This window comes from Paenibacillus sp. FSL W7-1279 (assembly GCF_037969845.1).
GTDB lineage: Bacteria > Bacillota > Bacilli > Paenibacillales > Paenibacillaceae > Paenibacillus_AQ.
Genome location: NZ_CP150215.1, coordinates 3,632,645 through 3,690,315 on the forward strand (window position 1 = coordinate 3,632,645; position 57,671 = coordinate 3,690,315).

The following is a 57,671-nucleotide window of genomic DNA, read 5'->3' on the forward strand; positions in this document are numbered from 1 at the left end:
TTGCCAGCATAATGATCGCCGCGGCGATATAGAGAACGCCATCCACGATTTTGTCGCCGGCCGATTTTTTTACTTGAATGATGTCAAACACCCCCTGCGCGTCTTGCCGCTACCATAACGCATGATCCCGTCCCCCCACCAGCTTTACGATCCGGTTGACACTGATAATCAGAATGAGGGCTACAAGCGACTTGAACAACCCCACCGCTGTCGCATAGCTGTAGTTCATCTCAACCAACCCTTTGCGGTACACATACGTGTCGATAATGTCCGAAACTTCCATTACTCTCGGATTATACATGTTGAATATCTGATCGAAGCCCGCATCCAAAATACCAGACATCGACAAAATGAGCATAATCGCAATAACCGGCGCCAGCATCGGGATTGAGATGTAGAACATTCGTTTGAACCGTCCCGCACCGTCGATGACGGCAGCTTCGTACATTTGCGGGTCGATGCCGGAAATGGCCGCAAAATAAATGATGGAGCCCCAGCCGAACCCTTGAAAAATGCTCGTCACGACCAAAATCGTTCGAAAATATCGGTCATCTGCCAGATACAATATCGGTTCCATGCCGAACCATTGCATCACCGTATTAATTGGTCCTTCCAGAGAGAACATCGTGAAAAAAATGCCCGCCAAAACAACCCAGGATATAAAATGCGGCAAATACGAAACCGTTTGCACGACTTTTTTGAATCGCATGCTGGAAATCTCGCTTAGCAGCAGGGCGAAAAAGATCGGTACGGGAAACCCGAAAACTAGTTTGTATACGCTAATAACCAGCGTATTTTGCAGAACGGTATAAAAATAGCCGTCCGCAAACACTTTTTCGAAAACCTCAAATCCCACCCAAGGACTGTCTATAATACCTCGCGTAATTTTAAAATCTTTAAACGCCAAGATGACGCCGTACATCGGCAAATAATGAAAAACAAGATAGTAAAGCATACCCGGTACTAGCATAAGCAGCAGGACACGGTATTGTTTCACTTTGCGCCATGTGCCCTTCTTGCTCTTTTGTTCATAGCCGCTCCGCGCCGGCGGAGCCGTCTCCTCCATCGCTGTTCCCTCCTATTTTGTATGCGCATACATTGGATTGATAACAGGATAGCATGGCCGCTACGAAAAAGAATTATTAAATATTTTCGAAATACTTCACTTTTTTATGGCATTGTTATAAGGTGGGATCGTCACGCTCATCGCCGTTCCTCTGCCGGGATTGCTTTCAATCCCGATCCCGCTGTCCGCGCCGAAAAACAGCTTCAGCCGTTCATTGACATTTTTTAATCCGTAGCCGGAAGATTGCTGAAGCAGCAGTCGCCTTATCGTTTCCTCATCCATACCCGGACCGTTGTCCTCGACGGTGAACACGATTACCTGGGACATTCGCTTCGCGCTGATTTTAAGCCATCCCCGTCCGCCTTTCTTCTGGTTGATGCCATGCTTCACCGCGTTCTCTGCAATCGGCTGCAAAATAAGATTCAGCATCCGGTAGCCGTACACCTCTTCATCGATGTCATAGTAAACGTCGAATTCGTAATCGCTCATCATCAGCATAATATCGAGATACGATTTAATGTTGTCCAATTCGTCCCGCACCGGAATAATGTTATCCCCCTTGTTCAGCGACGTGCGGTAAAACCGCGATAAGGCTGTCACGACATGGCTGATTTTATGCTGTTCGCTTTTGACCGCTTCCCAATTGATGAAAGAGAGCGTATTATACAAAAAATGCGGATTGATTTGCGATTGAAGCGCCTTCAGCTCCGCCTCCTTCTGCACAATTTTGTTCGTATAGGCTTCTTTCACCAGCGCATTGAGCCGTACAATCATATTGCCGAACCGGTTCGTCAGTTCGCCGATTTCGTCGCGCGACGCGCTTTGAACTTGGAGCGACAACTCCCCGTTCTCCACGCGCCGCATCAGCGCGTTCAACTTGTATATCCGTCTGATCATCGTGCGGGAAAAGATCGAGATGATGATGAGCAAGAAGGCAATGCAGGAACCGATGACGATAAGCGTCGCGTTCAAGATCGAGTCCGCATTGAGGGACATCTGCTTCGCCGGAACGAAACAGCGGATCGTCCATCCCGTCTGCGCAATCGTCTTCGCCACCGTGTATAGCCGTTCACCGCTGGCGTCGATCACCGAATCCGGCCGATCCTTAACTTTCGTAAACTCTGCAGCTCGGCTCGCCGCCGCATCGGAATTTGCGTAGAGCAGTGTACCGTTTCGATCCGCGATGACGACGTCATACCCTTTTGCTAAACTGGTGATATTTTTAAACAGGCCGTCGCTATTGATTTCCATGAAGAGCACATTGGTGTCGCTATCCGAGAAAAATCGCGGGAACGGTCCTGCCACGAACAAATCACCGCTCTCATTCATCGACCACTGATTACCGCTGCCCACAATCGTCTTGTGGTACCAACTCTTGTCCTTCACACGCTCATGCGACTGCACGGACAAGCCGTATTCGGGAACATCGCTCTGTGTATAAAAAGTGACCTGCTTAATATCGCTGTTGAGCGTCATCATCATATTGAAATAAGGCGTCAAATACTCATTCAAATCTCGCGACAAATTGACGAGATCGATGTAGTCATTTGCGACAATCCGCTGAAACGTCTTGTTATACACAACCGAGCGAATCGTATGGTCGTACTGCTCCAGCGTGCCGTTGAGAGATTGCGAGATGGCCGTCAAATTTTTTTCAATACTCTGCGTCGCTTGAATGCGCAGCATTTCCTCCGATTGTCGGAAGGCATACAGACCCAGCATAAGGATCGGGATAATAATGACTGTTAAGTAGGAAAGAAACAGCTTTTGATTAAAACGTAACCGATTGAACAGACCGTCGACCATCCTTCTCATGTACCGGCTCCTTCTCGGTACTGCGTTGGCGTTCGGCCATAATGCGCCTTAAACAGCGAACTGAAGTACGGCACGTTGGCATAGCCGACATCGCGGCTGATTTGGACGATTTTGCGATTAGTCGTCAACAGCAATTGGCGCGCTCGCTCCATCCGGTACTGGGTCATATATTTGTTGATGCTGATGCCTTTATGCCGGCTGAACAGATGGCTTAAATAACTGGGCGACAAATAGACCCGTTCCGCCAACGAATCGAGCGACAGATCGGTGCCGTACTCGCTTTCGATCATATGGACTACGTCCTCGATCGCTTTGCGCGCGGAGTCGGAAGCGCCGGCACCTTCCTCCGGCTCGCTTCCCTCCACAACGCTGAGCATAATGGCCTTTAAATCACTCAGTTTGGCCGTCTTGTAGATGAGATCGAGATGCTGCTTGAAGCGGTTCGGCTCCTTACGGGATGAAGCGTCAAATAGCGTTTTGACGATTTCCACACAAACATATTTGATGTACATCACCGGGTAGCGGTCACTGTTCTGCATCTCGTCGATTAATCCTGCAAGTCGCGGCTTTGCCAAGTCGTACCTGCCTCGATGAATATGTTCCGACAAGACTGAAAGCGCCTTCTCGATATCATACATTTCATTGCCGTTCTCCGTCTCCGAAGCCGGTTTTACAGTCGGCAGCACGACGCCCTCATCGTAGAAAAACTTCGTTTCCAAAACCTCTTCCATTTCGCTGAACCGCTCGTCAAACGGGACCTTCCCGTCCAGCAAACCGCCGAGAACGACCGTTATCTCCCTCTCATGCGCGTCCCGAAACCAACGGACTAAAGACTCGCCAAGCCGACGCAGACCGACAGAATCGATAGCCCCTTCTCCGTCTTCGGCGGGCGTATTTTCTTCCTTGTCCGCTACCAGCAGCAAACTTTGAAACTCGTTCAGATGCACCAGTTCAAAAGGGACAGCGATCAAGTCTTTCAAGCCGCGTTCCAACTCCAGGTCGTGCAAATCGAAAAAGCGGCTGCGCGTATCCAGCATGATCATATGCACGGCCTTGTCTCCGCCGACAAAAGGAATGGCCGTTACCTGCGGTGCTGGATAACACGCTGCTGCGTCCTCGCCGATTTTACCGTGAATAAGCTCCGTAACTCTTTTCTGCTTTTCATAGCGAATATCACGGCTGTAGGCCGCTTCCAACTTATCGCGCCGATTCCTGTCTTGCCGTTCTTCCTCGCACAAAAGAATGACTTGGGAGATCACCTTTAGAAACTCGCTAACCTCCACCGGTTTTAAAATATAGCGAATCGCGTTCAAATCGATCGCCCGCTGCGCATACTCGAATTCACCATAGGCACTCATGAAAACGACTTTGATCGGCCTGCCCATCGCTCTGACCTGTTCCGCCAGTTCCAGACCGTCCATCCCATTCATCCGAATGTCGGTAAATAAAATGTCGATCTCATGCTCCTCGAGGTAAACAAGCGCTTCTTCGCCGCTGTCCGCTTCTATGAGTTCCAACTGCAGGCCGTATTTATCAACCAGGAACTTAACGCCGTCCCGCTCGAATTTATCGTCGTCCACAACTAGCATTTTCCACATATTAACCACCCTTCCTCTCCGTGCTCCGTGTTCTCCCGGGGACCTTGCCCTGCTTGGTTGTATCGTAGTCTAGCACAAATGAAAGCGGTTAAAAAGTGTAAAACTCCCCTGTTTAAAGCAAGAAGCCTCCCGCCATTTGGCAATGGTATTATCCCTTTTATGGTAGACAGTAAAAAAAAAGTTCATGATATGATGAACTTATAACTGTAGACCGGAGGGGATTTTTGATGTACCAAAGAAAGGGCAAAAGCTGACGGGTTATAGCGAAGAAGTCAATAAGGAAGCTGTATGTTTGAGATTCAAATGAAACCAGGCGCTACTCCATGATTATGGAGGAGAAGTTTGGGACTAAAAGTGAATCTCAAATTCTCACTTGGGTCTGTAAGTTTCAGAATGGAGAAACCTTTGAGGATTAGCGTGGACGCTGGAATAAAAAGCATTTTAGCAGCGTTGAAGAAGAGAACGCTTGCCTGAAAGCGCAGGTCGAACACTTAAAAAAGCCAAATCGAATTTACACGGGGAGGGAAGTTGGATACAGAAGGCCTCGACTCGGGACAAGAACTTGTACCGATAAAACAAAAAAGCCGCTAAATTAGCGACTTTCCATGGGACCATGTTCTTGTCCCCCGACAGTTGACACAAAGTTACCCTCATTATTGACACAATTTTGCCCTCTTCTACTTGTAGGCGGCTAATGAGTTTATTTCTTTTAGAGAAAAACTATTTAAAATTGATAGTCTAGGCAGATTAAAAACAGTAATGTCTGAAATACAATCTTATTAGGCCAACCAGTAGTTATAATTTAACAAGTGGGATAAAAGGATCTCCCAATTGGAGATCCTTTTGGCCTTGCGCTTTAACAACCAAGTCTCCTACTCTTTGGCCACGTTCACCTCATTTACGATACCCATGATTTCTGACACGCATTCCTGACAAATGTACTTTTGATGGAATAAAAAGGGCGCTATTCTTGCCCGTTAGCTTAATGAAATAGCCATCGAAATTTAATTAGTTATGTGTTAAATCGGTAATCGGACCAAGTTCTTGTCCATTACGGTAATAGGTACAAGTTCATAACCTCCGACATTTTTACACCAGTTTACTATAAAACTGCAACTGTTATAACCTAAATGGTGCATATTTTTACAACAGCAGCCGGTAAGTAATTGGCTGCTGTTGTTGTAAGGTGCGTTATGTTCAGGTCAATTAATTCAACTTGATGATTTTGTTAAACGTCATTTATTCTGTGGGATGGTGTTCGGTTATGTCTCCATGAGTCCTCCCTACCGCTGAAACGTTTGATCGCTTCCTCGGTCACCGGCTGGGAGTGACCGATCACGATGGCACAACGAGTTCGGCCAAGGCAGCCACGGGACGTTCCGCCGAAACACCCATGATTTTTTATAAAACTCAACAAGACGATCCACATCGTCGGTAATTGCTCTTTTGTCACCCGACACCAACATCAGGCCGCTCGCTTACTCCGGTTCTTCCTTAGCCCAATGCGTGGATACACTTTGCAAAAATCGCAGAATAACGTGTAATTCCGCTTCCTTAAACGAATCAAGCAACTGCATAAACCTCTTTTCCTCCAGCTTGTGAAGCTGTTTATGGAGCTCAAAAACTTGTTTTCCCTTCACCGTCAGACTGAAGTAGACTTCCTTCTTATTATCATTCAGTTGCCTTCGATGGATATAACCTTCCTCCAACAGCTTCCCGCTGATTTTGGTAATTCCGGCCTTGGACAAGTTCATCTTCTCTGCAAGCGTCGTATTGTTGATCGGCTCGTTGTTGCCGATACAGTCGATCACGTGCACGCTAGTCAAATGACGCGGGATCGACTCCAATTGCTGCTCCTGCGCATAACGAAAAATCTTGTCCTGCTCCGATTCGATCCTTTGCTCGCTCAGATGCACAAAATGAACAACCTGATCATGGACCAGCCATTTGATCGTCTCCAATGTATTCATCATCTCGCACCTTTCGTAACACAAAAAAATTATACTTAACCGAGAAACAATCGTATCATGTTCCAATACCGGAGAGCAACGTTCCTCTACCAAAGATACGAGATGTTTATCGTAAGGGATCGCTCAAAGCACCGTCCATTGCCCGTTCCTTCTTCCGCTTTGAGCGAATTGCAAAAACAAATGGTAGAGCCAGAACGACAATAAGCGTTGATAAAATGTTCAAATCGTTGATGCCCATCGTGGTGGACAGGTGGACCAAGTTCGGTCCGGCGTCCTCTTTCAACCTAGCGGCGTGATCTGCAGTACGTGAAGATAGCAGCGTGGTGAAAAGAGCTACACCGAACGATACGAATACATTCCGAAGCCAGTTCTGAATGGAGGAGGCATGGCCGATGTACTCGTGGGTAATCTCCTCCATCCCAGCCGTCGTCGCAGGCATCAGCACTAGAGCCAAACCTAAACTGCGGATCGTCATCCATAAGAGCGTATAAGCAGATGAGCTGTCGACTTGAAGCCACGCCAGCGGCAGATTTCCTACGATCATCAACAGTACACCAACAAATAGTAGTGGCTTGGGGCCAACCACTTTATACAGTCTACCGACAACCAAGGACATAATAGCCATGGCTAGTGTAGAAGGTAACAGAATGATCCCTGTATCAAGCGGCGAATGTCCCTGAACATTTTGCAGGTAGACGGGAACGAGGAGCATGCCCGAAAAAAAGTTGATCATTACGATACACAACAATATGACCGTCAACGTGAAGCGCCGGTTCAGAAATACTTTGAGCTGTAGTAGTGGCGACTCGATGGACATCTCACGCCAGAGAAACAGCGCAAGCGCCAACAGTCCGCCTCCCAGACAAAGCAGCGTATTGGCCGATCCCCATCCCCAAACTGAGCCTTGCGACAACGTGATTAGCAGCAGTGAGCTTGCAGCGATCACTGTCAGAAGCCCCCATACATCGAAACCCTTCGGGACTTTCAGACGATAGTAAGGAATGAAGAAAACGGCAACAACGATTGCAAGCAACCCGAGCGGTACATTGGTCCAGAAAATCCATGTCCAGGATCCGTGCTGGATAAGCCAACCTGCATAACTAGGTCCAATGGCTGGCGCCACGATCGAAGAGGCAATCCAGATACTCATGGCGACAGACTGTTGGTGTCTCGGTATGATCTGGAATATCATAGTCATCGACGCGGGCACAATAATACCGCAGAATGCACCCTGAATTATGCGAAATGTGATCAGCATCGGCGCGTTCCAAGACAAGGCACACAGAACAGAGGCAACCGTCACGCCGAATAAGGCGAAAATATACAATCGCTTGTAACTGAAGCGTTCGCCGAAATAGCCAGCTGTAGGCGCGAACGTGCCAAGCGCCAACATAAAGCCTGTCAATGTCCATTGCACGACGCTTAAGTTGGTTGCAAATTCTTTTTGCAAGACCGGCAGAGCTATATTAATCGTATTGCTATTCAACAGCGAAAGGAAGTTTCCCATGAAAATCGCTACAATTAATGGTATAAGCTTTAGGGGCTGCTGAGTTTGTTGCTCTTGCGTGTTCATTACATTCGTTTGTTTCATAGCAGGTTCCACCGCCCCTCCACTTACATTGTTTACTAGTTAACTAAAATAATAGACCCACACGCGTCAGCGACAGTTTCAATCCAATTCTTGCCCTTATTCCATAATCTTATCTGGCTCGGCAACCTGATTGATCTTACTTTTGATATGCTTCTCGCTTCCTAGATAATATCTCTGAACCGGATGTAGTCGGTCATCAAGATTATATACAAGCGGAATACCCGTTGGTACGTTCAAATCAATAATCTCTTTTGAGCTGATTTTTTCCAGAAACATGATTAATGCCCGTAGACTATTGCCATGTGCGGCGATAATGACATTTTTACCCGATTTGATCTGCGGTGCAATTTCCTTATCCCAATAATCCCTAACCCGAACAACCGTTTCCTTGAGGCTTTCCGTAATACGAACTGTTCTTCCTTAAGTAATCTGCCGGCATGTAAAGCCTCTTGAATTCCTTTATCCGACAAGTTTACATCCATCCAGCCTGTAAATAAATTCGCTTTGTTCCACAGACTTTCTCCATGTCTAATCAAAACCAATTTATGCATCTGTCTCCCATCCTTCCTGATGAACTCGGTTGGAACCCCATAATTCTGGACAGATGATAGAACTTACCCTATACTGCCTTCCATCTCCAGCTTGATGAGTCTGTTCATCTCAACCGCATATTCCATGGGCAGTTCTTTCGTGAACGGCTCGATGAAACCCATTACAATCATCTGGGTCGCTTCGTCTTCGGACAGGCCGCGGCTCATCAAGTAGAAGAGCTGGTCCTCGGATACCTTGGAGACGGTCGCTTCGTGTTCAAGCGTGACATTGTCGTTCATGATCTCGTTATAGGGGATCGTATCTGACGTGGACTCATTATCGAGAATGAGCGTGTCGCATTTGATGTTCGACTTAGCTCCGGAAGCTTTTCGTCCGAAAGAAGCCAGACCGCGGTACGTGACTTTACCACCGTGCTTGCTGATTGATTTCGATATGATAGTCGATGTTGTATCCGGAGCCAGGTGAATCATTTTAGCCCCGGCGTCTTGATGCTGTCCTTTGCCGGCGACCGCAATCGAGAGCACAGAACCTTTGGCGCCACGTCCTTTTAACAATACGGAAGGGTATTTCATCGTTAGCTTGGAGCCAATATTGCCGTCCACCCATTCCATTGTTGCGTTTTCTTCGGCTACCGCCCGCTTTGTCACCATGTTATAAATGTTGGGAGCCCAATTTTGAATGGTTGTATATCGCGCACGGGAATTTCTCTTACAGATAATTTCCACAACGGCACTATGGAGCGAGTTCGTGCTGTAAATCGGTGCCGTGCAGCCTTCTACATAATGCACAAAGCTGTCTTCTTCTGTAATAATGAGTGTCCTTTCAAATTGTCCCATGTTCTCCGAATTGATGCGGAAATAAGCTTGCAAAGGGACCTCGCATTTTATCCCTTTCGGGACATAGACAAAGCTTCCTCCTGACCATACCGCACTGTTAAGTGCAGCAAATTTATTATCGCTCGGGGGAATAATGGTGCCAAAATATTGGCGCAGCAGATCCGGGTGCTCGCGAAGAGCCGTATCCGTGTCTGTGAAGATGACCCCTTGTTCCTCCAGTTCTTTCTGGATGCTGTGATAGACGACTTCGGATTCATACTGGGCCGACACTCCGGCAAGAAACTTCTGCTCCGCTTCCGGTATACCAAGCTTGTCAAAGGTTTGCTTAATCTCAATCGGCACTTCCTCCCAGGTTTTTCCCTGCTTCTCGGAAGGCTTGACATAATATTGGATATCATTGAAATCCAGTGCTCGCAGATCGCCGCCCCATGCAGGCATCGGCATACTTTGAAACAAATCTAGCGACTTCAGTCGAAAGTCGAGCATCCAGCCGGGTTCACCCTTCATCTCCGATATGGTGGCAACAATCTCACGAGTTAGTCCCTTGCCGGATTGAAACACCGCTTGATGCGCATCTTTGAAGCCATACTGATATTCTCCCAGCTCCACCATTTCCTTGGCCATATGTTGTCATCCTCCTTATTCAGATATGCTTGCTCGATCTATTCCTTGATTTGCCCCAGCTTTTGTTCTACCAGCGCTTGCATCTGAGTGGCTACACCTTCCAGCGGTACTTCGGCCACGACGGGAGCGAGGAAACCATACACGATTAACCGCTCGGCTTCTACGCGGCTTATGCCTCTGGACATCATATAATACAGTTGTTCCGAATTGACTTGTCCGACACTGGCGGCGTGACCGGCTTTCACATCGTCTTCATCAATCAACAGGATCGGATTGGCGTCGCCGCGCGCTTCGGGATGCAGCATCAATATTTTTTCTGTCTGCTGACCGTTCGCCCCGCTTGCCCCCTTCTCAATTTTGGTGATTCCATTCAATATCGCCGTTGACTGCTCTCTCATCACCCCCCTGATTACCATATCGCTTGGAGAATTCTTACCAAAATGAACCGTCCGGGCTGTGATATTCATCGTCTGACTGCCGGATCCCACCAGGATTGACTTTATATCCGAACCAGCCCCTTCGCCTTTGAGTACCGATGCTGTATCGCTCATCGACTTGCCCCAGTTCATTTCGCCAATCAACCAGTTCACTCTTCCGTCTTGTTCAACGATTGCACGCCGATAAGTCAGGTCGATCGAGTCTCTTTCCAGTTGGTGCAATGACACCACATTGACGGTTGCACCTTCGCCTACGAATACTTCCATAATGGCTTGATTCACCGCCACACTCTTATCTAGTGAGGACATTGTATTCTCCACCAGCGTTACGGAACTGTGATCCTCGGCTATCACTAAAACATGCGGCATAAAGAGCGTATCGGATTCGTCTACATAAAATAGCGTCTGCAGCGGGGTCTCTACATGTACCCCCTCAGGAATGTAAATAAAAGCTCCGCCCCTCCAGTGCGCGGCATGCTGCGCCGTAAGAAGATTCTCTTCTGTCCGCACGGCTTGCATGAAATAAGGCTTTACAAGTTCCGGATACTGCTGTGCCGCTGTTTCCAAATCGGTCAGAATCATTCCTTGCTTCTGTAACCCTTCTGACAGGTGCTTGATTAATGGGCCTGAATTCCGCTGTACCAGCAGATTGTCCGAATACACCCATTTTTTTATGGATTTCGGCAGTTCATCTAGAGACATCGCCAGCTCTGGCATACGGCAAATACCTTGCTGCTGTAAAGGCCAACGCTGCAGATTCGTCTTTTCAAGCTTGGGCAGCTGCAAGTTGCCGGCGGCATCCAATCCTCTCTTCCTCAAGATGGTCAGCCAATCCGGTTCCGCTTCATATGGTAGTTGCCCTGAACCCTGGTTCTCTGCACTGTACATTGTCATGTTACGGCTCTCCCCTTTCAGATACGCGGTGATTTGGTTTGCATCGGAATTTGAAACGACTCTTCTTCGTCCGGCGCCGCAGCTTCCTCTGTAATACCCAGCTCTTCTTTGATCCACTCATATCCGTCGGCTTCTAACCGCTCCGCTAATTCGGGCCCCCCGGACTTTACGATGGTTCCTTGCATCATCACGTGTACGAAGTCAGGCTTGATATAATTAAGCAGGCGCTGATAGTGCGTAATAATTAAAAATCCGCGGTCTGCACTGCGTAAAGCATTGACCCCTTCAGCAACGATGCGCAATGCATCAATATCCAGACCGGAGTCGATTTCATCCAGAATGACCATAGAAGGCTCAAGCATCATCATTTGCAAAATTTCATTTCGCTTTTTCTCCCCTCCGGAAAAGCCCTCGTTCAAGTAACGATGCATAAATTCCGGATTCATCTCCAGCGTCTGCATGCTTGCTTCCATCATCCGCACAAATTTGATCAACGAGATTTCCTGGCCTTCTTCACGCTTTACATTGATCGCACTACGCATGAAATCGGAATTTGTTACCCCCGTGATCTCACTCGGATATTGCATGGCCAGAAACAATCCCGCGCGTGCCCTTTCATCCACTTCCATCTCTAACAGATCTTCTCCGTTCAGCGTAACAATCCCCTCCGTTACTTCATACTTGGGGTGCCCCATCAAAGCCGAGGCCAATGTACTCTTCCCTGTTCCATTCGGTCCCATCACGACATGAATTTCTCCGCCATTTACCGTAAGGCTCAGACCTTTCAAGATTTCTTTCCCTTCTACTGCCGCCTTCAATTGTTCAATCGCAAGTCTCACTGTCATTTCATCGCCACTCCTTTTCGTATGCATCTTTCAATCGTATTCTTACAAAAACTACCGATCAGATACTTGTCCATATCAACGTATTTTCACTTTTCTAAATCTCGGTGGTCATCTCCAATCATCTCTATTTTGTTTACTAGTAAACATAATAAGTGATAATGATTCTCATTGTCAACAATAATTTGAGAAAATACCGTGGAGATACCGGTCATGGAAAGCAAAAGTCCCGGGTTCCTTGACTAGATATCAGGTAATGCATAGGCTAAAATAGAATGAGCAACATGATGGTTTCATCAAATGAAAACTGAGTTAATTGAAGGAGTATCCATGAAAAAAGATAAGGAAATACTTCACGACCATGGACAAGATTTAAGCCATGCTTTAAAGCAAATGCCAGATGTGGAATATTTTCTGGACGGAGCCACTGTCTTTCAACAGCTATGCGATGGCTCACGTTTGCGAATCCTTTGGTTACTCTGTCATTGCGAGGAGTGTGGAAACAATATTTCGGCCGCTCTTGGCATGAGTGCCGCGTCTGTTTCTCATCACTTGAAATTGCTGAAGCTCCATGGTCTCATCAAAAGCAGACGTGCGGGGAAAGAAGTTTATTATTCTCTTGCCGACAATGAAAGGGCACGTTTGGTTCATCAAATGATCGATGATTTTTTTCAAATGACTTGTCCGAAAAAAGGACTTGCAGATCACAACCTCAATCGATAAAAAGGAGGCGTGTTACTCACGGAATTTATCCGATAACACCCCCCTCGACATTAAGCCAGCACTCTTTCATCTTGTTCTCGGACTGCTGTTTTTCGCGTATTGAGTTTTTTAACGTTGAGTGCTCGGATTGCGTTGATAATTGCAATGACGGATACTCCAACATCAGCGAATACGGCTCCCCACATGGTTGTAATGCCAAGAGCTCCCAGAACCAGTACAATGCCTTTGACACCCAGAGCAAAAATGATGTTTTGTTTGACGATACGGAGCGTCTTTTTGCTTATCTTCATCACTGTGGCGATTTTGGATGGCTCATCGGTCATGATCACAACATCCGCAGCTTCGATCGCCGCATCGGAACCCAAGCCGCCCATGGCTATGCCGATATCGGCGCGAGCAAGAACGGGTGCGTCATTGATGCCGTCACCGACAAAGGCCAGTTTTCCGTGGGTGCTCTTCTCCTTCATTAATTCTTCCATTCGTTCAACTTTATCCGCAGGCAATAGTTCAGTATATGCTTTGTCCAATTTGAGCGTAGCGGCAACCTTTTTCCCTACGGCATCGGCATCACCGGTCAGCATGACGGTCTGCTTGATTCCTGCCGATCTCAAAGCTGCGATAGCGTGCGGGGCGTCCTCCTTAATTTCATCCTCAATGAGGATATATCCCATGTACTCATTGTTTACAGCCAGATGAACTACGGTACCTACAAGTTTCTTATCTTTGTAGAATATACGTTCACGTTTCATGAGCTTGGCGTTGCCCGCCAACACGACTTTGCCATCGATCACAGATTTCACGCCATGGCCGGCGATTTCTTCGATATCTTTGATGCGGGAGGAATCAATGGTTCTGCCAAATGTCTTCTTGATGCTCTGTGCGATGGGATGGTTGGAGTAATCCTCCGCATATGCCGCCAATTCCAATAACTCCTGATCGGTCATTTTATCGGAATGCATCTCACTGACGACGAAGCTGCCTTTTGTCAGCGTACCGGTTTTATCAAATACGACCATCTCTGTTCTAGCCAAAGCCTCAAGATAGTTGCTGCCCTTCACCAAAACGCCGGATTTGGATGCCCCGCCGATTCCGCCGAAAAAGCTGAGAGGTACCGAGATAACCAAAGCACAGGGACAGGAAATGACAAGGAAGGTCAGCGCTCGTTCAACCCACATACCGAATGACTGACCCGTGATAAGCGGTGGAATGGTGGCCAAAATGACCGCCGCGAAAACAACGATCGGGGTATAATATCGAGCGAATTTTGTAATAAAGTTTTCACTTTTGCTCTTTTTGTCGGAAGAATTCTCAACCAGCTCCAGTATTTTTGCTACCGTGGACTGGCTGTATACTTTGTTCACTTGAATGGTCAGTTTACCGGTTTGGTTGATGCAGCCGCTAATCACATGTTCTCCAGCATGTACTTCCCGCGGAACTGACTCACCCGTAAGAGCTGAAGTATCGATTGCGGAAAAACCGTCTGTAACAACTCCATCCAGAGGAATTCGCTCGCCAGGCTTCACAACAACGATTTCATTAACTTGTACTTCTTCTGGGTCGACCTGTATCATTTCCCCATTTCTAAGCACATTGGCATAGTCGGGACGAATATCCATCAGTTCGGAGATGGACCTGCGGGATTTTGAAACGGCATAGGATTGGAACAGTTCGCCCACCTGATAAAACAGCATAACGGCAATACCTTCCGAATACTCACCAAGACAAAATGCTCCGATCGTGGCCACTGACATCAAGAAGTTCTCGTCGAAGACTTGTCCTCGCGAAATGTTTCTCACCGCTTTCCAAATGATGTCTCCTCCAACGATGAGATATGTGGCGAAATATAGCAGGAATTCAGCGATGCCCTCTAACTTTAGCAGTAGTGCCGCTACGAAACCAACAGATGCAATAAGGATACGTACTAACTGTTTTACTTCCTTTTTTGACATGTCTCTCTCCTCCTCCTATTTGAAAATGCAGCGGCTGTATTTATCACAACCACTGCTGTCTCAAATAGCGCAATTTCTCTACCTAAGCATCAATGGATACATCCGGTTCGAGTTTTTTTATGATCTTCTTGGATTCTTCAAGAACGGCGTTGAATTTATCCTCTGGAGCCTCCAAAATCATCCTTTGTCCCATAAAGTTAACTTTAACCTCAGTAACATCAGTCAACTTGCGAATACCATTTTCGATCTTCGCTGCACAATTCGCACAATCCAGATTTCTCAGCTTATAGGTCTTTTTCATAAAAACTACTCCCTTCAAATATCAAACTTTTTCCATTCAATCAAACGATACATCAATCAAATGATCGTTTGATTGATTAAAAGTATGATCCTCTTCATTATTTTTTTCAATAGAATTTGGAAAGTGAATCCGTTTGGACTAAAAGTTCGACGGAATGGAATAACTCTATCGATATTGGGTGTGAACGAACTCACACGAACCGGTTGATTTCTGATTGAAGCCCAGGTTTCTTGGAATTTGTCAATTTGAATTCGTGTATATTAAGATGGTGAAAATAGAAATTAAATCGGGGGAGAAACAAACCTATGGAGGAATTTGCTCTTTCACATATCAGTACAGGAACGATTGTAGCACGGAACCAAGATCATAATGTTTACCAGTTGGATCCTAAGCATGGGCAAGGTACTGCCTCCGTTCATGCTGTAATGCCTGGTGTTGAAGTGATTAGCTTAAACTTTCAGACGAGTCGGTATATACCAACCATTCACTCCAAGCGCAACATACTGGAATTAAATCACTGTAAAGAAGGACGAGCCGAGTGTAAAATGAACGACGGGTGCCTGCAATATATAGGCGAAGGTGATCTGTTCATGAACACAATGAGCAACCACAGTCAATGTATTGAACTTCCATTGGGTTACTATAAAGGGATAAACATTACGATTGATTTGGAAAAGTTTGCAGGACACTTATCGGAATATCTGCCTGATTTTCCAATTGATGTTCCAGAAATAGCTCATCGCTTTTTTTTAAACGATGCGTGCTTTTTTATTCAAGCAAAGGAAGAGATCCAGCATATCTTCTGTGGTATGTATTCGGTTCCTATAGAGGCCAGAACCACTTATTTCCGCCTTAAAGTACTCGAGATTTTAATATATCTTTATTATTTTGATGTCGTCAGCGAGAAACAAAAGACCATTTATGCCCGACAGCGAGTTGATATTATCAAACAGATTAAAAAGAAAATGATCCAAAATCTTGAACAAAGATTTACGATTGAAGAACTAGCACAGCAATACTGTATCAGTCCTACTGTACTCAAGACCACTTTCAAAGGAGTATATGGCGTCTCCATCGCGTCATATATGAAAGAGTATCGTATCAGGCAGGCAGCTTCTATGTTACATAAGACTCAAAAAAGTATCGGGGATATTGCTCTGGCGGTGGGATACAAAAGTCAGAGTAAATTCGGAGCTGCTTTTAAAGAGATTTATGAAATGAGTCCTCTCGAATACCGAAGCAAACATTAAATCAATGAATATGACGGTTGCCACAAGTTATGGGCCACATGCACCATTCAATTCTTTTTACAAATGTTACCTGCCAACGAACTGGCATGGAATTCCCATTTGAACTTCGTATGCAGTTTTTACTTTCTCCTCCTGTCATACACCTTTTGAACGATGAGCCTTACAGGACCCATGCCCAGCTATTCGTAAAAATCCAATATACAAGCAGCGCCGGGAACCCTGGGTGCTGCTTGTTGACCTAAAGTGGGAGTCAGCAAGCCAGTCGGGGCAATCGCCAGTCTCTTTACAAGATCTAATGTATATAAAAAGCCTGTTTGCCCCTACGATACAGTGGTTGCAAACAGGCTTTTTGAATCCGCTTAGATCGTGATATGTCTTCGTTCAATGCCAACCACAGCACCGCCAACCCGTACCTGGTTGATTTCACCGCTATCGCTCAGGCGCAATCCTACCTTGATTTCAGAAGGACAATCCATCGAATACCCTTGCCTGAACTTGACGTTCTCCACTTCCCGCAAAGATCGTTGGCCATGTTGGTACAAATAGCTGAGCAGGGCACCGTTGGATGTTCCTGTCGCGCTCTCCTCGGGAATATCGTACAGCGGCGCAAAATTCCGGCACTCCGCAGCAGCATCGTCTGGCGTATCCAGCGTGAAAAGATGATATCCAACCACATCATATTTTTCGCTTATGGCGGTTATAGCGTCAAAATTTGGCTTAACCTCATTCAAGAGCTTCCTGCTGCGAATCGGAATCAAAATGTCCCGCAGCCCCGTGGAAACAATCTGGATGGGCAACCCGGATTCCAGATCCTCGGCATCCATCCCCAAAGATGGGGCGATTTCCTCACAGGATATCCTTTCAAGAAAATGTGGTAAAACCTGTGACAAATAAACAAAACCCTCGGAGCTAATAGCGACATCCAAAATCCCTGCCTTGGTTTCTATCGTATAGGAGGTCCCTTCCTTTGCCAAACCTAGCGAATGCATTAGTCCAAATGCAGCAATCGTGGCGTGTCCGCACAGATCAACTTCGCTGGCGGGGGTGAAATAGCGGATTTTGTAATCCGCAAGCAAGGATTTTTCCATGAAGGCCGTCTCCGAAAAGCCCAATTCCTTCGCTATGAGTTGCATTTCGGCAGCATCCAGTGAAAGGCCATCTTCCAAGACAACGCCTGCTGGATTACCGCCACGCTCCCCTTTTGCAAACGCATTTAACGTATACACTTCCACATTCATGTTCCGCTCGTCCTCTCCTTATCAGGTCCATTACACCACGGACAGCTATGCCGACCTTCAACATTTGCACAAGCTCGCCGTTTTCCGAACAGACCGGACTCTCTTGCTCTTTGAATCGGAACCCGTCTCGATAGCATCCCGTATCCTTAACGTTCAATATGAATCGCCTTCCATTTCAAACAATTTGTAACTATCCAGCCGGAGAATCTGTAGGTACAACTAATTGGATCATTAATAAAGAAAAATAAGACGACAATATTTAGCACTACGCTGGCCGTTAGTGTAATGCTCCTTCGAAAGACTGAGATCCAGCTACTACAAATAAAGCAATCTTCTTGGCGACTTCCTCTTTATTCGTGGTGACGCTACCTTTGGCCCATTGCAAGGCACCTTCATGAATGATTTGTGCAAAAATAGGCACAAATATGTTCTTTTCGTTATCGTTATACATTTGTTTCAAACTTTTCGACAAAAAAGCCTTCAATTCATTTAGTATTTTTTCTTGCATTTGAGGTAAGACCAAGCCACCATAGCTGCTGCGACATTCAATGTTCGGTTGTTGATAGAAATCAGATACCGCTAAAATGAGTTGATATATACTGTCCTGATCGAATTTCACAACACCTGAAGTATGGTTTTTGATAGAAGCTGAGGCGAAATCCCCCATAATAAAATCGATTAAATCGTATTTATCATTAAAGTGTGCATAGAATGTAGCCCGATTAACCTGCGCTCCCCTTGTTATATCCGCTATTGTAATTTTTTCAAAATCCTTTTTAGAAGCCAAATTGAAAAAAGCATTAATCAATGATTGTTTCGTTTGAGTCATTCGTATATTCCTTGCTTTTGTCGCCATATCCTTCACCTCTAACCCAACAATTTATTATTCTTGTGGCTATAGCAACATTCGCACAGGGTTGTTGATTGTTGCATTAAACCTTTGGCTGTATAGTTTTCATTAAAGCAACATATGTTTCTTTTAATATATCATAGATAAGGAGCTAACGAATAATGAAAACTATTGTCATCGTTGGTGCAGGTCTTGGATTAGGTTTGTCTCTAGCCAAAAAATTCGGAAAGAATGGATTTAGGGTAGCAGTGATTGCACGTAACCCTGAGAAATTAGCAATTATCGAACGTGAACTAAGAGGACTAAATATTGAAACGCAATCTTTTGTAGCGGATGTTACGGACTTAGCTGCTTTAAAACAAGCCATTCAAGCAGCTAAACAAGAGTTTGGTTCGATTGATGTACTAGAATTTAGCCCTTATGCCAGGGAGGATAAGTTCACAAACGTGCTAGAAACTACGCCTCAAAGTGTATTAGATATAATGAAAAGTTATTTGCTGGCCGGCGTACTTTCCGTTAATGAGGTTCTACCGGATATGATAAATAACGGTTCTGGTGCAATTTTATTTACAACAGGCGTATCAACTATGTTCCCTTTACCTTATGCCGGGAATGCCGGAATCGTTGGGGCTGGTATTCGTAATTATGCCGCAAACCTGCACAATGAGTTGAAAGAAAAAGGTGTGTTTGTCGGACATCTTTCAATCGGAGCCATGATACAACCCGGAACAGAAGGGGACCCCGATGTTATTGCTGAAGCTTGGTATAATTTATATGAGAAAAAGGACCATTTTGAAGAAATATTCCCTCCAGGGCTTGATCTAACTAAAATTCTTGGTGAAAATTAATACGAAAGAGATAAGACAACTATTGAAATGATAGTTGTCTTATCTCTTTTAATGCCTAGAGCAATCTCAAATCGACAATCGGAACATGTTTTTGTCCCTCGACAGGACTTTCTACAACCATATCCATTGTTCCATTGGCATATTGGATCAAACAGTGAATGCATCAAGAGATGCGTTGTTTAATTATAATGTCTAATACCATATTGTTTACGCTTTGCCCGCTACCTCCTCGATTTGTTTCAGCCACGCCGTACGCGTCGCCTCGTCGGAGCTCGGTACGGACTCGAAAAATACATGGTGCAACACCTCCATACCGCAATATTCAAATATTCCTTTGTCGGATGTCAATATTAACGCTATTAACGCTTTGTCCATACCGCTAGCTGCATATTGGGCATGTGATTTCCCTAGCGTGTTGATGATTATGGCTTTTTTGCCTTTCAGCAATCCTTTCTGCGCCCCATTCACATAACGATAGGCAAATCCGTAAGTAAAAACCCGCTCAATAAAACCTTTGACGATTGCAGGCAGTCCGGTCCACCAGATCGGATAGATGAAGGTAATCACGTCAGCCCATTTCAGATACTCCTGCTCCTGCTCAATGTCTTCACCTACGCCGCCTAGTATCTCGCTACTGCTAATGACGGGCTGGAACTCCATCGCATATAAATCGCGTACGATAGTCTCATGTCCTTTTTGACGGAGGCTTCGAACGGTAGTTTCCAAAATAGCATGGTTAAAGCTTACTTTTCTCGGATGGGCATACACGATCAAATGGTTCATAGGGATATCTCCTCTCATTTAGCGCTTCAAATTGTGATAATTATTGATTGATCAATTATATTTACATAAAAACAGCACATACCTCGATCTGTACATCTGTAATACCACCTGCTCCAATACATGGTAGACAAGACTCCCCTCGCCTCCCCTAAGTCTTGTCTGATGACTTAAAGAACCCGTAAATCTAGTCAGTGAGATTAAGAGAATCTAAACGACACGCACCTCAAGATAAGTCGCTTGTCGATATTTGAATATGGATATTTAGTAATTGATCAATCACTAACATGTTGACTATTTTATGTCTTCTTTCTCTGAAATGCAACTCATATTTCGTCATTTTTACATAAAATTTCATAATTCCATAGTTTGAGGCCCTCTGTAAATGAATAAACTTGTCGTGATTTCATATTCGACGTTCAACCCATTGCCTTAACAGTATCATGTCAGTAATGTATATTTGACTCAAATACAATTATATAAAATACAAAGTCACTAATTTAGCGACTTTGTATTTGGGCATAATCAAATTTTGATGTTAGTTCGTTCAATCTGAGATTCTATTACATCATATAGAGCAAGTTTATAGTTTATTTTATCTAAATTAAAATATAGCTCTCTTATGCTTTTCTCAATTTCTTTTTTATGATGGAGCATCATCATTTTTCGTTCCGAAATCGTCGAATCTCCTTCTTTATACAAGTAGACATACTTCTGAATTTGAGCAATCGGCATTCCTGTTGCTCTAAGCGCAGTAACGAAGTGAATCCAGCTTAAATCATTTTCGTCATATAACCGCTTCCCATTTTCATTTCTCTTCACATGCGGAAGCAGCCCCTCCTTTTCGTAATATCGAAGTGTGGGAGCCGCTATTCCTGTCAATTCAGTCACTTTCTTTATAGTCAACATAAATAAAACTCATCACCTCCTATTAAAGTAAACTTTAATTGATTTTTTGGCAAATCTAATTAAAAACCAAATTGACGCTGTAAAAAGAAGAGAAAAATATGATGAAATCAAATATTTCACTGGTTCAATTATACACTAATTTTTTCAGTGAAAATGTCTTGACTTAAAGTAAACTTTATCATCTATGATAACAATGCAATTAAAAAATGAGTTCTGGAAGGATGAAGTTACAATGAATAATATCTCAATCGTCACTGGTGGTAGCCGTGGACTTGGTCGCAATACTGCCATCAGTATTGCCCGTCATGGCGGTGACGTCATCTTGACCTATCGTAGCCAAGCAGAAGAAGCAAAGTCTGTTGTTGCTGAGATCGAATCTTTGGGTCGTAAAGCAGTGGCATTACAACTTGATGTTGGAAATATTGCCAGCTTTGCGGCCTTTGCTGAGACAGTACGTTCGACCCTGCGGTCAACGTGGGATAGTGACACTTTCGATCATTTAGTGAATAATGCCGGCCACGGAGAAATGATAGACTATGCCGAAACTACTGAAGCTCAGTTCGACGGCCTGTTCAATGTGCATGTCAAAGGCGTATTTTTCTTGACCCAGGCTCTTCTGCCGCTTCTTGCAGATGGTGGTCGTATCGTGAACTTCTCATCGGGACTCACTCGCGTTTCTTATCCTGGCTTCTCTGCCTATTCCGCCGCAAAGGGTGCGGTCGAGATTCTAACCATCTATTTGGCCAAAGAACTTGGTCACCGAGGTATAACCGCCAATACTATTGCACCTGGTGCAATCGAAACCGATTTTCTAGGAGGTTCTGTACGCGACATACCTGCTTACAATGACACGTTTGCCTCGATGACTGCCCTTAGTCGAGTCGGCGTACCCGAGGACATTGGTCCTGCAGTCGCCAACCTACTTGGATCCGACAATCGCTGGATTAATGCACAGAGAATCGAAGTTTCGGGTGGTCAGAATATCTGATCGCAAGTAATAGCAGCAAAGACAATCCGTGAAACTAGAGCTGTTGCCGAACGAATACGACCATATTGTGTGTCTAAGGATAGTGTCAGCTATGCTTCCTATGATCCACTCTATTCCAACTATTCTATCCTTAGTTCAAGAAGCAAAGGCAGCCCATCTCTTGGTCGACTGCCTTTGCTTCTTTAGGGGTATCTTTTCCTGATAATTCAATAAACCGTAATTCATTTGGTTAAGCCAATAGATCATTAATCAATATCATGAGTAATAACGATATTGCGTTACCCCTACCTTGCCTACATATCCACCTTTTGCATATTGCCGCGCTTTTGCAGTGATTTCATCTTGAGGTTTACAAGTGCAATACCTATGATAATTAGAATAAGTCCCACCACCATCTTGGTCGTAATCGTTTCTCCCAAAAAGAGAACGCTGATCACGATCGCAATGAGCGGGACCAGAAAATTAAACGATCCGATTTTGCCGGCTTCGCCCGATCTAACAAGCAGAAAGAAAACGAGCCAGGTCAAGGCCGTACAGAAGATTGCAATTACCGATAAAGTCGAGATAAACGTTTGGTTCCAAGCGATATCCGTCCAGTTTTCAACGGTAGTACCCGCTATCAACAATACAATTCCACCAAAAATCATCTGAAGGGTAGTCAACCAGATTGCATCGACTTTAGTAGATGTTTTCTTCATATAAATCGTACCGAATGTCCAAGTAATCGTGCTGGCTAAACCAAGCAAGATACCAACGGTCGAAATATTTCCAGAGCCATCGTTTATGCTGATAACAGCGACTCCTATAAAGCCTAGAACCAAGCCGACTATTTTGAAAGCGTTCATGGATTCGCCTAACCACAACCAAGCTCCGATTCCGAGAAGAACGGGCTGCATGAACACGATCGTCGAAAATAGACCGGCAGGCATCATATTCAATCCGAACGTTTGAAAACCGAAAAAGAGAATGATATTCAGTAATCCGGAGATTAGGTAAATATGCCAAGTATGCTTCAAATTAAGATATCTATAACGCGGCAAAGCGAAAAGAAGCAGAATGAGACCTCCGATCGCGATCCTCAAGCCGGCAAAAAGCAATGGGGGTGCAAACTCGAGTGCATATTTGGACAACGGCCAGTTCACTCCCCACATTGCGACTAAAAAGGTTAACAGGATAACAGTAAGTGTTCGCGAAAGTTGCATTTATCTTCAGCGCTCCTTTGTGTAATGGTGATTACCATGGTACAATAGATCAACTTATAAATAAAATGCATGTTTATTATGAAGGAGATATCATAATTGTTATGACACATTCGCAATTGATGTTGTTTGTGAAAATAGTCGAGACTGGTAGCTTTACCAAAGCCGGTGAGCAATTAAATATGACACAACCTGCCGTCAGCCGAGCCATCTCAACGCTTGAATCGGAATTAGGAGTCACTCTCATGATTCGTGAACGAAAAAGCGGGGTTATCCTCACCGATATCGGCTTGCGCTTGCTTGCCATATTCAGAGAGATTTTGCATGGATACAATAAGGTAGAGCAGGAGGTAACCGCTGAAAAAGGGTTTGAAGTTGGCACCGTTCGTGTCGGGGTGTTCCCGATTGTGTCCGCGCACTTCTTGCCGAAATTATTGCGAATCATTGGGGAGAAGCATCCGGGGCTGACATTTGAACTGTTTGAAGGAACCATCGAAGAGATTAAAAAATGGCTAGAATCCAGAATAATCGATGTCGGTTGGATTATACCGCCGGGCAACGAGCTTGAAACGATTCCGTTCTTTCGAGATGAATTATGCCTGGTCCATCGGGATGATCATCCCTTGCAAAGCCGCCAAACCATTCATATTACGGATCTGGATAATGAACCTATGATTGTGTGCAAAGGCGGGTTTGTAACGCCGATTTTTGAGCTATTTAAGCAATTCCGAACCACGTTGTACGCCAAATATAACGGTCACAACATAAACACAGCGTTGAGCATGATTCAAGAAGGCTTGGGAATCTCGATCGTATCGAAAACTTCTTTGTCGCTATCTACACTGCCACCTAATGTCCGCATCCGGACCATTAATCCGCAGCCCTATAGAGACATTCACTTGGCAGTTCCTTCATTAAAGGAGGCTTCACACGGGGTGAAACTGTTCCTCCAGACTGCAAAGGAGCTTTATTTATCCGGGGATCGGTTCCACTAATGTTCAATTATCGCGCATGGCAGAAGATTCAGTTCCCCAAATAATTCGTATTTTTAAAATCCTCAGCAATAGTTCTTTCTGTACTAGTTCGATTTCGAATATCAATGCTGAAGCCATCTTGTTCTATTAGCATTTTGTTCAGCATTTAAAGGCAAAAGCATAGATGTAGCTGTAGCGATGAGTGGTTCATAGTTGATTACAAAGGCCAAAGTAGATGAAAATTAGAGGAACAAACCGTTTAAACAAGACATTCCCTCCAGTATTTTGTGTATTATACCCTTGTTTTAAATTAGCGACTTTCAATGGGAACATGATCCTGTCCCCCGACATAAATCTTTCTCTCCACCCCACTGAACAAAAATTTTGCCCTACTTCTGGTAAGGTTCCCCGTATCATCTATAACGCAGTTTGGTGCGACTAAACGGTAAGCCTATTCGAAACCGCCCATCCGATCACCGGATGGGCGGTTCTTAGTTCCTACTTCTCCTGCTCCTTTATCACCTGCTCAATCCCGAGCAGAATCAACTTCAAGCCGAACTCGAACGCCTTGTCGGTCCCCATCAGTTCGAACAGCCCGTTCGTGAACATTCTCCGGAACAGTCCCGCATCCGTCTCGCTCATAGAATCCAGAAGGCGAGTCATTTCCTCACCCGGAAGCGCCCCCGCTCCATGGTCCTTAAGAATCGCGGAGACATTGCGCTGGTGCTCATAATCATCCAGAACGAAGTTGAAGACATAATTCATAATCGTAAGTACCGTTTGTATTTTTTGCTCTTGCTCAAGCGGCGTCGATTCCACGCAGAGCAGCATACGGTTGGTGAACCGGATGATGTCCGGTTCGTGGGGCAGCGTCGACATCATGAGCTGCGTGGAGCAGGGATACCGGCTGAGCACGCTTCGGACCGTTACCGCAAGTCCCTTCAGCTGCTCCTTCCAGTCCCCCTCGGAGCGGTACTCATCCAGAATGATTTTCGATACCTGGTTGGCCAGTCGCTGGTAGAGATTCTGCTTGCTCTTAAAGTACCAGTATATAGATGGAGCCTGAATCCCTAGCCTAACGGCCAATCGTCTCATGCTGAATTTCTCGATCCCCTCCTCACCAAGTAACTCCCACGAGGCTTCCAAAATCCTATCCTCCGAAATCTGAGGTTGCTGTTTTTTCATCGTTATCCGCCCTTTATCTAACAGTGTAAGTTTATACTTTACAGGTTCATAGGATCATGATATCATCTAACACTGTAAGGTTCAATCTAACACTGTAAGATTGAACCCAAAATAAATAAAGAAAGTAGTGACCCGCATGGATGCAGAAAACCTCCATTACTTTGAAAAAGCCCCGGTCGCAAAAGCCGTAGCTCATTTCGCTATACCTATGATGCTAGGCACGTCAATGAGTGTCATCTATTCCATCTTGAATGCCTATTTCCTTGGTACACTTCACAATACCGCCATGTTAACCGCACTCGCGTTAACCTTGCCGTTATTCGCAATTATTATGGCGCTAGGCACCTTGATTGGCATGGGTAGCGGTACATTCATCTCCCGTTTGCTCGGTGAGAAAAAATATGATGATGTAAAGCAAGTATCTTCATTCGCTTTTTACAGCAGTTTGGTTCTCGGTCTAATTGTGATGGCCGTCGGTCTTCCGTTGCTCGATCCTATCATTTATGGCCTGGGGGCAACGCTTGACTCCTTTGGATTCACGAAGGACTATGTCACGATTATGCTTATCGGTTCACCAATCGTCGTATTATTCTTCACGCTCGAGAATATCGTGCGCTCGGAGGGTGCAGCGATCACATCGATGATCGGTATGATTCTCAGTGTGGTCGTCAATATTATTCTCGATTCGTTCGTCATCTTCGTGTTTCATTGGGATGTGATTGGCGTTGCGTCTGCTACGGTCATTTCCAACTTGGTTGCGAGTGCATTCTACGCCTTCCATATTGGATACAAGAGCCAGTTCTTAACCGTCTCCGTAAAATGGTTCAAGGCTTCCAAGGAGATTCTGAGCAATGTATTCAAAATCGGAGTTCCCGTCTTTATTATGAGTATCTTTTTGGGTGCAATGTCGCTCATCTTAAATCGTTTTCTTATTGAATATGGAGATCCGGCCGTAGCGGCTTACGGAATTTCATCACGTTTATTGCAATTTCCTGAGTTTGTTTTGATGGCTTATGCGAGGGAGTCGTGCCGCTCATTGCCTTTTCCTTTACAGCGAATAAATTACGGATGAAGCAAACCATTGGATTTACAATCAAAACGATTGTGGCGTTAGCCATCGTATTCGGTGTCATCGTCTATCTGATTTCCGACCACTTAATCGGTTTATTTACGAATGACCCGCAATTAATTGAAATGGGCAGCTACATTTTGCATGTGACATTCTTATCCTTGTTCATTACAGGAATGACCACGTTGTTTACGGGGATTTTCCAAGCAACAGCGCAAGGAACGGCCGCGTTTATTATGTCCGTTATTCAAGGAGTTACTCTGATTCCTGTGCTCTATATCGCCAATTGGATGAACGGCTTCCACGGGGTGATCTGGTCGCTCGTCATTGCGGATGCCGTCGCATTCCTTGTCGGCGCCATCATGCTGTATGTTTTGCGGAACAAATTGCAGCCGGATTTGGATCGTTTAGTACAGTAGAATCCAATACCTTAACACGCAAGAAGGCAGGATAAAGGCAACTCATGCTCCTGCCTTTTCTAGATAAGGTGAAGCAGAAAGTTTCGCCTTCACATGTAGTAAGGCTCAACGAGTTTGATCTTCAATTATCCTGCCCGTTAGCTTAATGAAATTGCATGGAAACATAGTTAGATACTTATCTAATCGGTAATAGGCTCATGTTCTTGTCCATTACGGCAATTGGTACAAGTTCTTGTCTTTGGCTCGGGATTTTTTTGGAGATTTATTTCATATATAACACCTTTTCCGATTTGATATCATTTTGACTTAAAAATTTCATTAAATCATTACTCAGTTGCACAATCTCATTGTTTGCATTATTCGCATAGTTTGGCAACATCATATTCAAGAGGGATTACGCCCTATTTTAAAGAATGAGTCTGTCATTTTTTTTTTGTCGGATGACAAGACCTAGATAACATTCCCCACAACCCCCTTCGCACATTGCCGAAGCGTTAAGCAGTTGAAACAAAAAAGGAAGAACCTTAGCCTAGCAAAGGTTCTTCCTTTTTTGTTTCATGATTTTATATCAGCTTCTAATTCCAAGATGTTTTACATTCTACTGCCCCTATGGTTGCTCTATATGTTTCAACACAACCCAAAATTCCGCTAAGAAGCTATGCTTGATAATCTACAGGTTTTTGTTACCTTACTCCTGTTTGATCCGATTCATTAAATTCAAAATATCCTCCATTTCGGTCAGTTCACCTTCATGTCTGTCAATAATTGTACCCTCCTCATCGATCAGCAGTGTTAGCGGCATGCCGACCACTTGATATGCGTGTTTAATTTTGAGGTCGCTGTCCATGACGATAGGAAATTCGAGTTCATATCGTTCAACGAATTTTTGAACTGCTCCTGATTTCTCACCAACGTTAACTGCAAGCATATAAACGCCTGCAAGCTTATATGCCTCGTTCAGTAGCGGCAGTTCATTGACACAAGGATTACACCAAGATGCCCAGAAATTGATTAATACGCGTTTACCTTTATAATCCGTTAATCGTACTTGTTTCCCCTCAAGATCCATTGAGGAAAACGGCGGTGCGATATCCCCCACACCGGCATGACTTTGGGGAGCGTCTTGGAATCGGAATATTGCATATACTCCACCGAGTAGGATAACAACCAATAACAAATACTGAATGATACTGCGTATTATAATATTCAATATAAACTCCTCGCCCACTATGTAGATAAACTCCTTGAACTTTTATCTCCTAATATAAAGCCTTAGAAAAAGTGGAATTGTCACTACTATAATTTTTCTTCGTGTCTGGAGAATCCTCCAGAGATCCCAAACAACTCTCTAAATACTTCCTGCATCCCCTCGGTTTCGTTTGTTAGGTGGATGTCATCCCTCTTTCTGTCTAGAATCACGTTCCCATCCCGTAAAAAAACGATGCGATCCGCCAATGCTTCCGCAATTTCCAATTGATGCGTTGAAAAGAGAAGCGTTTGCCCATTAGATACTGCTTGACGCACAAGCGTTACGAAGGTGTTCATCCAGTAAGGGTCCAGACCGTTGGTTGGTTCATCCATAACCACCAGTGGTGGTTCTGCTAACAGCGCTTGTGCAAACAACACCCGCTGCCTCATGCCCTTGGAGAAGGAAGCTACGGGTTTACTGCCTGTATCCGATAAGCCGACCATCGAGAGCACCTCTTTGGCGCGAGTATCCCCAAGACCGCGAAGCTTTGCCCAAAACAGCATAGTCTCCATGGCTGTTAATCCTGGACTAAACCGATAATCATCCGGCATATATCCAATTTGCCGAGCATAATTTTGTCTGTTTTCCTGCCAATCGTGACCGTTTACGGAGATGGATCCCCTCGTCGGACGTAGAATACCGGCCACCATGCGAAGCAACGTGCTTTTTCCCGCACCGTTCCCCCCGCACAGAGCAACGGCCTCCCCTTGTCTGATATGCAGCTGTAATTCCTCAATGACCGTCTTTCCCTTAAACGATTTGTGAACCCCATCGAACCGAACCAGATGATTATCCACGACTTCTTCCCCTTTCCCATAATCCAAAAGAGATGGTCAACATGGTGCCGATCCAGAGCAACATCACGCCAATAAACACCGGGGTACCCCAAGTGGAACGAATCCATACCATCCAATCGTAATACTCCGGCCCGAGCGTCGAGCCTCCACCTAATTTGACGACGGTAAACAGACGCGTCAATTCTGCAGGATTAAGAAATGTCAATGTAGTGACGGCCGGTTTGATCCAGGGGTATGGCATCATGCCGAGCAATGCAATGAGAATAGATGGCCATGCAATGATGGCAAAAAACCAGACACCCACCGCGATCGTAAGTGCTTGCCAACGATTGCGGGCGAGTGTACCGATCAGCATGGCCAATCCGAGGAAAAACAGGGATAAACCTATTGAAAAGACCAGAAGCTGCTGATAAGTCAAAAAATCAAAACCACTACCCGAAAGCCAGCTGGCTGCTCCCGACAATCCAAATCCAAAGGAAACAATGGATAACAAGACGATGGAAAGCCCGATATACTTGCCAGCCAGAAAAGACCAGGTACCCAGCGGATAAGTTGAGAGAAGCTCCCAGTTGCCCTCTTCCTTCTCGCCTGTTAAGGAAAAAGAGCCCAACATCAGCGCCATCAAAGGAAGCAAATATAACGCCAGGTTTAACATGGTGCCGCTAGTGCCGGAATATCCGCTTACATAACCTTGCGAGTTAATAATCAATAAACTTACCATAAACATGGCGAAAAGGGCCATGAATGAATAGGCCCATGGATTTCGAAAGCCAATTTTCATTTCTCTTACAGCTACATAACCCATTTCACTCACGAGCCGTGTCCTCCGGTTGCTGGTTGCTCATCGGCGCTGTGGTCAGGCATATCATCACCAGGCTCCTGATCCGGTGCATGATCATGACCGTGCTCCCCTCCCATATCCATCATATCCCGATTGACTTCCCACGAGTGATTGGCGAGATCTTCTGCCGTCATGAGTTTACCTTTGCCTTGTTCTTCAATATAAGCTGTGGCATCCGCCTCTTGTTCAAACGAGACGATTCCATAAGCCATTGGTGTTTGATATGAAGGATCATAGGCATAGTATGCTTTTTCATAACGGAGCCATTGTTTGCTGTTAAAATCTCGGACGAATTCTGCGCCGATCGTATCGGTTCCGTTCTCTTTCTTCCACGTATTTAAACAGCCGATATCATCAAATTTGAGAGATTGACCGTCCTTTGTTATAATCTGAGTCGCATATTGGTCGTCTTTGACGGCCATCTTGCAGATGACACATACATCCGTATTTTCGTTGATAGCCTGCGGCTCATACTTCTCTCTTCCGCAAGCAGATAGTATCATCAAGATAGCAACCATAATTAAGGTTAGTTGAATCCCTTTTCTCATGTATTTCGTCTCCTCATCGATAAAATTAAAATGGCTGTACAGCCTAGCAGTATGAACCCCATAAGTCCGGTCTTTATTAAACCTACCTGGTCTCCGCCTCGATCATCGTTACCGGGCGGAACCATTAGCGGGGCCTTATCCATAGTCCAGCGATCTCGATCCGTCTGGTAGAGTCCTTCCAGGAATACCATGCCCGGTGATTGAAAAAACAATTGAAATGCTGGTCGCTTTTTTGTGAGTCCCTGGAAAAACGGATTCATTCCATATGTTATATCGCTGATCCCGTCTCCATCCGCATCGATACCCCGAAAATTGTCCCAATAATTCTCTGTAATCCGATTTTTCTCACTGCCTCGTGCCTGTGCATCCGACACATTACTAATAAATTGGTTGCCTTTGATAGAATTGGCACTTGACTCCAGCAACTGCATACCGACAAAATTGTAACTTACTCTGTTGTTCTTCAAGATATTTCCGGTTGATAGTTCCACATACAGGCCAACCCGATTGCCATCAACCGTATTATTTGTCACGGTCGTCTCGTGTGTGTCATATAGCAGAATTCCTTGCGAATTTACGTTCTGGCTTTGCTTCGTGAACACATTCCCGACAACAGATACTTGTCGAGCAGTCATCACCATGGCCCCTGTCACATTTAGGTTGCCTATGTTCCGCTCGATGATGGTCCGATTTGTGTACATGCAGTGAACGCCATAACGAGAGCGTTCGATTACATTACCTGAGACGAGGATATCATCACTGCTTTCCATATAAATGCCGTCATGTACATCACGAATCGTATTGTCGGTTATTTTCCAACGATGCCCATTGAATATATCTACGCCATTGCCTTTGTCGGCCATTTTCACGCCATCTGCCATCCAATCGATTGTATTATTCGTCAAGGTACCTTCGTTTGCGTCACGTACTGATATTCCATCTCCACCAGTCTGGATATGCAGCCTATCCACGACAGCTCGATGACCCTTGACGAGCACAGTCGGCGTTTCCTTGACCATGACATCGGTGATGCGGAGTCCGGCAATCGTTGTATTGTCAGCTTCTATCGTGATGGCCGGTAGGTCACTCATATTTCTCAGTTCTATCGTGCCACCTTCTTCCGGCCGTATCGTCAACTGCTTGTTAATGGTAATCGGGCCATGGTAATTGCCGGATTTCAATATAAGCGTATCTCCTGGCTTGGCTTGGTCCAATAAAGCTTGCAAATTAAGCCATTTGTCTTCTGCTCTTACTGGACTGCTATTCAATAACGCCAAAAAAAACCAGAGTAAAAAAAGGGGCATCATGCTTCTTCTGACTGTCATTGCACTTCTACCTGTTTCTTCTTAGTAATATGGATATCGTCCTCATACAAGTGTATAAAAATCGTCTGGTTCCCCTTTTCAGCAAAAGTAAACGAACCGCTAAATACACCATCCCCTTCATTCACAGCTTCAATCAGTATCGGTTTATCCCCAATCCGGAAATCAAAGGTAGCCTGTGCCTTGTCAGATACGTTCATTCCAGTGAACAAAGCTTGTAAATCGACCTGGCTTCCCGCTATAACGGTTTCAGGTTTTGTAGACAGCTCTACTTCTACAGCTTCCAAATCGACGGATTCCTCGCCTGAACATGCCGTTACGATACCCAAAAGGATAACCACTGCCATAAATGAAACCAATTTTTGCTTCATTCCCTCACTCCCTCCAACTCGGTTGTCAGTCTTTCACATTTTAGCAATTCAAATGCTTCTGTCCTATAACTCTATGGAGCCATTTCAAAGGTTGAAAATCGACAGATTTGTGACATGCAGAAGAAAACGAGATATACTCTATGATTGCTGAAGATGTAGAAGTGAAAGATCACGGTAATCAAATGCATGACATAGCTCAATAGAGTCATAGAAACCATCCCTGATATTCGATACAATAAAAACCGCAATTTACCAATATATAAAGAAGGAGAAAAAGTATGATCCCTGTTCGCAATGCTTCAAAGCGCTCGTATATTATTTTAGCTATAATCATTATTATCATTGCCATCGGTTACTGGTTATTTGCCTCCTTTTACAAACCTGCTCTGCCAGTTAAAATGAATTCCCCAGCTTTTTCTTTATCTGATTTACATGGAGAGACTGTAACTGAAGCACAATTTGACGGGAAAATACGATTAACGTCATTTATTTTCACCCGATGTCCGGATATTTGCCCTGCTACAACAGCTAATATGGTTGCACTCCAAAGTGAGCTTCAGAAGCAAGGACAGTTTGGTAATGAAGTCGAGTTGGTTTCCATTACATTCGATCCTAAGAACGATACACCTGAGGTATTGCAACAATATGCGGAGCGGATGGGAATTGATCAGAGAGGATGGACGTTGCTGCGAGGAGATGAAAACAAAGTAAAGGATTTGGCTTCTCAGTATAATCTATCGATTGTGCGCCTCGATGATGGGTTGTTTGCGCATTCCATCACCTCATTGCTGTTAATCGATGGTAAGCAGCGTGTGCGCCAGATCTACCGGATGGGTGAAGATATGGAGAATGAACAAATTCTGACAGATATCAAGATATTATTAAAAGAACAGCAGCGGGATTCCTAAGTCCTGCTGCTGTTCTTATTTATTCATGAAGTTTCCTACGACATTCCTTTAGCTGGAGCGGGTGATGGAAGAATATCATTAAGCTACTTCCTTTTATATTTGTTCCGACAACCATACAGAAATGGATGCAATCTCGTCTTCATCTAAACGCTTACCGAAGGCTGGCATGCCTCCTTGCCCCTTGGAAATAATGGTCGTGATTTCTTCCTCGGTAAGTTGGCTTCCTACTGTTTGCAAACTGGGTCCGTACTTTCCTTCGAGCTGGCTTCCGTGGCAGGACAAACAGTTTTGTTTGTAAACCGATGGTATCGAATTCTCAGTTGTTGCTGAGTGCTCTTTAGTAGTTTCACTGCCACATGCTGTCAGTAATCCAACTAGAATTAATGCGCTCACATATTTACCAAGATTTTTTCTCATCGTGCCCTCCATACCCATACTTTTCAGTTCCAATCGATTGTTTTCTTATTTTCTCTCAATTATAAATAGATTAAAATGCCTCCTTGGGGCTATATGTAAAATAATTAATAGTTCAATTTGGAGCAGCCTTTAATAAATTCACTATGTAATTATCGCTGCTTCAACTTTTTTAGATCACTCAACAATAGAGTTTATATTCAATGTGAATTAATAAACTGCCACTTTCCATTCAACCCTTTTTCCTTTTTACCTAAGCACTGGTTTCCCTAAAAAAGTAAGCGAACTTCTATCAAGAAAGTTTAGAAAGACTTTTTAGACGAATCGGGAGTAAACTTGCGTTGAACTGCCCGTTGATTGATCTTTACCACCTGTTGAGGCGGATGGTTTGCACTTGGGGTATACCCCCCACCACTCATCTTTTAACACTCATAATCCCACAATGTGGCCACTTTTGTGCATTTTTTGATGACACAAATTAATCTACATAAAAATAAAAAAGCCTGTAAATCAAGCTTTTCTAAAATAATTAATGTAGACACTTTTGTGTCATTAGACAATGGTCCCAGCTAGGAACACTAGTTTCTTGACTTTTCTTCCCTGCAATACTCAATCACGCCTCCAACCCGTTCAGATGAAAGAGAGCAATGAGATCTGGGTGTTGGCTCCCAAAGACATAGTGAACCTCCTTACAGAATTCACATATGTAATTGCCGGTGTATTCCGCTATCCTGCCCGTAAGTTGAGAAAAAGCAGCCGATCATAAAGCCGGCTGCTTCATATAGTCTCATTGAGCTATCGTCCCCCGTACTCGCTCCTCTAGTATGAACTCTTCTTGAGGATAAGAGTTCGATTTCCTCAAAGGTAAGATATGCTGTCTATCGATGAGAATGTATCAATTCCTGCTGTCTGCTTTATGATATATTTAAGGCAAACTTAGAAATTTAAAGCGATTTCGCACGCTTGTTGTATCGCCTTTACTCTAATCTCAGGTTCCTGATCGGTTTTTTCAGCCATTCCCTCAACAAAAATCCCCTCAAAACTAGGAATCCCAACGAAATCCATAATGACTTTCAGGTGGCGATGACCCATTTCTAGGTGTGCATCATCTGAGCCTGGTGACAAGAAGCTACCGCTAGCTTGGATATGGACGGCTTTTTTATCACTCAACAAGCCGATCCGGCCAATATCTGGTAAATATTTGAAAGTCTTGCCTGCTATACAAATGGAGTCAATGTATGACTTCATAACGGGTGGATACGAATAATTCCAAACTGGAGTAACAAATACATATTTATCTGCAGCAACAAATTGATCAGCCAATTCATTGATTCGGCTCAGTTTCGTTTTCTCTGCTTCGGTCAATTTTTCAAATGTAGTGCCCGCCTTCAGTTTGTCCCATCCGTTAAAAACATCAGTATCAAGTTGTGGTATATCCATTTTATATAGATCAAGATGAATTACCTCATCATTCAAATTGGCAGATCGATAAGCCTGTACAAACTCATTACCTACTAACATGCTGTATGATTTTTCATGATCGTGAGGATTTGCCGTAATATACAAAACTGTTGCCATGATGACAATACCCTCCTTCAATATTTGCCCTCGGAAACTGTTACGATCTGCCTTGTAGAGACGTTTAGTCTATTCCAGAGATTGGCCGTAGCAATCCCGGCGATCAGCGTGGCCAATGCCTGCACATCGAAGTGTCGGGCTGCCTCGTTAAAGATCTCTTCCGACACTGGGTCCACTCGGTCATTGAGTCGGGTAACAGCTTCACTGAGCGCAAGTGTAGAACGCTCGGAGTCATTGAAGTATTGCGTCTCACGCCATGCCGACACTGCCAACAGTCGCTCTACAGATTCACCTGTCGCCAATGCATTACGCGAATGAAGTTCGACGCATACGCTATCCCCATTAATTTGGCTTGCCCGAAGATATCCGAGAAAAAGCGTGCGCTTTGGAATACCTGTTTGCTCTGCGGATACAAACAGCGCTTTGCCAAGGGCTTGTAAGGCTTGAGTCGCATCGGGTACGATCATAGCAGGGCTATCCATTCTTGATTTCAAATGAAACACTCCTTTAATTAAGATTAGAACCGGTTTTGGTTCTCCAATATGCTGACGGATCGGACCTTGGGATGTGTGACAATATTTCTTGAGAAATGTAAAAATCAGTTGAATGCGACGTCTTGTCACATTGTTCAGCGTTCATTCGTCAGTACTTATAGTGGTTAGTTATTTTAGTACGAGGGAGTTTGTAGAATGAGTGAACAGGATTGGTTGGCAAATACATTCGAAACGCATCGGAAGAACCTTCAAGTTGTTGCTTATCGAATGCTTGGATCATTTAGCGAGGCGGAAGACGCGGTACAGGAGTCTTGGTTGCGTCTTAGTCGCGTGGATGCAAGAGGCATTGAGAACTTGGGAGGATGGTTGACCACCGTTGTTTCGCGTGTATGTCTCGATATGTTACGATCGCGTAAATCTAGGCGCGAAGAATCGATCGAAGCTCATTTGCCCGATTCTTTCAACAGCCAAGAGAATATAAGCGACCCTGAACAAGAGGCCATATTAGCTGATTCTATCGGTGTTGCACTATTAGTCGTGCTCGATAATTTGAAACCTGCGGAACGCATTACGTTCGTGCTGCACGATGTTTTCGCCATGCCTTTTAATGAAATTGCTCCTATTGTAGGAAAATCGGAAGCCGCGACAAGGCAGCTTGCGAGCAGGGCACGTCACCGGGTTCGAGGGGTGAAAGCATCGGAAGTCGACATTGCTCATCAACGCAAAGTTGTTCAAGCTTTTCTTGCTGCAGCGCATGCAGGCGATTTCGATACGCTAATAGCTGTGCTTGATCCGGACGTTATACTTCGTGACGATCGTCTAACTGAATCTTCAAGAGTAACGCGTGGAGCGATCGCTTTAGCAAAACAAGTATCGAGACGTGCACAGAAAGCAGCCCAACTAGCCTTGGTGAATGGAACCGTAGGAATCATTGCGGCCCCTCAAGGAAAATTGCTCTATGTACTCAAATTTACGATGAGTCATGGGAAGATTGCCGAGGTCGACCTGATCTCCGATCCAGAACGCGTACGCCAGCTTGATCTGGCGGTGTTGAGAAATTGAGCCTTAAACTCAGCATCGAGGGTGTTAAAGACATAATCCCTCGGATAAAATATAACAGTTATTACAACCATAACACGCTCAAGCGGCACCCAAAGGGTGCCATTGTCTTTTTAATGTCCTTTTGTATCGCTTATTACATACAGGTTTACATACGAAATCAAACCCAACTTGCAATTCCCTGAATGGTACCATGTTCTTGTCCATTACGGTAATCGGTACAAGTTCTTGTCCTTGGCTCGGGACAAGAACTTGTACCGATACCTAAAAAAGCCGCTAAAATAGCGACTCTTAATGGGAACAAGATCTAGTCCCGCGACAAGTATATATATTTAATTCGTTCAGCTTTTGACAAATCTCTAAAATTCAGACGTACTTCGTTGATCATTTTTCTTAGTCTTCATTGCGCTTTTCACTTTTTTGAGTTCATTACTATCCATGACGAGAGGCTCCCTTTCTCTCTCTTTCAATTTTCTACTGATGAGTCCAGTAATTAACGAGAATACAATAGCTCCTTGCCATGTTATCGAAATATCCCTTATCAAGGCATCAAGTAAAATGATTAAAACAAATTGTAATCCTGTATCCAAAACAATTGGTAACCATCCCTTACTGGTTTTAATTATACCAACAGATCTTAACGCTTTAGGCAAGGCATCTGTTATCAATGAAAGAGGTATTTCCAGAAATAGATACAGAACAAAGAATAATATTAATGCACCCGTTGATTTATAATGTAAACCCAGCAAATGTAACGCAAAAAATTCCAATATGGATATTCCAACTAAGACAATGAGAACAATAACTAAAGGAATAATTATTCTTTTAATTTTTTTTATATGTACCACTTCCTTGACTATCAATTATAGACGAGTACATATATTATATAAGATCACTATTAACTCATTGTAAAAAATAATAAACCTAATTTATGGGGTATTAGAACTATCTGCACGTTAGCTCAATGAAATTGTATGGATACATAGTTAGATACATCGGTAATCGACTCATGTTCTTGTCCTCGACTCGAACGGCCAACTCTGTATGCCCTTGCTCATGGACCATGTCTTAGTTAGGAAGCGGCCAACCCCTGCGATCCACACTTTACCCGCTGCACTCACGGAGCTTGAGAAGAAGACAATACTATACAAGAGTGGAGTTATGAAGCATATGCATAGAAACCGGCGTTATTCATAAAAGCCAATTATTGAGTTGAGTTGGTTTCTATAATGGATGTACGACAAATAGGAGCACACGCCAACGTTATGCCCTTTCTCTGCTGTATTCCTGCCCCGTTCCTCTATTCGTCCACGATCAATAAACAACGCCTTAAATGGGCTTAGATTTCGTAGTTTGAGAGTAAAAGAAAAAGCACCCCAATGGATGCTATTTCTCCAATACAGGTCCCATATATTCCGCTTTACATGCATCACATGACCAATAGAATGGATTGGGTTGATCTTGCTTAACTTCACCATCACATTTGTGACACCTGTACGAATTTTCTGAAACCTGAGTTAATTTAACCAGAGTATGTGAGAGACCCTGCCTAAGAGTAAAATGCCGCTCGTGGAACATTTGAGAACCCCCAATCCTACCTGATAATTTTCCTAGAGGATGATAGATTGCTCAGAAATAATCAATTTCGACATCAGGGAGGATTTTACCTCTTTATGGCACTTAGGTCGAGAACAAAACTGCTTCGTGCCTGTCCATTTCCCCCACTCGCACCTCTTACATTTATCCTGCTGTTTCGGCTTATACCGTGATCGCTGTAGCTTATTACGTTTTCCGGCCATGTCGTCGTTGCTCCCGATTTCGTGGCGAGCTACCCGATGTCACTTTAACCAACCATTCGCTTTCGAAACGTTGCCTGATGGAATTTTCCTTTTCACTACACAATTCAGTAAGTAACAGAAAAATCGAGATCGCACAGCACAGACCACAGTTTATCTGTCATCCCTATTGGATATAGTAGTATTAAGCTGTTTATAGGCGTCAGAAATCAATTCTAAAAGGCAGGTTGAGCACCGTTGGAATTAGTTAAAGATCTTCTTCTAGTTACAGGACGAATTGTAACCATCTTTCCCCTACTGCTGGCAATAGCACTTTTCATGGGAAAAAGATCGATCGGAGAGCTGCCCGTTTTTGATTTTCTGGTTGTTATTGCCTTAGGTGCCGTTGTTGGTGCTGATATTGCCGATCCAAAGATTGAGCATATTCATACGGGCTTTGCGATCATCTTAATCGGATTCATTCAGAGAATCGTCTCCATATTGGCAATAAAATATAGGAAATTCGGAAAATTGATTACCTTTGAACCAACGGTAGTTGTTTCGAATGGAAACTTACTCGTTCAAAATCTTCGTAAAGTCCGTTATTCCATTGACAACATCCTTCAGATGCTGCGCGAAAAAGACATATTTCATTTGGACGAGGTCGAGCTTGCTGTATTAGAGGCAAACGGCAAGTTGACGGTTTACAAGAACCCCATGAAAACGGCTGTAACCGTGGAGGATCTGGGACTGTCGATACCCCCTAAGGGCATAGCGTACCCCTTGATCCTTGATGGAACTATTTCCGAAAAAGTATTGTCGTACCTTAACAAGGATAAAGCTTGGCTGGAAGATCGTCTGCGTGCCAAAGGAATCAAAAAGGAGGAAATATTTTACGCATCAATAGATGAGAACCTTGAATTGCGGGTTTCTCAACCATCTTCAAATAACATTCCTCCAATTCAGCACTGAGCTATCTATTGAGTTGCTTTATTATTTCGGTATAGCTCCCCCATGTCCACGATTCGAATCGGACCTTGCATCTCTTCCAGAACGAAATAACCATCTTCTCTTTAACAGGTAGCTCTTCTGTTGTTAATTGAGCTCCAAGTCTAGCCAGTATAATTCTAGAAGCGAAAGGGTACAAGCTCTTTTCGCTGTCCGGCAAGTGTATATTCCCTGCTTGAGTGCATCCAGATCCATTACGGGATCAAGTAATAGGGAGGGATTCAGCTCTTGCATTGATCATTTTGCATCCTATTTTGACGTCCTTAGCCCAAAAAAGGGACTAGCCCCCATCTATAACCTTCAAGCTTACGATGCTTCTTTTTGCTCCAATTGTTGCTGAATGGATCTTCATACTCTTTTACACTCAGTTTATCTATCGCTTGGTCATGTGCTTCTTTTTCACGAATGTATTTTGCTACGCTTGCTTCGTTCAAACCCACTGTGCTGACATAATATCCCTCTGCCCAAAATTTTCGATTCCCATATTTATACTTTAATTGCGCATGCTTCTCAAGGATCATTAGCGCACTTTTCCCCTTCAGATATCCCATGAAGGATGATGGAAATTTTGAGTGGGGTACCATGTTCTTGTCCCTCGACAATTCCCGTCCAGGTCTGGTCTTAGCCAACTGCTAGATGTCGTTTCAACTGTACAGGATACAGCAGACAAAGCCCCAGTTGTGATTCTGGAATCGACAGGACATTACCATCAAGCTGTAATTCAGTTTCTAGAAGAACACGGTATCCTATTCTTAGTTGTGAATCCTCTCATTTCACACCAAGCCAAAAAGTCAAGTCTACAGAAAGTGAAACAGATTCAGTCGATGCCTATCGGCTCTGCAAGCTGTACTACAAAGCTTGAATTTGAAGACCATATGCAACGAGGGGTTCAACTACTAATTCTTAGGCATCTAACGCGTCAGTTTGACTTGCTCACACAAATGTATGTACAGGTTAAGCTTCAGTTTCAGGCCGTTCTAGATCTAGTCTTTCCGGATTATAGAGGTATTTTCGGTGACCTTTATTCAAAAGTTTCGTTGCTGCGCTGATAGCTTTCGCAGGAATTGACCCTAGCGTCTACTCTTCTGGTAAGCTGGTAAGTTCACAGCGACAACCAATCGCATTGCCAAACGCGGGTCTAAGAAGCTGCGTCATGCCCTATATCTCGCTGTACTATCGGGACTAAAAAAGACCGGAAAACAAGAGGTTACGTGAATATTACGATAAGTAACGCGAAGCCGGAAAGCCTTACCCGGTTGCCCTCGTTGCCTGCGTCAACAAGCTCCTTCACTGGATTTAAGCCCTTCTAGTGAAGCAAGAAAGGTTTGTCGATTTAGATTAGTTAACACATTTTTCATCCGGAAGTATAGCCTTCCAGCATGTACAGAGAAGGTTATTTATTGCAACTTGAATATGATCAAAGAAGATGTTTTTAGACAATCACACCAAAGAGTTGTTTTCTTTACTGCAAACCATAGCTCAACGAAATTAAGTCTCTTGTAACTTCAAATTCCATTCCATCGACCTATTCGTCCATGCTGTTTCAAACATCTTACTTGAGTTTAATAACGTAACGGTATATGGATCCCTCTCTGCTTCGTCATAGAGCGCAGAAGTACTGAAAAGTTCAACCTGTTTTCCCTCTTTCAAAACCATAATATTCGAACATAGTCCTGGTAACAGCGTGAGGTCATGAGTAATGAACAGAAGAGTTAAGCCTTGTTCCTTCTGAATGGATATGAGCAGCTCAATCATCTGCTGTTGTAATAAGACGTCGAGGTTGGAGACTATTTCGTCACAGATTAACAGTTTGGGACGAGTTAACAAAGCTTTGGCGAGACAAGCTCTTTGATACTGCCCACCACTCAGTTTTCCGGGGCGATTTCGAAGAAGGTTCTCATTCAGGCCTACTTTTCCCCAATATTCAAGGACTTTATGCTTGCGCTCGGCTCTATTATAACGGGTAAAATTAATTAAAGGTTCTTCCAGGCACTGAAACAAGCTCATTGCGGGATTTAATGTGGAGCCAGTATTCTGAAAAACAATCTGTATATCGCGATACCATTCTCTATATGATAATATTCCTTTGTTGGGCAAGGGCCGCCCGTCAAAGAAAATATGGCCGGAGGTTGGTTGTTTTAAAGCCATGATAAGCTGGGCAAGCGTGGATTTACCACTACCACTCTCCCCCACAATGGCCAGAGATCCTCCATCTTCTATTTCAAAATGAATATCTTCCAGAATGGGTCTTCCGTGAATTTCCTTATACAGTCGCTGGATTTCAAGCATAAGATATCTCTCCTTTTCCAAGCAACCTTTGAGAGCAATGCCTGCATAACTCTTGGGTGTATTTATGTTCAGGTGCGCTTAAAATGTTCTCCTTACTGCCCTGCTCTATTATTTTCCCTTCCCGCATAACACCAATCGTGTCCGCAAGATAGCCGGATATAAGTATGTCGTGGGTAATAAACAACATGCTCATATCCGTGTCCAGGATGAGCTCTTTCAAAAGGAATATGATCTCAGCCTGTGTTTTGACATCAAGTGCACTCGTTGGCTCGTCGGCTATCAGGATTTTCGGCTTTAACAGAAGCGCCATCGCAATCATGACTCGTTGATTCATTCCACCGCTTAACTCATGAGCATAACTGCTCATCACATGGGACGTGTCCTTTAAGAGAACTTGGGACAACATTTTTTTTGCTTGCTTCTCAGCCTCATGTGTTGAAACAGGCAAGTGACTGCGCATCAGATCAACGAATTGCCTGCCAATCGGAATCGATGGATGCACGGCCTGTTCCGGATGCTGGAAGATGGCACCGATCTGGCCCCCTCTGATGCTGCGCCAGCGCTTCCTTGATAATTGCTGCAGATGTTCACCCTGTAACACGATGTCACCTGACATGTGCAGATGAGCAGGCAGCATACCCAAGATAGCCTTACTTGTCAGCGTTTTACCGCTGCCGCTTTCTCCAATCAATGCATATGTTTTCCCAGTGTCGAGAGAAAAGCTGCTATCATGCACAAGCGATTGACCTTCCTTATTTCTGATATTTAGATTTTTGACTTCGAGCAAAGTCGTCATCTAGCGTTCCCTCCTCAGTCGCTCACCTATAATTTGGAACGAAGCAGCAGTCAGAAATATCATAAAGCCTGGAAAGAAGCCCATCCATGGGGCGACCTGCAAATAATTCTTTCCGTCCAATAGCATGACACCCCATTCTGGAGAAGGAGGCTGTGCACCAATACCCAAAAAGGATAAACCGGATAAAGTCAGGATCACCTTACTCACGTCCAGAATGAGCATCGTTCCAATCTGAGGCGTGATATTCGGAATCATATGTCTGGTTATTATTCTAAGTCCAAATGCCCCGCTTACCCTGCTGGCGGTAATATAAGGTTCCTTTTTCACATCATGAATTAGCCCTCTGATGATTCGTACGTACTTGGCCCACCAGGAGAGGATCACCGCAAAATATACATTTTCCATGCCAAAGCCAAGGAAGCCAACGACCACAATGGTAAGTAGCATACTCGGTAATGCTGTGAAAATGTCGGTTAGGCTCATCATAAGCATGTCCAGCTTGTTCCCCAAAAAAGCACTCCATGTCCCCACCAGAAGACCAATCAACATCACAACACTAAGTACAATAAAAACAGGAAATACCGATTCACTAATCCCGTGTATGACCCGGCTTAACAGGTCTCTTCCCAAATAATCCGTTCCAAATGGATGAGCAACGCTGGGAGGAAGAAGCTTCTGTTGATGATTCGTATCGAACGGATCATAAGGTGAAATCCACGGGGCCGCAAGTCCTGTAATAATAAGTAGGATGATATATAACAACGCTGCCGTTGGCAGTTTATTCACTCGGATGATACTGATCAAACTTCCCACCTCTGTTTGTCAAGATGAACACGCGGGTCCGCAAGGAAATACAACAGGTCGGTCATAAAATTAAAAATAAAAATAAATGCTGCCACGAAGAGTGCGCTCCCTTGAATGACTGGAAAATCACGGCGAAAAATAGCTTCAAGCATGTATTTACTGAATCCCGGAAAACTGAAAATCGTCTCGGTGATAATCGAAGCCCCAAAAAAGCTGGGTAGACTCGTCGTGATTAATGTCAGGATTGGGATGAACATGGAGCGCAGTAAATAAGAGGGATAAAAGATGCTCGGCCGCAATCCCCTAGCTTTTGCAGCCTCAATGTACGAGAACTTGCTGTACTGGATCGTATAGGATCGAACCATCCGAATAAAGTAAACACTTTGCACCAGCGTCATGGCTGTTACCGGCAAAATATAATGCCGTGTGGTCGAACTGCCTACAACAGGCAGGACGGGCCATATCACCCCTAAGGCATACATAAGAAGAATAGCAAGCCAATATAAAGGGATCGACAACCCCAAAATGGTCATTGAATAAACCACTCGATCTGCCATTGTGCCTTCATTCAATCCCATCCAGATTCCAATCGGTATGGATATGAAGAGGGTTAATAAAAAAGAGCTTGCAATGAGTTTCGACGTTGAGCCTAAACGTTCAATCATTTCACTTAATACGGGTTCTCCGGAAGAAAAGGAATGCCCTAACTCTCCTTGAAATACGTGATGTGCCCATGCTAAATATTGCTGAATGAACGATTGATCCAGTCCCCATTGTTTCTGTAAATCAGCTACGATGGATTGCTCCGGTACGGCTCCGATTTCCAGTAGCAGCATCGACGCCGGATCACCCGGCGCCAAACGCATTAATGTAAAAACAAACAAGGAAAATAAAACAAACGTGACTATCAACATGAACAGACGATGAATCATAGAGCGGAGCATTACTTCGCTTCTTTCTTCAGGTAATGCCACTTCAACGGGTCGTCCTCAATAGCATTGAACCTAAAATCAACCACTTGGCTTGAATGAACAAAGGTTTGCTTGGGGTAGTATATCGGAACAGACATGGCTTCCTCATGCATACGGAGGAACACCTGATTGAACAGCTTTTGCTGCTGCTGAGTGGAAACCGTAGCCGCGATTTGATCCAGCAAATCGGATAAAGGCTTGTCCTGATACGCAACTCCCGGTGAGGATGGCGAATCATAGAATAAGGAGGACAGGAATCGATAAGGTAATTGAGCATCAGTGTATGTCCGATACATAAGCAGATCATATTCCTTCGTGCTCCACAGGGTATCGTAGTAAGCTGCCCGTTCCTGATTCACAATATGGATTTGAATGCCGATCTGTTTCATGTTGTCTTGAAAAATTTCAGCCATCTCTTTCCATTCCGGATATTCCTCAGATTGAATGACCAGACGAAGTTGCAATACTTGTCCATCTTTTTCATAGAGCTGCTTGTTCTTATTCCATTGGTAGCCCGACGCTTCAATCAGCTGTTTGGCTTTTTCGGGATTATACGGATAGGAAGGCTGATTACTGTCTGATATAAATGCAACCTTCTCTTGGAACAATCCTCTGACTGGCTCCCCGCTACCGCCTGCATACTTGCTCGTATCATTGCCATAATTGATAGCTTGGCGGATATTCTTATCAGCTAGAGAAGTATTGTGTTGGTTGATAACCATAAAGTAGGACATTGTACTGCTTCCGGTTTCGATTACGTAGTTGTCGTTGTTCTGAAATACAGGGAGACTTTCCATGGGGATATTACCAAGTTCCCCACCCGCAAGATCCACCTCTCCAGATTGCAATGCCATTACCCTCGCCTGAGGATCTGTAATGACTTTGAAAACAAGTGAATAGTCGGATGGTTGTTCTAACCAGTAATGATCATTCGGGATTAGAACAGTCTGAATCCCTGGTTGATACTCTCCTATTTTCCAGGCACCCGTTCCGATCGCTTTTTGAAAAGTACCATTCACATCTCCCTTAGGGGTTACCGAGTTCGGACTCATAATTCGATATGGTCTTGCCTGACTAAGCTCGTACAACACTTGCGTTGCTGTATCCTTAAAGGAAAGTACGACTGTTTGATCATCAGGTGCTTCAACTTTTTGCAATAAACGGGATATTTCAAGCGAAGCATTCTCGTCCCTGCTTACCGCTCTTTCTAAAGAAAACTTCACGGCTGCTGAATTCAGTGGACTGCCATCCGAGAACATGACCTGATTTTGCAGATGTAAAATGTAAGTCCTGCCATCATCAGATATCTCCCATGACTCCGCCAGGCTGGGCGCAAATTCACCTTTTCCTTTATAGTCTACAAGGGCATCATATATAGCCGCATGCGTATGTCTGGAACCATTGTAAGTCGAGGCGTCAAGCTTGTCTGCTTCAGTATCCTGCGTGACTGCGACCACAATGTTTTTGTCCTCCTCTGCTGCAGAGGGTGAGCTCACATGTTGTGAACACCCCATAACGAACAACAATAAGACAACAGCAATTACTCCAAATCCAGATCTTCCAAACATCCCTACTCCTCCTATTCCTCTTTTAAGCTGTTTATGATTGCATAGCTGTTATTCTCATGAATACTTGCTAGATGAACAATCTTTGTATATTATTAATCGTAATCATTACGTTTAGCAAGGAATTTTTTATATAACAAGGAGTCGATGTTAGTGAGTAAGCATAAACTTGTACAACAATATCGGGATTATTGGGACAAAGGAGCAGCTGTCTATGATGAAATTGTGGATGCCGAATTTACGTCCAACCGATATGATCAATGGAAGGGAATTCTGAGTCATTTTTTGTCCGGGAAAAGTAATTTAAAAGTGCTCGATGTAGGTACGGGGCCTGGTTTCTTTGCGGTTCTGCTCAGCCAGATGGGGCATCAGGTTACTGCTATTGATTCTTCTCCGGAGATGGTGGCAAAGGCTAATCAAAACGCCCATAAATATAATTGCAGTGTCCAGGTTATTGAGACAGATATTATAGAATATAAGACAGAAGAAAAATATGATATCATCATTTCACGAAATGTGACCTGGTTCCTGTACAATCCTGTAGCTACATATCAAAATTGGCATGGAATGCTTAATGACGGAGGCCAGGTTATTATTTTTGATGCGAATTGGAATTTATTTTTAACTGATCCGAAGGAGGCAGAGCTTTTTCAAAAAGACAAGGAGGAGGCTGCCGCAAAAGGGTACGTGCCGTACCGCTCAGAGAAGGATGTCGAAGAAGGAGACCAACTGGCACTTACTTTGCCATTGAGCTATGTAAGAAGACCTGAATGGGACAGCGAAATGCTTCGTTCAATTGGCTTTGCCCAAATCCAAATTCATCAAGGATTCGATGTGGAACTGTATCATATAGGTGAACAAGTTCTGAATCGACACAGACCGATGTTTGCGATCGTTGCCAATAAATAACTCAACATTCGCAGCCTCGAACACTTTATAACTCCGTTTATGCGGGCATCAGCTTTACGCACTCGGTTCTTCTTTCGACCCTGCTCTGCCACGTATTATAAAATGTTAAAAACTACATTTGTAATGAGTTCCTTACCAACCACGGTTAATCATATATGTTCATGTCTTTTTCGGCAAACGATGTATGTTCTTGTCGTCGGGTTTGGACAAGAACATATATCGTTAAAACAAACAAAGCCGCTGTTACGCGGCTTTTAATCGTGTATGTTCTTGTCATCTTGCATTAATTCAATTTGCGATGTTCAACCAAAATGCTTCTCCTGTCGGCTCCAACATACGATGAAGTGTGGGAGTGACGACAAACAATCCGCCTTCAAAATCTATCAGGCTGATAAGTGAATCCACTGTTATCATTAAAAGCGTACGAATATGATTTTCTTTGAACTAACCTGCCCGTTAGAATTCCTGTAATACGAATATTTTGGAGATTGAACAAAAACGAGCGCCTCGGTACGATGGGGTTACACACGAGGTCATTGCCTCAAAAAGCCCATCCAGGAGGTCGCTCTACTATGAAGTTTAAAGCACAAGATAAGCAAAATCAACTCATTGAAAACATTACCGCTCATCATCTGGTCGTCGGAGTAGACATTGCTCAAGATACTCATGTTGCCCGGGCCGTCAGCTTTCGCGGGATTGCTTTAGGTGCACCGCTGGAATTCGGTAACCATCTTGAGGGTTTCAAGCTATTTGGACGCTGGATCCAGGATCTACTCCAAACCTACAAGCTTAACAAAGTCATTATAGGCATGGAACCTACAGGTCATTACTGGCTGAATCTTGCGCGCTGGCTCTCTTCTCAGCGCATTGAAGCCGTTCTCGTTAATCCCCATCTCGTTAAAAAGAATAAGGAGAACCGTGACAACTCGCCATCTAAAAGTGACCGCAAAGATGCTCTTGTCATTGCAGACATGGTCAAAAACGGGTACTACTCCCCTGTTCGTTTTCATCCAGAAGCCTACGAAGAACTGCGAATTCTCATGGCTAACCGAGACACGGTTACAAAACGGCTCAACAGTGCTGTTAACCAAATTCATCGATGGGTTGATATCGTGTTCCCTGAGCTGCGCCAGGTCTTTAAAACCCTTACCTGTACCAGCTCTATTGCTACGCTCAGACTCTTTCCCTTACCGGAGGAAATTAGTAGATTAACCACAGAAGAGGTTCTTACCGGTTGGAAACAATATGTAAAGCGTCATGCTGGAGTTAAACGAGCGGAACAGCTCATTGAACTAGCAAAATGCAGCATTGGCGCCACGCAGGCACTCCAAGCCTACAAGCTTCATCTGAGTCAACTACTAGAGGAATATGACTTGGCTCAGCGCCAACTTGAACAAATTGAGCATGAACTTCATCTCATCTTGAGGCGTATCCCCTATGCACAGAAACTGCTCGATATTCAGGGTTTGAATGCAACGAGCTTGGCTGGCATTCTAGGAGAAGCTGGAGATCTGAGCGGCTATGTACATGGAAATGCTTTATTACGACATGCCGGCCTCAATTTAACTGAAGCCAGTTCCGGAAAGTGGCGTGGTAAAATGGCGCTTAGCAAACGCGGCCGCCCTCGTCTCCGACGTTTTCTCTATCTCATGACGATGTGCATGGTCATGACCAATCCGGATATTAGAGCCCTGCACCACCATAATGTCGATGTGAAAAAACTCAAGAAAATGAAATCTATAATGAAATTGTGCGGTAAAGTCGCCCGTATGCTTGTTGGTCTGGCCAAAAGCAGTGAAGCTTACGACTCGACTAAAGTGTTTCCGCAAGCAGCTTAAGCAGTTTTTCTCACCAGCTCATGCATTCGCAGGATGACAAGAAGCACGAGGTATCGGGAGATATTAAACAAAAGGGCTCGGACCCGTTCCGTTAGAAAGACCGACCTCCACCCCTTAGTTAGATGTGACGAAGGAATGAAAGGGCTAAGACCCGTTGAGACATGGGAGTGAGAATCACTAGGGCAAAGTGGAGACGTGCATGATATGGAACAAAGTGGGTATTGGACACAACACCCTTGTTCCCGCATGCCCTTTCTACTGTCCCCAGCCACCGACTCCCCTGGATTCTCTTCTTTCATGTTTAGCTCAGGGTGAAATCCTGCGAATTCATGAGTTTGAGTGAGGAAATTGAATCACTTCGAGGGAGCTTAATAAGATTGCATGGGTACATAGTTAGATACTTATTTAATCGGTAATCGGCTCAAGTTCTTGTCCCCCGACAATTGTGTCACAATTGGCGTGTTTGCTACGATCAATTGATTGATCACTCTCCTTCTCATTTTAAACAACAAAAAATAAAAAAGCCGCTGATAGCAGCTTTTCCATATGGTTAAGACCGTTACCTATTGGACCAACTTTGGTTCAAAAAAATTATTTAGTTTCCATATACCATAGAGAATGAGAAATATTGATGTGAACAATCCAACAAAATTTTTCTGTTTAATATTTCACGCCCCCATCCCTACTGATATTAAAGTAACGCGGTCATTAAGTTAATAAACAGATAATACCACATATTGGAACTAAACTGCTTGAACAAGGGCAGCCGATAACAATGACCGGCTGCCTTATTGTCTTTATTCAACTAATGTTTCCCGTTAGCTTAATCCCTCATAAGAAAAATTCGTAAAGACGGAGTTACTCGGTTTAATTGTGCCGCGACGTTTTAGTGCAATATTTGAAGATAATCGTTGAGAAAATCAAAAATTAAAAACGATTAATCCCGCGCATAAAATTCAAAATTGCTTCAATGCGTATTTTATCAGCACAATCTTCGCAACAAAAAACCTTAACCTTTCTTTCCTTAGCTTGTTTATATTTTAGTGAACCTTCGTATACCCTGAATGTTTTTTTACAATTATAGCAAAGTACATCATAGTAAAACATTGGCAACCTCCTTGGTGACACATCAATTCTTAGTTGATATATCGAAGATTGTAACCAGTTCTCTCGTATATTCCTGAACATCTAAATGAGGCTTTCTCATTAATTCAATGGTGAACCCGTCAATGGCATTTCTTATTGTTAGCGCCATCACCCTTGCCGATGGCTTGGTAAATTCTCGGAAAATTCCTTCTTGCATCCCTAGGGTCAGAATATTTTCGATTGGAAGTAAAACAGCTTCATCATGGTCTGCTGCAAACTGAAGTTTACCATTAGCAGTTATCCTATTAGAAAGCAATTCAATAACAGCGAAAACATGCTGCCGATTTTCATCTACGAATGTAAGATTGGATTCAATATACACTCGAAGCATTTCTTTAGGAGATTTTTGAGCTTCTACTCGTGGAGCAATATATGATTGCCAAGCCATATAGTATTCGATAGCTACTTGCTCCAATAATTCCTCTTTATTTTCAAAGTGATAAGAAATAACCCCCTTACTGATTTTCGCACGTTTTGCAATTTCTCCCAAAGAGGCTTTAGTGTAACCTACTTCTGCGATTGTCTCAATCGCACATTCCACAATTTGAGCTCTACGGGCTTTTTCGATGAATGACATTTGCTTTTGGTTAGTTGGTTTATTTTTTTTACTCATGTTTTTATTTTAGTACAATCGTACAAAAAATTCAAACAAAAAAACCATTTAGATGAATATTATCTTAATGGTTTTTGAACCCCTTAATAAAAACTAACCTTTCCGTTAGCTTAATGAAGTAGCATTGGGATTACTTAGATATTCTTCTAATCGGTAATCGGACTAAGTTCTTGTCCTTAAAGGCAATCGGTACAAGTTCTTGTCTTTGGCTCGGAACAAGAACTTGTACCGTTAAAACAAAAATAGCCGCTATTAGCGACTTTCAAAGGAACATGTTCTTGTCCCCCGACATTTAATAATGTAGCGTTAGCTCGACGAACATCCTTGAATAAAGCCATCCACCATTCAAGATAGTGTAAACGAAGATATTCAGTAATCTGGCTTTTGGAGAGAAGATCAGCCTCCTTCCACTCCTTTTTGGATCTTTGGAAGTTATTATAATCATTTCTCTTGACCCACCGAATTGTGGTCTCGACCATTCCTTTACTGTTATTATCATAGGAGTATTTAACATACGTCTTCTCACATTCCGGACAGTGAAGAATTACCTCATTCTCCCATCGTCCCCAATCATCAGATCGGCTAACCGAATGCACATAACCCTGACCACAAGGGCATGGCTTTCGGTCATCTCGGACTGTCTCCCAACTCATCCTACGTCATCCTTTTATGACTAAAAGATACTTATCCCCTAGGGTTATTTCAATGCTTCTCTATAATCTTCTATCATCTGCTTAAGGTCTTCAATCCATTCCATGACATTGTATCCACTTAGAATATAGTGGTCTAATAAATCTAAATCTTTAGCTGCTAAAAGCCCCCCAAAAAGGACCCGTCAAGTAGACATCCAAAAAAGGATAGATTTTAAGCTGCGAGCGTTTCCCTGTACTCTACAGGGGAACGCTCGCCGAGTTTTGTTTGAAAACGATGGTTATTATAGAACTCGACGTAACGGTTGACACATTGCTGCGCATCGTTGAAGGAGTTTGGTTTGCTTCGATAGATTTCTTCCGTCTTTAGGTGCGAAAAGAACGGCTCTGTACAAGCATTATCAAAACAGTTCCCACGCCTGGAATGGCTCCCGGTTACGCCGTGATCGTTAAGTCGTCTTGCATACGCTTTGGACGTATATTGAAACCCCTGGTCTGAATGAAGGATGGCACCTTCCATACCACGGATAGTGGATAACTGATCAAGCGTCATTTGAACTAATGCCAGGTCGTTTCGCTTGGACATCGACCAGGCCATAACCTCGTTATTATATAAATCGATTACAACGGATAAATAAACAAATTCGTCGTTTACACGTATGTAGGTAATGTCCGTCGCCAACTTCGTACGAGGCTTGGAGGCATAGAAGTCCTGTTTGAGTATATTAGGAAAGACCACGGAGGGTTTACGACCGTAAAACGGTCGTTTTTTCCGGATACAAGAACGAATGCCAAGCTCCCGCATTAGACGGCGTACTCTCTTATGATTCACTATGATCCCCTCACGACGAAGAGCTGTGCGCATGCGTTTATACCCGTAGTACGGATGCTGATGATGAATGGCAAGGATATGTCCCTTCAGCTCCATGATATGCACCCTCGCCGTTGCTTGCACCTCCTGAGAACGAGTCCATTTGTAATATCCAGCGCGTGAAACCTTCGCCATCTGAACCAACCGACACACTGAGAACTCTTTTTTGAGCTCGTGAATCACTTCAAATCTTCCTCGTTTGTCCAACTTCCCTCCCCGTGTAGATTTGGATTCCGCTTTTTTAAGTAGGCATTTTCCATCTTGTAGTAAGCGAGTTCTTCCTCCAACGAGTTAAATTTTCCCGGATGTTGAGGAGGGCGTATGCGTTTGTCCATAAATGACTTCTCTTCTTTGTGTCGCTTCACCCATGTCTCGACTTGTGTTTTACTTCGTAACCCCAAACGTTGGGCAACGGCTTGATATCCCAGCCCTTCTTCTAAATAAAGTCGCACCGCTTCAAGTTTCGTCTCTATACTGTAACGATTAAATTTCGTTCCCTTTTTCGCCATGAAAAAATCCCCTCCCGATCGACTGCGTAAGTCCATCTTACCGATGTCCTTTTTCACTTGTCTACCTAGAGGGGATAATACCAAATCGAGACATCCTTTTTTGCTTACCTTTATAATTATTCAACTATCGGATTCGATCTCCATGACACCATTGATACTTAACAGCAAGATTATCAAGCATCATTCTGACAATACTAGGTCGAGCCAGGATTTCGCCTCATGGTACAGAACTGGATTGTTTTCTGGCGTGTAGTAAGCCAGCACTGCCACCGCCTGCGATACGACCCATCCGCGGGCTCTTGCCCAAGTAGCGTCATCCGTAGGAAGGTATTTGCGGAACGCGTCACGTGCTGCCGGCGAGTGTAACTTCCATGCGACCATGACATCGCATGCAGGATCGCCAACGCCCATTGTATCCCAATCAATCACACCGGTGATTCTTTTATTTCGCACAAGCCAGTTACGCATGTCAAGGTCGCCGTGATGCCAAACAGGTGGGCCGCTCCACGGAGGCGCGGCAAGTGCCGATTCCCACACATCAGACACCGCAGCAACATCGCCATCGAACTGTGCCAACCAGTATCGGAACCCCTCATCCCTTTGAGCCAAAGGAATGCCGCGTCCCTGCGGCCCACCCGATGAATCGATTTGTTGCAGCGCTGCAACGAACTCCGCAAGATCACGAGCTGCCTGAATCGCGTCAATCTCCTCTATCGGCACCGTCTCGCCCTCAACCCATGTGTGTATATACCAAAACCACGGATATTCGCTATTCGGGTGCCCTAGAGCGACTGGTACAGGAGCTTCAAGCGGAACCAATGGAGCAAGCTTAGGCAGCCAAGTAAACTCACGACTTTCTGGTGTCGTAGGCCCTTCCCGCCGCGCGAGCCGAACTGAATATTCGTTGCCTAGCCGAAAGATGGCGTTCACTGTGCCAGCCGGCTCGATCCGTCGCAGGGATAGATCCGCCCAATGGGGAAACTGGGCAACAAGCAGACGACGAACGAGCGCTTCATCAAGTTCCTTTTCGTCGACGTGCATTTTCTTAACCATGAGTCGCTACCTCCTCGGTGTTACCATCACATATTTAACAGGGTATCAAAGAAATAATGGAATAGACAGATAATACCTAATTATAGTTAAAGTATACCGCTAATCAGCGGTATCATTGGCACGTAAACCAGCAGTTCTACTACTTCAATCAACATTTTATAGAATATTATCATATCGCCTCTAATCTCTTTATGCCATCAGAGTCTGCGGCTTTTCGGACGCAACGCCCAGGAAGCGATGCCAAGCGCAGCATAGACAAGCGGAAGAATGATATGGAATCCGTAATCGCCGTAATCATTAGCAAACGCATGAGATAAAGCCGCACCCGTCATGAGAAAAAAGATACCGCTATAGGCCCATTCCTTAAGCCGGGGCAAACCTGGCATTATAATCGCAATGACTCCAAGCAACTTCCAAGCTCCAAGAATGTTCGTGACATATAACGGGAAACCAATATTGGTCACTAAATCAACATTTCCCCCATAGCGCATCAGCTGTCCGATCCCGCTTAATGCCATTGAGAATGCAAGTATAATGGTAACAGTCCAATAAGCGGCCTTCCGTCCAATAGAGCGGGATTCTACCTTCTTGTTTTTTTCATTTCCAATGGTCGCACTCATTTTCATCATAAACACTCCTTTTTTGATTTGGTCAAATGCCTTTTCCTATTTGATGTGTTTATCATAATCACTAATCATGTCAATTTATGATACTGTTTTAGGAAAACAATACCATCACGAAAAATCCCCCTAGAATCCATCTCTAAGGGGATAAATATATACGGTATCTTTCTCCGCTATCCGAACAATTCTCTCACCTCTCAAGCAGGCTCAATCCGTCAGCGTTGACCTCGTTCATTCGTTCGTGTGAGCGACAGCGCTGATTTCAATCAATTGCTCAGGGGACGCCAGCGCTGTCACGCCAATGAGACTGCCGGCGGTGCGGTGCTGTCCCATATATTCTTTAAACAACTGGATGCAAGGCTCGAAATGCTCCTTTACGTCTGTCAGGTAAATCTCAACATATGCAAGGTTTGACTTCGTGACACCGAACCCCGCCAGTACGCGATCTAGATTTTCAAGCATCTACCCAGTTTGCGCCTCGATGTCTCCCGCACCGACGATTGTGTTCTGCATATCGAGGGAAAATTGACCCGAGACATAGATCGTGCCGTTAATCGAATAACCCTGGGATATGCCGCTCCCTTCCTCCCTTGCAACACCGTGATCAAACGTTTTTGCTACCCTCATTTTTATTCTCCTTTTCAAAATATGGTTATAAGATAATGGCAAACAATAAAGGGTCGAACGGAAAGAATATCCCCAAATCCCCCCTAAGGTTGAGTACCGACTTACAGATAAAGCTAAAGCCTTACTCCCTATTCTAGAAGGATTATGTGAGTGGGGAGCGCAACACCGATCTCCCAATATAATAAAAGAAGACATATGACAATGGTCTGTCATACATCTTCATTTCAATCAGGTCAGATGAGCACCTGTCCGTTATACATGTTCTTTCTACTCCATCACCCATTGTATTTCCCTCAAACTTTCCGAATAGATGGCGAATAAAATACGTCACTATGCATATGCAGAATTCTGTCCCAGTTGCCGGGATTCGTTGTGTCTGGAGAGCGGTGTTCTAGAATGTCCTGATATAGGGTTGTTTTTTCCTCCAAATGGGCAACGTGCAGTTTCGCTTCCTCGAGCTTAGCAAGCGCCGCCTCTTTATGCTCCATCATGAGTTTGTAGCGCTGAGGAATGGTCGAATCCCCTTCGAGGCATAAATCGACGTACCTTTTAATGAGTTCAATTGGCATTCCGGATTGCTTGAGGCATTTAATGCCATGCAGCCAGTTAATCGATTCTTCATCGAACATCCGGATATTATTCTGATTGCGCTGTACGCTTGGCACCAGACCTTTATCTGTGTAAAAGCGCACGGCATGCTCGGTAAGTCCTGTTATCTGGGCGGCTTCTTTAACCGTATGCATGTGAAATCCTCCTAGAAAAATAATTGTTAAAAAGACAGCTTGACTTCGTGTAACACGAAGGTTATAAGCTGATTGTAATGCAATTCGGCTATAAACGGAATCTCCGTTCTGCAGTACCGTCCCCGGGATTCGCAGCCATTTGCTGTTATTCATTTGAACAATAGGAGGAATCACAATGCAAACCGTAACGTTGAACAACGGAGTGAAAATGCCGATCATCGGCTTTGGTGTCTACCAGATTCCTGATGCCGAGGAATGCGAGCGCGCAGTATATGAAGCACTAATGAACGGTTACCGCCTGATCGACACGGCCGCCGGTTATCTGAACGAGGAAGCGGTCGGACGCGCGATTAAGCGCAGCGGCGTACCGCGTGAGGAGCTGTTCATCACGACCAAACTTTGGGTTCAGGATGCCAGCTACGAGAGTGCCAAGCTGGCGTTTGCTAAATCCTTGAAGAAGCTGCAACTCGACTATCTTGATCTGTACCTTATTCATCAGCCGTTCGGCGATTACTATGGTGCTTGGCGCGCAATGGAAGAGCTGTACCGCGAAGGGAAAATTAAAGCTATCGGGGTCAGCAACTTCCTGCCCGACCGTCTGATGGACCTCATCGTGCATAATGAAATCGTGCCCGCCGTCAACCAGATTGAAACGCACCCATTCTACCAGCAGATGGAAACCACCGCTTTTATGAAAGAGCAGGGAGTTCAACACCAGTCGTGGGCGCCGTTCGCTGAAGGACGGGGCAACATGTTCGACAACAAACTGCTGACCTCAATTGCTGTTAAACACAACAAGTCCGTCGCCCAAGTCGTGTTGCGCTGGCTTGTTCAGCGCGAAGTCGTTGTCATTCCAAAATCGGTACGCAAAGAGCGGATCGTAGAAAACTTCGATATTTTCGACTTTGAGTTAAGCACGGACGACATGGAACAAATTTCGACCCTCGATACTCGGGAAAGTCTCTTCTTATCGTACCGCGACCCAGAAGTCGCCAAGATGATGGGCAACTGGAGAGTCGATCTGTAAACCTCCGCTGAAACACAATCATTAGGCGTATATCTCCATCTATTAAGAAAGTATAGGGCTGACGCCCTGTACTTTCTTGGATTATATAACGAATTAGGTCTACTACTTCAATCAACGATATAGAACATTTTCATCTCGCCTCTCGTCCATTAGAGTCTGTGGCTTTTCGGACGTAACGCCATGGAAAATCCCCCTAGAATCCATCTCTAGGGGATAATCATATGCAGTATCTTTGTCCGCCTGCTAACAGAAAAACTTCGCCCTATCACTTACAGTAGCAGAAGCCGTCGTGATCCTGGTTCGCATGCTGCAAGACAAACCATAAAACCATATCAAAATAGAAAGCCAAACGCCCCAGGGCTATCTAACTTTTAAAGGTTAGCCCTGAGGCGTTTTTATGCAATATTCTCTTTTAGCATCAATTGCCTTGAAGATCGATTACTTCATCCTATTAAAATGCGACAGCTTTTCCGGATTCATCACGACATAAACGTTTGAAAGCTGATTCTGCAAATAATCAAAAGTAACCACTGCAAAAGTCATTTCACCTATTATTAGCCGTATTCCAGGCATACCGTTGATTTCACAAGTTACACATCGATATCCAGGCGGAAATTCGGGTGCAACGGCGACAAAAAAACGGATAATTAAGTCTGAACCCTTTATTGGCCGGAGTGCAGCTTTTACTTTGCCGCCTCCATCCTGGTATAGTACAGTTTCCGACGATAAAAGTTCAATAAGCAATTCAATATTTGCGGTCATGAGCGCCTCGGCCAATCGTTCAGCTAGTGCCGCTTTTTTCTCAATGACTTCCGGGCTTCGTTCAGGCAAATTGCCGAGGCTCTTCTTCGCTCGGTGAAAAATTTGACGGCAATTCACCGTACTTTTGTCGACGATCTCGGCTATTTCATCAAAACGGTAATGAAACACTTCATGAAGCAGGAATACAATCCGCTCAGTCGCGGAGAGCTGCTGCAGTAATAACAAGCCAGCTGTTGAAAGGGATTCTTTCCATACGATACTCTCCATTGGATCGTACTCTTGAACATAGGTTGTATCAATGGGCTCGGGCAGCCATGGTCCGACGTATCTTTCCCGGTCTCTACGGGGCGATCGAATATAATCAACACAGCGATTATGAACCATCTTGCACAAATAGGCTTTGGCATCGCGTACTTGATGCGGCGGTTTCTCTTCCCACGAGAGGAACACATCGTGAACAATATCTTCCGCTTCAGCGATGCTTCCCATCGTATGATATGCTAATGACACAAGCAAAGGTTTCAATTCGTTATATAACGTTCCCCTGTCCAACATTCTCCCCCTTAAACGAATATTGCTTGGATATGATCGCTTGCGCCGCTCG

At 44.3% G+C, this 57,671-nt stretch carries 50 protein-coding genes and 7 pseudogenes (2 of these 57 running past the window's edge); 14 read left to right on the top strand and 43 right to left on the bottom strand.

All coding sequences use genetic code 11. From position 1 onward, the window contains the following. From MKY82_RS16130 to sufC, 10 genes and pseudogenes are all read right to left on the bottom strand, one after another. Window positions 1-91, bottom strand: partial view of a carbohydrate ABC transporter permease gene (locus tag MKY82_RS16130; protein WP_194542694.1) — the start only. It extends 815 nt beyond the left edge of the window; only the first 91 of its 906 coding nucleotides appear in the window; its start codon is at window positions 89-91; its stop codon lies off the left edge, out of view. 18 nt (window positions 92-109) lie between these two features. Then, a complete protein-coding gene (locus MKY82_RS16135; protein WP_339224117.1) occupies window positions 110-1,066 on the bottom strand; it encodes an ABC transporter permease subunit in 957 nt (318 codons plus the stop codon). Window positions 1,067-1,162: 96 nt separating this feature from the next. Continuing rightward, the gene (locus MKY82_RS16140) at window positions 1,163-2,881 is read right to left on the bottom strand and encodes a sensor histidine kinase (protein WP_220685249.1); all 1,719 of its coding nucleotides are present in this window, start codon (window positions 2,879-2,881) and stop codon (window positions 1,163-1,165) included. Then, window positions 2,878-4,479, bottom strand: coding sequence for a response regulator (locus MKY82_RS16145; protein WP_339296569.1), 1,602 nt, complete (start codon window positions 4,477-4,479; stop codon window positions 2,878-2,880). Before MKY82_RS16145 ends, MKY82_RS16140 begins: the two co-directional genes overlap by 4 nt. A 1,478-nt stretch (window positions 4,480-5,957) precedes the next feature. Then, complete coding sequence (locus tag MKY82_RS16150) at window positions 5,958-6,452, bottom strand: MarR family transcriptional regulator (protein ID WP_336245438.1); 495 nt, start codon at window positions 6,450-6,452, stop codon at window positions 5,958-5,960. A gap of 103 nt (window positions 6,453-6,555) precedes the next feature. Beyond that, a complete protein-coding gene (locus tag MKY82_RS16155) occupies window positions 6,556-7,956 on the bottom strand; it encodes an MDR family MFS transporter (RefSeq protein WP_339296570.1) in 1,401 nt (466 codons plus the stop codon). A 180-nt stretch (window positions 7,957-8,136) separates the two neighbouring features. Continuing rightward, window positions 8,137-8,591, bottom strand: a pseudogene (locus MKY82_RS16160) (2,3-bisphosphoglycerate-dependent phosphoglycerate mutase). Window positions 8,592-8,654: 63 nt separating this feature from the next. Beyond that, window positions 8,655-10,052 carry a Fe-S cluster assembly protein SufB gene (sufB, locus tag MKY82_RS16165; protein WP_113061828.1) on the bottom strand — a complete coding sequence of 466 codons (1,398 nt, stop codon included), beginning with the start codon at window positions 10,050-10,052 and terminating at the stop codon, window positions 8,655-8,657. A gap of 38 nt (window positions 10,053-10,090) precedes the next feature. Beyond that, complete coding sequence (gene sufD, locus MKY82_RS16170; RefSeq protein ID WP_220685245.1) at window positions 10,091-11,383, bottom strand: Fe-S cluster assembly protein SufD; 1,293 nt, start codon at window positions 11,381-11,383, stop codon at window positions 10,091-10,093. A 17-nt stretch (window positions 11,384-11,400) separates the two neighbouring features. Beyond that, window positions 11,401-12,228: a Fe-S cluster assembly ATPase SufC gene (gene sufC / locus MKY82_RS16175; protein ID WP_220685244.1), complete on the bottom strand. Its 828-nt coding sequence runs from the start codon at window positions 12,226-12,228 to the stop codon at window positions 11,401-11,403. A gap of 327 nt (window positions 12,229-12,555) precedes the next feature. Between sufC and MKY82_RS16180 the strand changes: the two genes are divergently transcribed. Continuing rightward, the gene (locus MKY82_RS16180) at window positions 12,556-12,948 is read left to right on the top strand and encodes a metalloregulator ArsR/SmtB family transcription factor (protein ID WP_113061825.1); all 393 of its coding nucleotides are present in this window, start codon (window positions 12,556-12,558) and stop codon (window positions 12,946-12,948) included. Window positions 12,949-12,998: 50 nt separating this feature from the next. Here MKY82_RS16180 and MKY82_RS16185 read toward each other — a convergent pair whose 3' ends face one another. Further along, a complete protein-coding gene (locus MKY82_RS16185) occupies window positions 12,999-14,897 on the bottom strand; it encodes a heavy metal translocating P-type ATPase (RefSeq protein WP_339296571.1) in 1,899 nt (632 codons plus the stop codon). 82 nt (window positions 14,898-14,979) lie between these two features. Then, complete coding sequence (locus MKY82_RS16190; protein ID WP_194542702.1) at window positions 14,980-15,198, bottom strand: cation transporter; 219 nt, start codon at window positions 15,196-15,198, stop codon at window positions 14,980-14,982. Between the two features lie 305 nt (window positions 15,199-15,503). On the opposite strand from MKY82_RS16190, the gene MKY82_RS16195 reads away from it, so the two are divergent. Next, window positions 15,504-16,448: an AraC family transcriptional regulator gene (locus MKY82_RS16195; protein WP_339296572.1), complete on the top strand. Its 945-nt coding sequence runs from the start codon at window positions 15,504-15,506 to the stop codon at window positions 16,446-16,448. A 359-nt stretch (window positions 16,449-16,807) separates the two neighbouring features. On the opposite strand, the gene MKY82_RS16200 is transcribed toward MKY82_RS16195, so the two are convergent. Next, window positions 16,808-17,686: a PhzF family phenazine biosynthesis protein gene (locus MKY82_RS16200; protein ID WP_339296573.1), complete on the bottom strand. Its 879-nt coding sequence runs from the start codon at window positions 17,684-17,686 to the stop codon at window positions 16,808-16,810. 277 nt (window positions 17,687-17,963) lie between these two features. Then, window positions 17,964-18,542 carry a TetR/AcrR family transcriptional regulator gene (locus tag MKY82_RS16205; protein WP_339296574.1) on the bottom strand — a complete coding sequence of 193 codons (579 nt, stop codon included), beginning with the start codon at window positions 18,540-18,542 and terminating at the stop codon, window positions 17,964-17,966. 155 nt (window positions 18,543-18,697) lie between these two features. On the opposite strand from MKY82_RS16205, the gene MKY82_RS16210 reads away from it, so the two are divergent. After that, a complete protein-coding gene (locus tag MKY82_RS16210; RefSeq protein WP_339296575.1) occupies window positions 18,698-19,384 on the top strand; it encodes an SDR family NAD(P)-dependent oxidoreductase in 687 nt (228 codons plus the stop codon). 207 nt (window positions 19,385-19,591) lie between these two features. On the opposite strand, the gene MKY82_RS16215 is transcribed toward MKY82_RS16210, so the two are convergent. Both MKY82_RS16215 and MKY82_RS16220 read right to left on the bottom strand, forming a co-directional pair. Beyond that, entirely contained in the window at window positions 19,592-20,167 is a 576-nt protein-coding gene (locus MKY82_RS16215) for an NAD(P)H-dependent oxidoreductase (RefSeq protein ID WP_339296576.1), read from the bottom strand. 522 nt (window positions 20,168-20,689) lie between these two features. Then, the gene (locus MKY82_RS16220; RefSeq protein WP_194542708.1) at window positions 20,690-21,073 is read right to left on the bottom strand and encodes a MerR family transcriptional regulator; all 384 of its coding nucleotides are present in this window, start codon (window positions 21,071-21,073) and stop codon (window positions 20,690-20,692) included. A gap of 232 nt (window positions 21,074-21,305) precedes the next feature. Between MKY82_RS16220 and MKY82_RS16225 the strand changes: the two genes are divergently transcribed. Next, entirely contained in the window at window positions 21,306-22,061 is a 756-nt protein-coding gene (locus tag MKY82_RS16225) for an SDR family oxidoreductase (protein WP_339296577.1), read from the top strand. Between the two features lie 293 nt (window positions 22,062-22,354). On the opposite strand, the gene MKY82_RS16230 is transcribed toward MKY82_RS16225, so the two are convergent. Then, window positions 22,355-23,263: a DMT family transporter gene (locus MKY82_RS16230; RefSeq protein ID WP_339296578.1), complete on the bottom strand. Its 909-nt coding sequence runs from the start codon at window positions 23,261-23,263 to the stop codon at window positions 22,355-22,357. Window positions 23,264-23,364: 101 nt separating this feature from the next. Here MKY82_RS16230 and MKY82_RS16235 point away from each other — a divergent pair, with 101 nt between their 5' ends. Further along, window positions 23,365-24,255 (top strand): LysR family transcriptional regulator, encoded by an 891-nt coding sequence (locus tag MKY82_RS16235; protein ID WP_113061842.1) that lies wholly within the window; start codon window positions 23,365-23,367, stop codon window positions 24,253-24,255. A gap of 477 nt (window positions 24,256-24,732) precedes the next feature. Here the strand turns inward: MKY82_RS16235 and MKY82_RS16240 are convergent, their stop codons facing one another. Beyond that, complete coding sequence (locus tag MKY82_RS16240; RefSeq protein ID WP_194542710.1) at window positions 24,733-25,419, bottom strand: TetR/AcrR family transcriptional regulator C-terminal domain-containing protein; 687 nt, start codon at window positions 25,417-25,419, stop codon at window positions 24,733-24,735. 136 nt (window positions 25,420-25,555) lie between these two features. On the opposite strand from MKY82_RS16240, the pseudogene MKY82_RS16245 reads away from it, so the two are divergent. Beyond that, a pseudogene (locus MKY82_RS16245) lies at window positions 25,556-26,907 on the top strand (MATE family efflux transporter). Window positions 26,908-27,595: 688 nt separating this feature from the next. On the opposite strand, the gene MKY82_RS16250 reads toward MKY82_RS16245, so the two are convergent. The 6 genes from MKY82_RS16250 to MKY82_RS16275 form a co-directional block, all read right to left on the bottom strand. Then, window positions 27,596-28,135 (bottom strand): redoxin domain-containing protein, encoded by a 540-nt coding sequence (locus MKY82_RS16250; RefSeq protein ID WP_339296579.1) that lies wholly within the window; start codon window positions 28,133-28,135, stop codon window positions 27,596-27,598. A gap of 68 nt (window positions 28,136-28,203) precedes the next feature. Continuing rightward, complete coding sequence (locus MKY82_RS16255; RefSeq protein ID WP_339296580.1) at window positions 28,204-28,953, bottom strand: ABC transporter ATP-binding protein; 750 nt, start codon at window positions 28,951-28,953, stop codon at window positions 28,204-28,206. Further along, a complete protein-coding gene (locus tag MKY82_RS16260) occupies window positions 28,946-29,767 on the bottom strand; it encodes an ABC transporter permease (protein ID WP_339296581.1) in 822 nt (273 codons plus the stop codon). Before MKY82_RS16260 ends, MKY82_RS16255 begins: the two co-directional genes overlap by 8 nt. Beyond that, window positions 29,764-30,342, bottom strand: coding sequence for a nitrous oxide reductase accessory protein NosL (locus tag MKY82_RS16265; RefSeq protein ID WP_339296582.1), 579 nt, complete (start codon window positions 30,340-30,342; stop codon window positions 29,764-29,766). The genes MKY82_RS16260 and MKY82_RS16265 overlap by 4 nt, the downstream gene beginning before the upstream one ends. Next, window positions 30,339-31,523 (bottom strand): NosD domain-containing protein, encoded by a 1,185-nt coding sequence (locus tag MKY82_RS16270; RefSeq protein ID WP_339296583.1) that lies wholly within the window; start codon window positions 31,521-31,523, stop codon window positions 30,339-30,341. Before MKY82_RS16270 ends, MKY82_RS16265 begins: the two co-directional genes overlap by 4 nt. A 140-nt stretch (window positions 31,524-31,663) precedes the next feature. Further along, window positions 31,664-32,035 carry a hypothetical protein gene (locus tag MKY82_RS16275; RefSeq protein ID WP_339296584.1) on the bottom strand — a complete coding sequence of 124 codons (372 nt, stop codon included), beginning with the start codon at window positions 32,033-32,035 and terminating at the stop codon, window positions 31,664-31,666. Window positions 32,036-32,313: 278 nt separating this feature from the next. Here MKY82_RS16275 and MKY82_RS16280 point away from each other — a divergent pair, with 278 nt between their 5' ends. Further along, complete coding sequence (locus MKY82_RS16280; RefSeq protein ID WP_194542714.1) at window positions 32,314-32,943, top strand: SCO family protein; 630 nt, start codon at window positions 32,314-32,316, stop codon at window positions 32,941-32,943. A gap of 93 nt (window positions 32,944-33,036) precedes the next feature. Here MKY82_RS16280 and MKY82_RS16285 read toward each other — a convergent pair whose 3' ends face one another. The 3 genes from MKY82_RS16285 to MKY82_RS16295 form a co-directional block, all read right to left on the bottom strand. Then, window positions 33,037-33,360, bottom strand: coding sequence for a cytochrome c (locus MKY82_RS16285; protein ID WP_339296585.1), 324 nt, complete (start codon window positions 33,358-33,360; stop codon window positions 33,037-33,039). Between the two features lie 933 nt (window positions 33,361-34,293). After that, a complete protein-coding gene (locus MKY82_RS16290; RefSeq protein ID WP_339296586.1) occupies window positions 34,294-34,935 on the bottom strand; it encodes an FMN-dependent NADH-azoreductase in 642 nt (213 codons plus the stop codon). A 17-nt stretch (window positions 34,936-34,952) separates the two neighbouring features. Beyond that, entirely contained in the window at window positions 34,953-35,429 is a 477-nt protein-coding gene (locus MKY82_RS16295; RefSeq protein WP_339296587.1) for a carboxymuconolactone decarboxylase family protein, read from the bottom strand. Window positions 35,430-35,624: 195 nt separating this feature from the next. On the opposite strand from MKY82_RS16295, the gene MKY82_RS16300 reads away from it, so the two are divergent. Further along, entirely contained in the window at window positions 35,625-36,491 is an 867-nt protein-coding gene (locus tag MKY82_RS16300) for a sigma-70 family RNA polymerase sigma factor (RefSeq protein WP_194542718.1), read from the top strand. Between the two features lie 356 nt (window positions 36,492-36,847). Here MKY82_RS16300 and MKY82_RS16305 read toward each other — a convergent pair whose 3' ends face one another. Then, entirely contained in the window at window positions 36,848-37,258 is a 411-nt protein-coding gene (locus tag MKY82_RS16305) for a YrvL family regulatory protein (protein WP_339296588.1), read from the bottom strand. Window positions 37,259-38,521: 1,263 nt separating this feature from the next. Between MKY82_RS16305 and MKY82_RS16310 the strand changes: the two genes are divergently transcribed. Beyond that, complete coding sequence (locus tag MKY82_RS16310) at window positions 38,522-39,235, top strand: DUF421 domain-containing protein (protein WP_194542720.1); 714 nt, start codon at window positions 38,522-38,524, stop codon at window positions 39,233-39,235. 299 nt (window positions 39,236-39,534) lie between these two features. Here MKY82_RS16310 and MKY82_RS16315 read toward each other — a convergent pair. Further along, window positions 39,535-39,831 (bottom strand): annotated as a pseudogene (locus MKY82_RS16315) (transposase); the annotation flags it as partial. Window positions 39,832-39,888: 57 nt separating this feature from the next. Here MKY82_RS16315 and MKY82_RS16320 point away from each other — a divergent pair. After that, window positions 39,889-40,571, top strand: a pseudogene (locus MKY82_RS16320) (transposase); the annotation flags it as partial. Window positions 40,572-40,759: 188 nt separating this feature from the next. Here the strand turns inward: MKY82_RS16320 and MKY82_RS16325 are convergent. The 5 genes from MKY82_RS16325 to MKY82_RS16345 are packed head-to-tail and all read right to left on the bottom strand — an operon-like array spanning window position 40,760 to window position 45,588. Continuing rightward, entirely contained in the window at window positions 40,760-41,560 is an 801-nt protein-coding gene (locus tag MKY82_RS16325) for a dipeptide/oligopeptide/nickel ABC transporter ATP-binding protein (RefSeq protein ID WP_339296589.1), read from the bottom strand. After that, the gene (locus MKY82_RS16330; protein ID WP_339296590.1) at window positions 41,553-42,356 is read right to left on the bottom strand and encodes an ABC transporter ATP-binding protein; all 804 of its coding nucleotides are present in this window, start codon (window positions 42,354-42,356) and stop codon (window positions 41,553-41,555) included. Before MKY82_RS16330 ends, MKY82_RS16325 begins: the two co-directional genes overlap by 8 nt. Next, window positions 42,357-43,160, bottom strand: coding sequence for an ABC transporter permease subunit (locus MKY82_RS16335; protein WP_339296591.1), 804 nt, complete (start codon window positions 43,158-43,160; stop codon window positions 42,357-42,359). Continuing rightward, on the bottom strand, window positions 43,157-44,104 hold the full coding sequence (locus MKY82_RS16340; RefSeq protein WP_339296679.1) for an ABC transporter permease: 948 nt from the start codon (window positions 44,102-44,104) through the stop codon (window positions 43,157-43,159). The genes MKY82_RS16335 and MKY82_RS16340 overlap by 4 nt, the downstream gene beginning before the upstream one ends. After that, window positions 44,104-45,588, bottom strand: coding sequence for an ABC transporter substrate-binding protein (locus MKY82_RS16345; RefSeq protein WP_339296592.1), 1,485 nt, complete (start codon window positions 45,586-45,588; stop codon window positions 44,104-44,106). Before MKY82_RS16345 ends, MKY82_RS16340 begins: the two co-directional genes overlap by 1 nt. 261 nt (window positions 45,589-45,849) lie before the next feature. Between MKY82_RS16345 and MKY82_RS16350 the strand changes: the two genes are divergently transcribed. Both MKY82_RS16350 and MKY82_RS16355 read left to right on the top strand, forming a co-directional pair. Next, window positions 45,850-46,605: a class I SAM-dependent methyltransferase gene (locus tag MKY82_RS16350; protein ID WP_339296593.1), complete on the top strand. Its 756-nt coding sequence runs from the start codon at window positions 45,850-45,852 to the stop codon at window positions 46,603-46,605. A gap of 572 nt (window positions 46,606-47,177) precedes the next feature. Beyond that, on the top strand, window positions 47,178-48,443 hold the full coding sequence (locus MKY82_RS16355; RefSeq protein WP_063477462.1) for an IS110 family transposase: 1,266 nt from the start codon (window positions 47,178-47,180) through the stop codon (window positions 48,441-48,443). Between the two features lie 927 nt (window positions 48,444-49,370). Here MKY82_RS16355 and MKY82_RS16360 read toward each other — a convergent pair. The 6 genes and pseudogenes from MKY82_RS16360 to MKY82_RS16385 form a co-directional block, all read right to left on the bottom strand. Beyond that, window positions 49,371-49,550 carry a DUF2197 domain-containing protein gene (locus MKY82_RS16360; protein ID WP_095266456.1) on the bottom strand — a complete coding sequence of 60 codons (180 nt, stop codon included), beginning with the start codon at window positions 49,548-49,550 and terminating at the stop codon, window positions 49,371-49,373. Between the two features lie 22 nt (window positions 49,551-49,572). Continuing rightward, window positions 49,573-50,202: a TetR/AcrR family transcriptional regulator gene (locus MKY82_RS16365; protein ID WP_339296594.1), complete on the bottom strand. Its 630-nt coding sequence runs from the start codon at window positions 50,200-50,202 to the stop codon at window positions 49,573-49,575. An 864-nt stretch (window positions 50,203-51,066) separates the two neighbouring features. Continuing rightward, a pseudogene (locus MKY82_RS16370) lies at window positions 51,067-52,232 on the bottom strand (IS3 family transposase). Between the two features lie 180 nt (window positions 52,233-52,412). After that, complete coding sequence (locus MKY82_RS16375) at window positions 52,413-53,273, bottom strand: aminoglycoside phosphotransferase family protein (protein WP_339296595.1); 861 nt, start codon at window positions 53,271-53,273, stop codon at window positions 52,413-52,415. A 209-nt stretch (window positions 53,274-53,482) separates the two neighbouring features. Continuing rightward, window positions 53,483-53,905, bottom strand: a complete 423-nt coding sequence (locus MKY82_RS16380) for a DoxX family protein (protein ID WP_259445689.1) — start codon at window positions 53,903-53,905, stop codon at window positions 53,483-53,485. A gap of 234 nt (window positions 53,906-54,139) precedes the next feature. Next, window positions 54,140-54,535: pseudogene (locus MKY82_RS16385) on the bottom strand (RidA family protein). A 52-nt stretch (window positions 54,536-54,587) separates the two neighbouring features. Between MKY82_RS16385 and MKY82_RS16390 the strand changes: the two are divergent. Then, window positions 54,588-54,734, top strand: a pseudogene (locus tag MKY82_RS16390) (winged helix-turn-helix transcriptional regulator); the annotation flags it as partial. A gap of 94 nt (window positions 54,735-54,828) precedes the next feature. Here the strand turns inward: MKY82_RS16390 and MKY82_RS16395 are convergent. Beyond that, window positions 54,829-55,278, bottom strand: a complete 450-nt coding sequence (locus MKY82_RS16395) for a MerR family transcriptional regulator (protein WP_220684473.1) — start codon at window positions 55,276-55,278, stop codon at window positions 54,829-54,831. Window positions 55,279-55,453: 175 nt separating this feature from the next. Between MKY82_RS16395 and MKY82_RS16400 the strand changes: the two genes are divergently transcribed. Next, the gene (locus tag MKY82_RS16400; protein WP_339224173.1) at window positions 55,454-56,305 is read left to right on the top strand and encodes an aldo/keto reductase; all 852 of its coding nucleotides are present in this window, start codon (window positions 55,454-55,456) and stop codon (window positions 56,303-56,305) included. A 438-nt stretch (window positions 56,306-56,743) separates the two neighbouring features. Here the strand turns inward: MKY82_RS16400 and sigJ are convergent, their stop codons facing one another. After that, a complete protein-coding gene (gene sigJ, locus MKY82_RS16405) occupies window positions 56,744-57,622 on the bottom strand; it encodes an RNA polymerase sigma factor SigJ (protein ID WP_339296596.1) in 879 nt (292 codons plus the stop codon). Further along, window positions 57,597-57,671 carry the end of an FAD-dependent oxidoreductase gene (locus MKY82_RS16410; RefSeq protein ID WP_339296597.1) on the bottom strand. It continues 606 nt past the right edge of the window, so only the last 75 of its 681 coding nucleotides appear in the window; its start codon lies beyond the right edge, outside the window — the gene reads right to left on this strand; it ends in the stop codon at window positions 57,597-57,599. The genes sigJ and MKY82_RS16410 overlap by 26 nt, the downstream gene beginning before the upstream one ends.

What these genes read in the sequence shown, in the direction of transcription:
- MKY82_RS16135 (WP_339224117.1), bottom strand. Translation starts at nt 1,066, where the DNA reads ATGGAGGAGACGGCTCCGCCGGCGCGGAGCGGCTATGAACAAAAGAGC.
- MKY82_RS16140 (WP_220685249.1), bottom strand. Translation starts at nt 2,881, where the DNA reads ATGAGAAGGATGGTCGACGGTCTGTTCAATCGGTTACGTTTTAATCAA.
- MKY82_RS16145 (WP_339296569.1), bottom strand. Translation starts at nt 4,479, where the DNA reads ATGTGGAAAATGCTAGTTGTGGACGACGATAAATTCGAGCGGGACGGC.
- MKY82_RS16150 (WP_336245438.1), bottom strand. Translation starts at nt 6,452, where the DNA reads ATGATGAATACATTGGAGACGATCAAATGGCTGGTCCATGATCAGGTT.
- MKY82_RS16155 (WP_339296570.1), bottom strand. Translation starts at nt 7,956, where the DNA reads ATGGGAAACTTCCTTTCGCTGTTGAATAGCAATACGATTAATATAGCT.
- sufB (WP_113061828.1), bottom strand. Translation starts at nt 10,052, where the DNA reads ATGGCCAAGGAAATGGTGGAGCTGGGAGAATATCAGTATGGCTTCAAA.
- sufD (WP_220685245.1), bottom strand. Translation starts at nt 11,383, where the DNA reads ATGACAATGTACAGTGCAGAGAACCAGGGTTCAGGGCAACTACCATAT.
- sufC (WP_220685244.1), bottom strand. Translation starts at nt 12,228, where the DNA reads ATGACAGTGAGACTTGCGATTGAACAATTGAAGGCGGCAGTAGAAGGG.
- MKY82_RS16180 (WP_113061825.1), top strand. Translation starts at nt 12,556, where the DNA reads ATGAAAAAAGATAAGGAAATACTTCACGACCATGGACAAGATTTAAGC.
- MKY82_RS16185 (WP_339296571.1), bottom strand. Translation starts at nt 14,897, where the DNA reads ATGTCAAAAAAGGAAGTAAAACAGTTAGTACGTATCCTTATTGCATCT.
- MKY82_RS16190 (WP_194542702.1), bottom strand. Translation starts at nt 15,198, where the DNA reads ATGAAAAAGACCTATAAGCTGAGAAATCTGGATTGTGCGAATTGTGCA.
- MKY82_RS16195 (WP_339296572.1), top strand. Translation starts at nt 15,504, where the DNA reads ATGGAGGAATTTGCTCTTTCACATATCAGTACAGGAACGATTGTAGCA.
- MKY82_RS16200 (WP_339296573.1), bottom strand. Translation starts at nt 17,686, where the DNA reads ATGAATGTGGAAGTGTATACGTTAAATGCGTTTGCAAAAGGGGAGCGT.
- MKY82_RS16205 (WP_339296574.1), bottom strand. Translation starts at nt 18,542, where the DNA reads ATGGCGACAAAAGCAAGGAATATACGAATGACTCAAACGAAACAATCA.
- MKY82_RS16210 (WP_339296575.1), top strand. Translation starts at nt 18,698, where the DNA reads ATGAAAACTATTGTCATCGTTGGTGCAGGTCTTGGATTAGGTTTGTCT.
- MKY82_RS16215 (WP_339296576.1), bottom strand. Translation starts at nt 20,167, where the DNA reads ATGAACCATTTGATCGTGTATGCCCATCCGAGAAAAGTAAGCTTTAAC.
- MKY82_RS16220 (WP_194542708.1), bottom strand. Translation starts at nt 21,073, where the DNA reads ATGTTGACTATAAAGAAAGTGACTGAATTGACAGGAATAGCGGCTCCC.
- MKY82_RS16225 (WP_339296577.1), top strand. Translation starts at nt 21,306, where the DNA reads ATGAATAATATCTCAATCGTCACTGGTGGTAGCCGTGGACTTGGTCGC.
- MKY82_RS16230 (WP_339296578.1), bottom strand. Translation starts at nt 23,263, where the DNA reads ATGCAACTTTCGCGAACACTTACTGTTATCCTGTTAACCTTTTTAGTC.
- MKY82_RS16235 (WP_113061842.1), top strand. Translation starts at nt 23,365, where the DNA reads ATGACACATTCGCAATTGATGTTGTTTGTGAAAATAGTCGAGACTGGT.
- MKY82_RS16240 (WP_194542710.1), bottom strand. Translation starts at nt 25,419, where the DNA reads ATGAAAAAACAGCAACCTCAGATTTCGGAGGATAGGATTTTGGAAGCC.
- MKY82_RS16265 (WP_339296582.1), bottom strand. Translation starts at nt 30,342, where the DNA reads ATGAGAAAAGGGATTCAACTAACCTTAATTATGGTTGCTATCTTGATG.
- MKY82_RS16275 (WP_339296584.1), bottom strand. Translation starts at nt 32,035, where the DNA reads ATGAAGCAAAAATTGGTTTCATTTATGGCAGTGGTTATCCTTTTGGGT.
- MKY82_RS16280 (WP_194542714.1), top strand. Translation starts at nt 32,314, where the DNA reads ATGATCCCTGTTCGCAATGCTTCAAAGCGCTCGTATATTATTTTAGCT.
- MKY82_RS16285 (WP_339296585.1), bottom strand. Translation starts at nt 33,360, where the DNA reads ATGAGAAAAAATCTTGGTAAATATGTGAGCGCATTAATTCTAGTTGGA.
- MKY82_RS16290 (WP_339296586.1), bottom strand. Translation starts at nt 34,935, where the DNA reads ATGGCAACAGTTTTGTATATTACGGCAAATCCTCACGATCATGAAAAA.
- MKY82_RS16300 (WP_194542718.1), top strand. Translation starts at nt 35,625, where the DNA reads ATGAGTGAACAGGATTGGTTGGCAAATACATTCGAAACGCATCGGAAG.
- MKY82_RS16325 (WP_339296589.1), bottom strand. Translation starts at nt 41,560, where the DNA reads ATGCTTGAAATCCAGCGACTGTATAAGGAAATTCACGGAAGACCCATT.
- MKY82_RS16330 (WP_339296590.1), bottom strand. Translation starts at nt 42,356, where the DNA reads ATGACGACTTTGCTCGAAGTCAAAAATCTAAATATCAGAAATAAGGAA.
- MKY82_RS16340 (WP_339296679.1), bottom strand. Translation starts at nt 44,104, where the DNA reads ATGCTCCGCTCTATGATTCATCGTCTGTTCATGTTGATAGTCACGTTT.
- MKY82_RS16355 (WP_063477462.1), top strand. Translation starts at nt 47,178, where the DNA reads ATGAAGTTTAAAGCACAAGATAAGCAAAATCAACTCATTGAAAACATT.
- MKY82_RS16360 (WP_095266456.1), bottom strand. Translation starts at nt 49,550, where the DNA reads ATGTTTTACTATGATGTACTTTGCTATAATTGTAAAAAAACATTCAGG.
- MKY82_RS16365 (WP_339296594.1), bottom strand. Translation starts at nt 50,202, where the DNA reads ATGAGTAAAAAAAATAAACCAACTAACCAAAAGCAAATGTCATTCATC.
- MKY82_RS16375 (WP_339296595.1), bottom strand. Translation starts at nt 53,273, where the DNA reads ATGCACGTCGACGAAAAGGAACTTGATGAAGCGCTCGTTCGTCGTCTG.
- MKY82_RS16380 (WP_259445689.1), bottom strand. Translation starts at nt 53,905, where the DNA reads ATGAGTGCGACCATTGGAAATGAAAAAAACAAGAAGGTAGAATCCCGC.
- MKY82_RS16395 (WP_220684473.1), bottom strand. Translation starts at nt 55,278, where the DNA reads ATGCATACGGTTAAAGAAGCCGCCCAGATAACAGGACTTACCGAGCAT.
- MKY82_RS16400 (WP_339224173.1), top strand. Translation starts at nt 55,454, where the DNA reads ATGCAAACCGTAACGTTGAACAACGGAGTGAAAATGCCGATCATCGGC.
- sigJ (WP_339296596.1), bottom strand. Translation starts at nt 57,622, where the DNA reads ATGTTGGACAGGGGAACGTTATATAACGAATTGAAACCTTTGCTTGTG.